50 protein-coding genes (1 of these 50 only partly in view) are annotated in these 55,672 nt (G+C 63.0%); 26 read left to right on the top strand and 24 right to left on the bottom strand.

The window, feature by feature from the left end; translation table 11 throughout:
* On the bottom strand, positions 1-691 hold a 691-nt coding region (locus AWB75_RS36600), incomplete at its 3' end, for a hypothetical protein (protein WP_200822925.1).
* 383 nt (positions 692-1,074) lie between these two features.
* On the opposite strand from AWB75_RS36600, the gene AWB75_RS37610 reads away from it, so the two are divergent.
* Positions 1,075-1,338 carry a hypothetical protein gene (locus AWB75_RS37610; RefSeq protein ID WP_061123028.1) on the top strand — a complete coding sequence of 88 codons (264 nt, stop codon included), beginning with the start codon at positions 1,075-1,077 and terminating at the stop codon, positions 1,336-1,338.
* Between the two features lie 593 nt (positions 1,339-1,931).
* Here AWB75_RS37610 and AWB75_RS05435 read toward each other — a convergent pair.
* Both AWB75_RS05435 and AWB75_RS05430 read right to left on the bottom strand, forming a co-directional pair.
* On the bottom strand, positions 1,932-3,026 hold the full coding sequence (locus tag AWB75_RS05435; protein ID WP_061123069.1) for a glycoside hydrolase family protein: 1,095 nt from the start codon (positions 3,024-3,026) through the stop codon (positions 1,932-1,934).
* Positions 3,027-3,610: 584 nt separating this feature from the next.
* Positions 3,611-4,591 carry a glycosyltransferase family 2 protein gene (locus tag AWB75_RS05430; protein WP_061123027.1) on the bottom strand — a complete coding sequence of 327 codons (981 nt, stop codon included), beginning with the start codon at positions 4,589-4,591 and terminating at the stop codon, positions 3,611-3,613.
* A 439-nt stretch (positions 4,592-5,030) separates the two neighbouring features.
* Between AWB75_RS05430 and AWB75_RS05420 the strand changes: the two genes are divergently transcribed.
* Positions 5,031-5,909, top strand: a complete 879-nt coding sequence (locus AWB75_RS05420) for an efflux RND transporter periplasmic adaptor subunit (protein WP_407642124.1) — start codon at positions 5,031-5,033, stop codon at positions 5,907-5,909.
* Between the two features lie 92 nt (positions 5,910-6,001).
* Here the strand turns inward: AWB75_RS05420 and AWB75_RS05415 are convergent, their stop codons facing one another.
* Genes AWB75_RS05415 through AWB75_RS05400 form a run of 4 tightly spaced genes read right to left on the bottom strand, consistent with a single transcriptional unit; the run spans position 6,002 to position 10,882 of the window.
* Positions 6,002-7,540 carry an efflux transporter outer membrane subunit gene (locus AWB75_RS05415; RefSeq protein WP_061123026.1) on the bottom strand — a complete coding sequence of 513 codons (1,539 nt, stop codon included), beginning with the start codon at positions 7,538-7,540 and terminating at the stop codon, positions 6,002-6,004.
* Positions 7,537-8,613 carry an HlyD family secretion protein gene (locus AWB75_RS05410; protein ID WP_061123025.1) on the bottom strand — a complete coding sequence of 359 codons (1,077 nt, stop codon included), beginning with the start codon at positions 8,611-8,613 and terminating at the stop codon, positions 7,537-7,539. Before AWB75_RS05410 ends, AWB75_RS05415 begins: the two co-directional genes overlap by 4 nt.
* 20 nt (positions 8,614-8,633) lie before the next feature.
* Entirely contained in the window at positions 8,634-10,205 is a 1,572-nt protein-coding gene (locus AWB75_RS05405) for an MFS transporter (RefSeq protein ID WP_061123024.1), read from the bottom strand.
* Positions 10,206-10,207: 2 nt separating this feature from the next.
* Positions 10,208-10,882, bottom strand: a complete 675-nt coding sequence (locus AWB75_RS05400) for an antibiotic biosynthesis monooxygenase family protein (RefSeq protein ID WP_061123023.1) — start codon at positions 10,880-10,882, stop codon at positions 10,208-10,210.
* A 256-nt stretch (positions 10,883-11,138) separates the two neighbouring features.
* On the opposite strand from AWB75_RS05400, the gene AWB75_RS05395 reads away from it, so the two are divergent.
* Positions 11,139-12,104, top strand: a complete 966-nt coding sequence (locus AWB75_RS05395; protein ID WP_061123022.1) for a LysR substrate-binding domain-containing protein — start codon at positions 11,139-11,141, stop codon at positions 12,102-12,104.
* Here AWB75_RS05395 and mug read toward each other — a convergent pair.
* A complete protein-coding gene (mug, locus tag AWB75_RS05390) occupies positions 12,065-12,592 on the bottom strand; it encodes a G/U mismatch-specific DNA glycosylase (RefSeq protein WP_061123021.1) in 528 nt (175 codons plus the stop codon). The two genes, AWB75_RS05395 and mug, sit on opposite strands and share 40 nt — an antisense overlap.
* Positions 12,589-13,632 (bottom strand): GlxA family transcriptional regulator, encoded by a 1,044-nt coding sequence (locus tag AWB75_RS05385; RefSeq protein WP_061123020.1) that lies wholly within the window; start codon positions 13,630-13,632, stop codon positions 12,589-12,591. The genes mug and AWB75_RS05385 overlap by 4 nt, the downstream gene beginning before the upstream one ends.
* A 254-nt stretch (positions 13,633-13,886) precedes the next feature.
* Between AWB75_RS05385 and AWB75_RS05380 the strand changes: the two genes are divergently transcribed.
* Genes AWB75_RS05380 through AWB75_RS05370 form a run of 3 tightly spaced genes read left to right on the top strand, consistent with a single transcriptional unit; the run spans position 13,887 to position 18,832 of the window.
* Positions 13,887-16,727, top strand: coding sequence for a 2-oxoglutarate dehydrogenase E1 component (locus tag AWB75_RS05380; protein WP_200822924.1), 2,841 nt, complete (start codon positions 13,887-13,889; stop codon positions 16,725-16,727).
* A complete protein-coding gene (gene ilvB, locus AWB75_RS05375; protein ID WP_061123019.1) occupies positions 16,724-18,532 on the top strand; it encodes a biosynthetic-type acetolactate synthase large subunit in 1,809 nt (602 codons plus the stop codon). The genes AWB75_RS05380 and ilvB overlap by 4 nt, the downstream gene beginning before the upstream one ends.
* A 3-nt stretch (positions 18,533-18,535) precedes the next feature.
* On the top strand, positions 18,536-18,832 hold the full coding sequence (locus AWB75_RS05370; protein WP_061123018.1) for an ArsR/SmtB family transcription factor: 297 nt from the start codon (positions 18,536-18,538) through the stop codon (positions 18,830-18,832).
* Positions 18,833-18,845: 13 nt separating this feature from the next.
* Here the strand turns inward: AWB75_RS05370 and AWB75_RS05365 are convergent, their stop codons facing one another.
* Entirely contained in the window at positions 18,846-19,871 is a 1,026-nt protein-coding gene (locus tag AWB75_RS05365; protein ID WP_061123017.1) for an SGNH/GDSL hydrolase family protein, read from the bottom strand.
* Between the two features lie 145 nt (positions 19,872-20,016).
* Positions 20,017-21,060, bottom strand: a complete 1,044-nt coding sequence (locus AWB75_RS05360) for a glycosyl hydrolase family 28-related protein (RefSeq protein ID WP_061123016.1) — start codon at positions 21,058-21,060, stop codon at positions 20,017-20,019.
* Between the two features lie 270 nt (positions 21,061-21,330).
* Here AWB75_RS05360 and murJ point away from each other — a divergent pair, with 270 nt between their 5' ends.
* Positions 21,331-22,692 (top strand): murein biosynthesis integral membrane protein MurJ, encoded by a 1,362-nt coding sequence (gene murJ, locus AWB75_RS05355; RefSeq protein ID WP_061123015.1) that lies wholly within the window; start codon positions 21,331-21,333, stop codon positions 22,690-22,692.
* A gap of 79 nt (positions 22,693-22,771) precedes the next feature.
* Here murJ and AWB75_RS05350 read toward each other — a convergent pair whose 3' ends face one another.
* Positions 22,772-25,915: an acetoacetate--CoA ligase gene (locus tag AWB75_RS05350; protein ID WP_061123014.1), complete on the bottom strand. Its 3,144-nt coding sequence runs from the start codon at positions 25,913-25,915 to the stop codon at positions 22,772-22,774.
* 516 nt (positions 25,916-26,431) lie between these two features.
* Here AWB75_RS05350 and AWB75_RS05345 point away from each other — a divergent pair.
* Genes AWB75_RS05345 through AWB75_RS05330 form a run of 4 tightly spaced genes read left to right on the top strand, consistent with a single transcriptional unit; the run spans position 26,432 to position 30,184 of the window.
* On the top strand, positions 26,432-27,418 hold the full coding sequence (locus tag AWB75_RS05345) for a sulfonate ABC transporter substrate-binding protein (RefSeq protein ID WP_061123013.1): 987 nt from the start codon (positions 26,432-26,434) through the stop codon (positions 27,416-27,418).
* A gap of 38 nt (positions 27,419-27,456) precedes the next feature.
* Complete coding sequence (gene ssuD / locus AWB75_RS05340) at positions 27,457-28,605, top strand: FMNH2-dependent alkanesulfonate monooxygenase (RefSeq protein WP_061123012.1); 1,149 nt, start codon at positions 27,457-27,459, stop codon at positions 28,603-28,605.
* Positions 28,602-29,384, top strand: a complete 783-nt coding sequence (gene ssuC / locus AWB75_RS05335) for an aliphatic sulfonate ABC transporter permease SsuC (protein WP_061123011.1) — start codon at positions 28,602-28,604, stop codon at positions 29,382-29,384. Before ssuD ends, ssuC begins: the two co-directional genes overlap by 4 nt.
* Positions 29,381-30,184 (top strand): ATP-binding cassette domain-containing protein, encoded by an 804-nt coding sequence (locus AWB75_RS05330; RefSeq protein WP_200822923.1) that lies wholly within the window; start codon positions 29,381-29,383, stop codon positions 30,182-30,184. Before ssuC ends, AWB75_RS05330 begins: the two co-directional genes overlap by 4 nt.
* Positions 30,185-30,187: 3 nt before the next feature.
* Here the strand turns inward: AWB75_RS05330 and AWB75_RS05325 are convergent, their stop codons facing one another.
* The gene (locus AWB75_RS05325) at positions 30,188-30,661 is read right to left on the bottom strand and encodes an Lrp/AsnC family transcriptional regulator (RefSeq protein ID WP_061123010.1); all 474 of its coding nucleotides are present in this window, start codon (positions 30,659-30,661) and stop codon (positions 30,188-30,190) included.
* Positions 30,662-30,839: 178 nt separating this feature from the next.
* Here AWB75_RS05325 and AWB75_RS05320 point away from each other — a divergent pair, with 178 nt between their 5' ends.
* The 3 genes from AWB75_RS05320 to AWB75_RS05310 all read left to right on the top strand — a co-directional run bounded on the left by AWB75_RS05320 (position 30,840) and on the right by AWB75_RS05310 (position 35,013).
* Complete coding sequence (locus tag AWB75_RS05320; RefSeq protein ID WP_061123009.1) at positions 30,840-32,216, top strand: amino acid permease; 1,377 nt, start codon at positions 30,840-30,842, stop codon at positions 32,214-32,216.
* A 15-nt stretch (positions 32,217-32,231) separates the two neighbouring features.
* Complete coding sequence (locus AWB75_RS05315) at positions 32,232-33,437, top strand: amino acid aminotransferase (protein WP_061123008.1); 1,206 nt, start codon at positions 32,232-32,234, stop codon at positions 33,435-33,437.
* A gap of 67 nt (positions 33,438-33,504) precedes the next feature.
* On the top strand, positions 33,505-35,013 hold the full coding sequence (locus AWB75_RS05310) for a class I adenylate-forming enzyme family protein (RefSeq protein ID WP_087086479.1): 1,509 nt from the start codon (positions 33,505-33,507) through the stop codon (positions 35,011-35,013).
* A gap of 158 nt (positions 35,014-35,171) precedes the next feature.
* Here AWB75_RS05310 and catC read toward each other — a convergent pair whose 3' ends face one another.
* From catC to AWB75_RS05295, 3 genes are all read right to left on the bottom strand, one after another.
* Positions 35,172-35,450, bottom strand: a complete 279-nt coding sequence (gene catC / locus AWB75_RS05305) for a muconolactone Delta-isomerase (RefSeq protein WP_061123006.1) — start codon at positions 35,448-35,450, stop codon at positions 35,172-35,174.
* Between the two features lie 18 nt (positions 35,451-35,468).
* Positions 35,469-36,596: a muconate/chloromuconate family cycloisomerase gene (locus tag AWB75_RS05300; protein WP_061123005.1), complete on the bottom strand. Its 1,128-nt coding sequence runs from the start codon at positions 36,594-36,596 to the stop codon at positions 35,469-35,471.
* A gap of 100 nt (positions 36,597-36,696) precedes the next feature.
* A complete protein-coding gene (locus AWB75_RS05295; RefSeq protein ID WP_061123004.1) occupies positions 36,697-37,647 on the bottom strand; it encodes a LysR family transcriptional regulator in 951 nt (316 codons plus the stop codon).
* A 176-nt stretch (positions 37,648-37,823) separates the two neighbouring features.
* Here AWB75_RS05295 and catA point away from each other — a divergent pair, with 176 nt between their 5' ends.
* The 6 genes from catA to AWB75_RS05265 all read left to right on the top strand — a co-directional run bounded on the left by catA (position 37,824) and on the right by AWB75_RS05265 (position 42,990).
* Positions 37,824-38,759 carry a catechol 1,2-dioxygenase gene (catA, locus tag AWB75_RS05290; RefSeq protein ID WP_061123003.1) on the top strand — a complete coding sequence of 312 codons (936 nt, stop codon included), beginning with the start codon at positions 37,824-37,826 and terminating at the stop codon, positions 38,757-38,759.
* 120 nt (positions 38,760-38,879) lie between these two features.
* Entirely contained in the window at positions 38,880-40,238 is a 1,359-nt protein-coding gene (locus tag AWB75_RS05285; protein WP_061123002.1) for a Rieske 2Fe-2S domain-containing protein, read from the top strand.
* Positions 40,235-40,723 carry a benzoate 1,2-dioxygenase small subunit gene (benB, locus tag AWB75_RS05280; RefSeq protein ID WP_061123001.1) on the top strand — a complete coding sequence of 163 codons (489 nt, stop codon included), beginning with the start codon at positions 40,235-40,237 and terminating at the stop codon, positions 40,721-40,723. The genes AWB75_RS05285 and benB overlap by 4 nt, the downstream gene beginning before the upstream one ends.
* Positions 40,724-40,774: 51 nt before the next feature.
* The gene (benC, locus tag AWB75_RS05275; protein ID WP_061123000.1) at positions 40,775-41,803 is read left to right on the top strand and encodes a benzoate 1,2-dioxygenase electron transfer component BenC; all 1,029 of its coding nucleotides are present in this window, start codon (positions 40,775-40,777) and stop codon (positions 41,801-41,803) included.
* Positions 41,800-42,576, top strand: coding sequence for a benzoate diol dehydrogenase BenD (benD, locus tag AWB75_RS05270; RefSeq protein WP_061122999.1), 777 nt, complete (start codon positions 41,800-41,802; stop codon positions 42,574-42,576). The genes benC and benD overlap by 4 nt, the downstream gene beginning before the upstream one ends.
* Positions 42,577-42,591: 15 nt before the next feature.
* Positions 42,592-42,990 (top strand): RidA family protein, encoded by a 399-nt coding sequence (locus AWB75_RS05265; RefSeq protein ID WP_061122998.1) that lies wholly within the window; start codon positions 42,592-42,594, stop codon positions 42,988-42,990.
* 15 nt (positions 42,991-43,005) lie between these two features.
* Here the strand turns inward: AWB75_RS05265 and AWB75_RS05260 are convergent, their stop codons facing one another.
* The gene (locus AWB75_RS05260) at positions 43,006-44,085 is read right to left on the bottom strand and encodes an enolase C-terminal domain-like protein (protein WP_061122997.1); all 1,080 of its coding nucleotides are present in this window, start codon (positions 44,083-44,085) and stop codon (positions 43,006-43,008) included.
* 295 nt (positions 44,086-44,380) lie between these two features.
* On the opposite strand from AWB75_RS05260, the gene AWB75_RS05255 reads away from it, so the two are divergent.
* Complete coding sequence (locus AWB75_RS05255; RefSeq protein ID WP_061122996.1) at positions 44,381-45,727, top strand: MFS transporter; 1,347 nt, start codon at positions 44,381-44,383, stop codon at positions 45,725-45,727.
* A gap of 12 nt (positions 45,728-45,739) precedes the next feature.
* On the opposite strand, the gene AWB75_RS38375 is transcribed toward AWB75_RS05255, so the two are convergent.
* Positions 45,740-46,120, bottom strand: a complete 381-nt coding sequence (locus tag AWB75_RS38375; protein ID WP_235011984.1) for a hypothetical protein — start codon at positions 46,118-46,120, stop codon at positions 45,740-45,742.
* Between AWB75_RS38375 and AWB75_RS05245 the strand changes: the two genes are divergently transcribed.
* Positions 46,119-46,424, top strand: a complete 306-nt coding sequence (locus tag AWB75_RS05245; protein WP_061122995.1) for a DUF1488 family protein — start codon at positions 46,119-46,121, stop codon at positions 46,422-46,424. The two genes, AWB75_RS38375 and AWB75_RS05245, sit on opposite strands and share 2 nt — an antisense overlap.
* Positions 46,425-46,437: 13 nt before the next feature.
* Here AWB75_RS05245 and AWB75_RS05240 read toward each other — a convergent pair whose 3' ends face one another.
* Positions 46,438-46,695 carry a hypothetical protein gene (locus AWB75_RS05240; RefSeq protein WP_061122994.1) on the bottom strand — a complete coding sequence of 86 codons (258 nt, stop codon included), beginning with the start codon at positions 46,693-46,695 and terminating at the stop codon, positions 46,438-46,440.
* Between the two features lie 362 nt (positions 46,696-47,057).
* A complete protein-coding gene (locus AWB75_RS38370) occupies positions 47,058-47,669 on the bottom strand; it encodes a hypothetical protein (RefSeq protein WP_235011982.1) in 612 nt (203 codons plus the stop codon).
* On the opposite strand from AWB75_RS38370, the gene AWB75_RS05235 reads away from it, so the two are divergent.
* Both AWB75_RS05235 and AWB75_RS05230 read left to right on the top strand, forming a co-directional pair.
* Complete coding sequence (locus AWB75_RS05235) at positions 47,656-49,161, top strand: pyrrolo-quinoline quinone (protein WP_235011979.1); 1,506 nt, start codon at positions 47,656-47,658, stop codon at positions 49,159-49,161. The two genes, AWB75_RS38370 and AWB75_RS05235, sit on opposite strands and share 14 nt — an antisense overlap.
* A gap of 71 nt (positions 49,162-49,232) precedes the next feature.
* Positions 49,233-49,799 carry a DUF1993 domain-containing protein gene (locus tag AWB75_RS05230; RefSeq protein ID WP_061123066.1) on the top strand — a complete coding sequence of 189 codons (567 nt, stop codon included), beginning with the start codon at positions 49,233-49,235 and terminating at the stop codon, positions 49,797-49,799.
* A gap of 12 nt (positions 49,800-49,811) precedes the next feature.
* Here AWB75_RS05230 and AWB75_RS05225 read toward each other — a convergent pair whose 3' ends face one another.
* From AWB75_RS05225 to AWB75_RS05210, 4 genes are all read right to left on the bottom strand, one after another.
* Positions 49,812-51,086: an MFS transporter gene (locus AWB75_RS05225; RefSeq protein WP_235011997.1), complete on the bottom strand. Its 1,275-nt coding sequence runs from the start codon at positions 51,084-51,086 to the stop codon at positions 49,812-49,814.
* Between the two features lie 141 nt (positions 51,087-51,227).
* Positions 51,228-52,160 (bottom strand): BKACE family enzyme, encoded by a 933-nt coding sequence (locus tag AWB75_RS05220; RefSeq protein WP_061122991.1) that lies wholly within the window; start codon positions 52,158-52,160, stop codon positions 51,228-51,230.
* A gap of 14 nt (positions 52,161-52,174) precedes the next feature.
* Positions 52,175-52,966: an SDR family oxidoreductase gene (locus AWB75_RS05215; protein ID WP_061122990.1), complete on the bottom strand. Its 792-nt coding sequence runs from the start codon at positions 52,964-52,966 to the stop codon at positions 52,175-52,177.
* Positions 52,967-53,077: 111 nt separating this feature from the next.
* Positions 53,078-53,797: a GntR family transcriptional regulator gene (locus AWB75_RS05210; protein ID WP_061122989.1), complete on the bottom strand. Its 720-nt coding sequence runs from the start codon at positions 53,795-53,797 to the stop codon at positions 53,078-53,080.
* A gap of 170 nt (positions 53,798-53,967) precedes the next feature.
* Here AWB75_RS05210 and AWB75_RS05205 point away from each other — a divergent pair, with 170 nt between their 5' ends.
* Both AWB75_RS05205 and AWB75_RS05200 read left to right on the top strand, forming a co-directional pair.
* Entirely contained in the window at positions 53,968-54,657 is a 690-nt protein-coding gene (locus AWB75_RS05205) for an ABC transporter ATP-binding protein (protein WP_061123065.1), read from the top strand.
* Positions 54,654-55,672, top strand: partial view of an FtsX-like permease family protein gene (locus tag AWB75_RS05200; protein ID WP_061122988.1) — the 5' end (the start) only. The gene runs 1,519 nt beyond the window's last position; the window shows 1,019 of its 2,538 coding nt (coding positions 1-1,019); it begins with the start codon at positions 54,654-54,656; the stop codon falls past the right edge of the window. Before AWB75_RS05205 ends, AWB75_RS05200 begins: the two co-directional genes overlap by 4 nt.

Genomic DNA, 55,672 nt, shown 5'->3' with positions numbered 1-55,672 from the left:
CCGTGACCGCCGTCACCGTGGCCGCCATCGCCATGACCAACGCCGCCGTGACCGCCGTCACCGTGGCCGCCATCGCCGTGACCGCCATCGCCGTGGCCATGACCACCGTCGCCGTGGCCGCCATCGCCATGACCACCGTCACCGTGGCCGCCGTCGCCGTGAGCGCCGTCGCCATGACCAACGCCGCCGTGACCACCGTCACCGTGACCGCCGTCGCCGTGAGCGCCATCGCCATGACCAACGCCGCCGTGACCACCGTCGCCGTGGCCGCCATCGCCATGACCAACGCCGCCGTGACCACCGTCACCGTGGCCACCATCGCCGTGGCCGCCGTCGCCATGACCACCGTCACCGTGGCCGCCGTCGCCGTGAGCGCCATCGCCATGACCAACGCCGCCGTGACCACCGTCGCCGTGGCCGCCGTCGCCGTGACCGTGACCATCGCCGTGACCGTGGCCATCGCCATCGCCGTGACCGTGACCATCGCCATCGCCGTGACCATCACCATGACCGTGGCCATCACCATCACCATCGCCATGACCGTGTCCGTGGCCATCGCCATGACCGTCACCATCGCCATGTCCGTGTCCGTGATGGCCATGCCCCCCCGTGTCTCCGCCGGAATCTCCTCCACCGGAATCACCACCGCCCGAATCGCCACCGCCCGAATTACCGGGGCCCGAGCTTCCATTCCCGGTTCCGGGCGATCCCGAGCCCGTGCCACCTCCCGTGCTGCCTCCCGTACCGGAGCCAGCCGTGCCGCCTGCCCCCGCCGTTGCGCCTGACCCGGCTCCGACCGAGCCTTGACCGGTGCCCGAGCTACCCGAGCTACCCGAGCTACCCGAGCTACCCGCGTTACCCGCGTTACCCGCGTTACCCGCGTTACCCGCGTTACCCGCGTTACCCGCGTTACCCGCGTTGCCCGCGTTGCCCGCGTTACCCGCGTTGCCCGCGTTGCCCGCGTTGCCCGCGTTACCCGCGTTGCCCGAGCCCCCCGCGTTGCCGCCGCCTGAACGCGACCCCGGCGAACCATCGCCGCGACCGCTCTCGAGCAAGAGAACGATCGACGACTGCGTGTCGACAGTCGGTTCGGTCGATGCCGATGTGCTCGTCGACGAGTCTGTCGCCGCAACCGTCATCACTCCGCTCAGGCTGACAGGCGCACACGCCTCGGAAGTTTGGCTATTGCAGGGAATTGCCGCCGTTTGCGCGGATGCAAAATTGGCGGTAGCCGCGGCGATCACGATCGCGCTGAGCTTGATCACGGTGTTCAACGTCTTTTTCTTAGGATTACTCATGTGTGCCCCTTTTAGTCTTTCGTCGCCACGCGTCATGTGAAGCATCAGACGCAATGTGGGGGCAAGAATGACAGGCTGTACGCCGCGTTCTGTGCGGTACGTAACCCGGCGCTGAGGCGTCGTCATTCAACGACGTGTGAGAACCCGCAGAGAACGTTTGCGGATGATCAGGAGGAGGAAAACGCAATAGCCTGTCGCGGCTTCGTTCGCCGGATCGACGAGCGGGCATGGCGGACGTTGCGACCGCACACGTGAAACGTGGAAGAACCAAAACCCTCGGCAATACCCTCACTATCGAATGTGGTGCGCCTTTGTGCGAGAAGTTTTGAAAGCTTCCTTCGATGGATCGTAGGCTATCTGTATGGTTGAGGGCCCGTCAAGCGCTCTGTGTGGCGCAGACCGCAGATTTCGGCCGGCAGATGTCCGAATCGCAAAGAGAATTAGGAAGCCGAACTGATCTCGTCGATTCGTATGACATGTAATCGCTGTGAACTAGAGCGAAACGCAGAACGCGGCAAACGTTGCGCTTCCTCGACCCGATGAATTCAAAACGGGCCCCAAACGCAACGAGCGACCGCAGTGGGTCGCTCGTGAGATGAGGCAGCTCGGGGCGCTATGCCACCCGTGGCAAAGTTACATAGGATGAGTGGCTACGAAGTTCTTGTACGCCCAGTATGCGTCTTTCGGGGTCTGACCGTCCGATTTCATCAGACCAAATGCGCCTTCGCTGTCGTCATAAAGTTCGAACGCCTGGATCGACTGAATGTTGTACTTCGAGGCCACGCTCTGGAATTGAGCCATCATCCGGTTGCCGGCCATGTACGACGCAATCTGCGAATCGCTGCCGTAGTTCGGACGCACGCCGAATTCGTTGATCCACACGGGCTTGCCGAACGAATGGAGTACGCCGAGCATGTCATAGCAACCCGTGCCGCCGCATGCATGCGTCATGTCGCCCTGATCCGAATACCAGTGCCATGCGGTGATGTCCCAACTGACGGTCGGGTGGCCACGGGTGCCGTCGGGCTGCGAGCCGTCCATGAGCATCTGGAAGAACGAGTAGTGCAGCCACGTGCCGTTCACGATGATCTTGGCCGAGCCGTCCACCGACTTCACGCCTGCAATCAAGCCGCGGATCACGCCGCGCGCGACCACGTAAGGCTGGTTCCTGTAGTGGCTCCAGTTCGTACCGTCGACGTTGCCGGTGAGCGCTTGCGACTCCAGCTCGTTGGCGACTTCGTAATACTTGTACTTGTAGGTGCCCGCGACTTGCTTGCCGAGGTTATAGCCCGCGTTATAGGCGTCCTGCTCGTTGTTGTAGCCGGTGCCCAGCATGATGACGGGGTACACGGTCACGCCGCTCGCCGCCATCGTCTGCGCCATCTTTGCGACGACCTTCGCCGAGGTCAGGCTGTATACGTCGTTACGGTAGATCTTCGCGCCGAGGTCTTGCAACTGCGCGAGCTGCGTCGTGACGGCCGTGGCGTCGTACGCGCCGCCGTTCGTGTTGCGCCCATTCGCGCCATAGAAGATCGACGTGCTGGTCGAAGCCTTGGCAGTCGAGTCCGGCAGGTCGTCAGCGCTCTTGGCGGTCGCGGCCAGATCGCCGTCGCTGCCGCCACCGCACGCGGCGAGCAGCACGCTCGTGAGAACCGCGGTCGCGATCGCGGCGGCCTTGCGTGCCGACAACAGGGTGAAGGGGCGAAGAGAGTTGTGTTTGCGATTCATCATTGCGTTTAGCATTGCTAATATATTGGCGCAATGCTCGTGAATTTCTAGCACGCTGAAGGACCTTCTCGGCGATGCGCGAGCCAACGAAGTAATGTCGGCGTCACGCTGATCCGTGGTGTCTTTGAAATGACGTTACTTAGTCATCCGAACGACATGTGCAACACAAAACCGGCTACGCGACGCCAAAGTCGGCAACCAGAACGGCACGGATTCGCTAATAAGGCCCAGCGCGCGACACGGCAAGCGCTGGATGGCGGAGTCGAGCAAACAACGGTGTTCGCCCGTTTGGTCCTACGAAATGACGAACGAGCTCAGTTCGAAGGCGGAGTCGTCGGAAGAGGGAAACGTTTGCGTTGAGCGGTCAGAAATGCGGATTATTTCGACTTCCTGACACTGCACCGGCAACCGTTGCCGAAAACCAGACAACGGACGCAAGGTTATCGTCTTATGAGATGAATGTAAACGTCTGTGACAGCAAAAAAGACCATGCGGCCAGAATGCCACGGCAAAACTTACTCAATCATCAGTTGTAAGCACGAAGGGTCGAAACGAATAATAGGCGACCGTTTGCAAGGGTACGTTCATCGGCCGAAGCGTCGCACGAAGCAGTAGAACAGCCACGGATGTATTTTGAGCATGGCCATCACGAAAGACAGTTTCGATCGATGATCCGAATACATGCCGAACAGATGAGTGAGACGTAGCCGTTCAGCAACGCTGTCGAGAATGGGTTTGGCCAGACGATACGTCGGCGCCTTGGTCGCAGCCTGAAATGCGATCGTCCGGTAACCGTAGACATATTTCAGTCTGAACAAAAGCTTGCGGTAATTGCGAATCGGCATGGACGCGGTGCTGCGCTCCACGCGATCCATGATGGCAAAAATGTCGACGATCTTCGGATTGAAGCGGGTCGAAATTCCCGATTCGCGATACATGTACGAATACAAGGTATCGGGCATGAGCCGCACGACATTCGATTTACCGAGCGTCTGCACGGACACGCAGATATCTTCGTAGATCAGTCCGGACGGATGCTCGATGGCGAGGAATATGGAACGCCGCACGAGCTTGTTGAAGCAATAAGCCTGCATCGATAAATCGAGAATCTTCTCGACTGCCTCGACGCCGCTCATGATGGCGTCGCCGGCCTCGACGCGATAGTTGATCTTGCCTTCAGGACTGATGTTCTCCGCAGCAAAGATCACGACATCCGCATGATGCGTCTCGGCCTCTTCGATGACCCGGCGCACGAGATCGTGATGCACGTGGTCATCGCTGTCGACGCATAGTACGTAATCGCCACGGGCCGCAAGCGCCGCAATTCTGCGGGTCTCGGCGAGCCCCTTATTTACCGGGTTTTTAATGAACTGCCATCGAATCCTGTTTTGCTCTTCCAGGATACGCAAGGTCATTTCGCCCGATCGGTCAGGACTGCTATCGTCGACGGCAATAATTTCGAAATCGGTGGAGGTTTGTGACAGTAACGAGTCGAGGCATTCTTCGATATACGGCTCAACTTTGTACACAGGAAGGAGAACACTGATCTTTGGTGGTGCGGACATGAATGTTTGCCTTGTAACTGCACGGGAGTGCTTTATTCAGGAAAACGACAGGCGCCCAAGAAGCTTACTTTGGATGCGGCGAGTATGTATCAGGGTTATGCAGCTGCTTCTTTCCCGATATGTTAGCGAACCTGGCCGAAAAAGAACAACCCGCGAAGCTCCGCAGAGATCTCCCGCCCGACCGCGTAGAAAATAGAATCTACGTTCCACCGCCGTTTCGTCAATCTCACGCTGACTCGCGACGGTGAAAAAGTCGCCCAGGAATTGCCGCATATCGTGCCGGTCGTGCTGAACGGCCGTCTGAGGAAGTTCAACAGAAGCGAATTCAAGGAATTCCTCCGGCTGCTGAACAAGTTCCTCGAAGATTGAGTGCGCGGCGCACGACGAGCTCGATTTGTGGGGCAAGAATCGCGAGGCGCTCAGCGCCGCCGTCTCGCAAGTGCACGCGAGCAGGGCCGATGCGGAAGCGGTGCGGCTCGCGCTCGATACCGAAGTCGAACGCAAGACCGCCGAAGCCGATCTCGCATCGAGCCGCGCGACGCTTTCGGCGCTCGATGGCCGCGTTCTCGCCACGCGCTATCAGATCGCGGCACTGCTCGGCAACGGCCCGGATCGCGGCTTGTCGATCGCGGAAACGGGCGCGGTGTCCGGCGAAGACATCGCTCATGCGCGCGATGCCGTGAGCGTCGCGCAGGCCGCGCTCGATGCGGTGCGCCAGCAGTCCGGGGCGAATCATGCGCTGACCGATCGCACGTCGGTCGAACGTCATCCGAACGTGCAGGCGGCAGCGGCGAAAGTGCGCGACGCCTGGCTCGACGATGCGCGCAACACGCTGCCCGCGCCGGTGACGGGCTACGTCGCGCGCCGCTCCGTGCAGGTCGGGCAACGCGTTGCGCCGGGCGCACCGCTGATGGCGATCGTGCCGCTCGACGGCGTCTGGGTCGACGCCAACTTCAAGGAAGTGCAGCTCGCGCACATGCGGATCGGCCAGCCGGTCACGCTCACCGCCGACGCATACGGCGCGAAGGTGAAGTACCACGGCCACGTGCGCATCCGTCTCGACCAGCGCGAACTGGACGCGCATCCGCTGCGCATCGGGCTGTCGATGGACGCGGAGGTCGAAACACGCGACCAGTCGGGCACGCAGCTCGGCGCGGCCCTGGCGTTCTTCGAGCGGTCGCTGACGACGCAGGCTGCGATGCTCGGCCTCAACGACAGCTTCTGGCTTTCCGCGGTGATCTTCATCGCGATCGTGCCGCTCATCTGGCTGACGAAGCCGGGCAAGGGCGCAGGCGCGGGATCGGCGGGCGGCCACTGAACGATGACGCCACATGTGTATTTGTACCCGCGGCGCAAGACTGTTCATCGGACGCGGGTGTGCAAATCTCGAATGAAAGCGCCTACATGCGCTCAACGACTCGCGTGATGTTCTCCGAATGTCGTCTCCCATCCGCCGCCGAGCGACTTGCATAACGTGATGAGATTCTCCGCGGCCGTCGCCTTGCTCTGCTCCAGCCTGCTTTGCGCGTCGAGCAATTGCCTCTGCACGTTGAGCACATCGAGATAGTCGAGCGCGCCGGCTTTATAACGCTGTTGCGCGATGCCGAGCGCACGTTGATTCAGGCTCACCACGTTCGCGAGATTGTCGTGCCGGCGCTGTTCCGCATCGTAGACGAGCAGCGCGTCGTCCACTTCGCGCCATGCTTCGAGCACCGTGCGCTTGTAGACGATGGCCGCTTCCTGCTGCTGCGCCTCGCGCAGTTGCAAGGTGCCCTTGAGCCGCCCGCCTTCGAAGATCGGAAACGTGATCGACGGTCCGATCACGAACTGTCCCGACGCCCATTCGGCGAGACTGGACAGTTGCAGGCTCTGAAGGCCCGCGCTGCCATTGAGTGTGATGCGCGGATAGAAGTCCGCCTTCGCCATGCCGATCGACGCCGTGGCCGCATGCAACTGCGCCTCGGCCTTCTGGATGTCCGGCCTGCGCCGCGCCAGCTCCGACGCGAATCCGATCGGCACCTGATCCGGCAGCTTCGGCACGTCGCGCGCATCGATCAGCATGGGCCGCAGCGCGCCCGGCTGCTCGCCGAGCAATACGCCGATGGCGTTGATGGTCGTATCGCGATGCGATTCGAGCGTCGGAATCAGGCTCTCGATGGTTTCCATTTGCGCCGATGCGTTGGCGACATCGAGATCCGTCGTGACGCCTTCGCGCACGCGGATCTTCGTGAGCCGCACCGCATCGCGGGCGATATCGAGGTTCTGCCTGGCGATATCGAGCAGCGACTGCGTATCGCGCAATTCGATGTAGTCGCGTGCAAGCTCGGCGCGCGCCGAGAGCAGCACCGCATTGCGGTCTTCATACGACGCATCGGTCAGCGCGCTCGCGGCTTCGACGCCGCGCCGCACGCGGCCCCAGATGTCCAGTTCCCACGATGCATCGAAGCCGGCCTGATACAGGTTGTAGGCGGGCGATCCTTTGGAGCCCGGCATCGCCGAGACGCCGAGCGGCGCGTTGCCGGATGCGGACTGCGGCTGACTCTGCGACGGCGTCACGCCGAGCAGCGACAGAATGCCGTTCTCGCTGCCGCGCTCGCGGTTATACGATGCCGCGCCACCGATCGCCGGCAACTCGGCCGCGCCGGCGACGCGCTGTTCCGCGCGACTCTGACGCAGACGGGCCGAAGCCGCCGCCACGTCGAGATTGGCATCGGCGAGGCGCTTCTCCAGCGCGTCGAGCGTGGGGTCGCCGAAGAGCGTCCACCACTCGGGATTGAAGGCCGCTTCGACGGGCTTGCTCGGCGCCTGCGCTGTTTGCGTGCGCTCGAAAACATCGGGCGTGGCGTTCTTCGGAGGTTCGAAGTCCGGGCCGACCGTGCATCCGGCCATCGCGAGACACGCCAGCACGGCAAGCGCGATCGAGCGCAGCGAAGGTTCGTTCGTGTTCATTTCGCGTCGGCTCCCTGAGCAAGCGTTTCGCTGTGCCGGCCGAGCATCACTTCCGCTTCGGCGGACAGCCCCACGCTCAGCGCCGACGCCGCTTCCTGCCCGCGATCTATCGTGATCTTGACCGGCACGCGCTGCACGATCTTCGTGAAGTTGCCGGTCGCATTGTCGGGCGCGATGGGCGCGAAGCTCACGCCGGTGGCGGGGGCGAGACTATCGACGCGGCCTTTGATGACAACGCCCGGCAAGCTGTCGACCTTGATCCGCACGCTTTCGCCGGGCCGCATCTTCGTGATCTGGTTCTCCTGAAAGTTCGCGACGACATACGCGTCCGTCAGCGGCACGATGGCCAGCACCGGCGCGCCGGGCGTCACGAACGCGCCGACGCGGGCCGACCGCCGGCCCACCTTGCCATCGACGGGCGCATGAATCTCCGTGTACGACAGGTTCAGCTTCGCCTGCTCGAGCGCCGCAACGGCGCGCGCCAGCGCGCCTGCCGCTTTGTCGCGCTGGGTGCGCAATACGTCGAGATTCTGCTGCGTCGCGATGAATACGGCGCGGTCATGCGCTTGTTGCGCGAGCTGCTGTTCTAGCGTGCTGGAGGCGCGCTGCTGCTCCTGCGCGGTGCCCGCGCCCGTCTCCGAAAGACTCTGATAGCGCGATGCATTCGCACGCGCGAACCCGATCGCGGCATCGTCGGAGCGCAGCGTGGCGCGGGCCTGGTCGACGAGCGACGGATGCCGCGCGATTTCGGCATCGAAGTTGGCGACGGCCGCGCTCGCGGCGGTCACGTCGGCTTGCGCGCTCATCAAGGCGGCGCGGAAGTCGCGGTCATCGATGCGCGCGAGCAGTTGCCCGGCCTTGACCGGCTGATTGTCGTCGACGAGCACATCGGCAATCTGGCCTGCGATGCGCGGCGCGACGAGCGTGAAATCGGCCTGCACGTAGGCATCGTTGGTGATTTCGCTGGTCGGATCGGAGAGAAGCCGGACGCTCGCCCACGCGGCGACCGCGACCACGGCCACCGGCACCGCGACGCGAATGAGCCTGGAACGGAAACGGATGAGGGATGACATGAGAAGCGTCCTTGATGCGGTTATTTCGAAGAAGGCGGTGTAGCGGTCCACGGCGGATAGATACGCACGGGCAGCACCGGAACGAGAAGCAGAAGCGCGACGGCGACGCACGCCATCACGCGATAGAGGTCCGCGGACATCAGCACCAGCGCCTGTTCGTGAACACGATGCGCGAGCTGCGCGAGTTGCGCCGTATCCATGCCCTGATGCGCAATGAACGTCCGGTTGCCGAGCTGATCCACGAGCACGTTCGAATGAAAGCGTTCGCGATGCGTCCCGATCCCTTCGATGAGCGCGGTCGCCACGGCGGCGCTGAATGTCTTGACCGAGTTGAACATCGCGGAGGCGAACGGGCCTTCGGTCGGCGGCAGGCCGGTCGTGACGCCCATCAGGATCGCGAGAATCAGCATCGGCTGCGCGGCGATCTGCAGGCATTGAAGCAGATAGAAGTCGTCGCGTATCCACTCGGACGTCATGAAGCTGCCCATCGCGCAGGTCGCGATCATGAGGCACAGCCCCGTCGCCATGACCCAGCGGGAATCGACGCGCTTCAGGTTCAGCAGCGCGGCCGTCAACGGAAGCGCGACGAGCAGCGGAAGCGCGACCAGCAGCGAGAGCGGCGCGGCTTGCAGCGGACGGTACGCATGGATTCTCGCGAGATGCTGGCCCGGTATCGCAGCGACGCCGACGAGCAGGATCACGGCGCCCGCGAGCGTGGTCAGTCCATGCGAGAAGTTTCTCCGCGACAAGAGTTGCAGCTTGAAGAAGGGCAGCGGATGAAACCATTCGTTGACGAGGAACACCGCAAGCAGCGCCGTTCCGCCGATCAGCATCACGCAGATGAAGTCCGAGTTCAGCCAGTCGAGCCGGTCGCCTTGCAGAAGGCCGGTCACGAGCATCGCGATGGCGGGGCAGCCGGAGAGAAAGCCCGTCCAGTTGAACGACCGAAAGCGTTCGAGCTTGAGCGGATCATCGGGAAGCCCGCGTTGAATCGCGACGCAACACACGATGCCGAGCGGCACGATCTGCCAGAAGGCCAGTCTCCAGTCGACGTACTCGGTCCATAGCGCGGCGAGCGGCGTGCCGAGCGCGGGGCCGAAGGTCGCGGTCATCGCATAGCCGGCGAGCCCGTAGAGCTTGATCTTGGGCGGAAGATAACGCAACGCCACGATGATGAGCATCGGCGGCAGACAGCCGCCCGCAATGCCCTGCAATACGCGCAACACGTATAGCGTCGAAAGATTCGGCGCCAGTGGGCAAAGAAACCCGAAGAGCATCGTGGCGAGCACGGCGCCTATCGTGAAGCGCTTGAGCGTGAACGTGATGCCGAACCACGGCGCGAAGACCATCGTTGCGACGTTGGCCGCTTCGAACAAGGTGGTGAGCCAGGTTCCGTCGTCATGCCCGATCGAAAGCGCGCCTTGAATGTCGGCCATTGCAAAGGCGGTGACCTGTTCGTTCAATATGGCCAGCAACGATGCGAGCAGCATTCCGGTCAGGCCGATTGCGAGACGAAACCGCAACGCGGGATGGTGGACGCGCGACGCCGATGGCGCCTGCGTGTCGTTGGTCAATGGATCGGCGGTGCTCATCGTCACACCGCGCGCTTCGCTTCTTCGAAGTACTGCGGCGCTTCGCGCCGGTCGAACATGCCGTACTCACGAATCACACGAATGTGGCGCAGGCGCACGTCCTCCGGACGCGCGACGTCATGCTCGAACGCATCGGCTGCGGCCTGATCGCGCCACGTCGCCACGACGATCGCTTCGCCCGGCGCGAGCAGCGCGTCGAAGACATCCCATGCCACGAGGCCGGGCGCTTCAATATCGAGCCCCAGCGAACTCGCGACGCTTTGCGGACCGGCTTGCCTGACCCATTCCGGCGCGCGCTTTGCATCGAGCAGCGTCACGGCCTTGCCTGCGCCCGTTTCGGTGACGTCGAGGCGTTGTTCGGTGAGCGCATGTCCATCGGGCACGCGCGTATCCGCCACGATCTGTCCGATGCGCAGGCGATAGTCGGCGAACACGCGATCGCGCGCCGCTTGCTGTATCTTGTGATGCTTCGTCGCCGTGCGCCATCGAACGAGGGACTTTTCATCGCGCCAGGCGGAGAGCGAGAGCAGCCAGCCGTCGCGCGTGAGGCTTGCATATCGTGTGTTATCCATGAAACCATCGATCTTTTCGAGTTCGGGCCGCAGCATATTCGCCATGCCGAGATAGGCATCGAACTGATCGGCAATCGGGTTGACTTCAAGCATCGCAGAGAACATGACAGGCTCGCTTATAGAGTTGGAGCGCGCGGTGCATGTGATTGCCACGCGTCGCCGTTGATTCATTGTCGGAGACGATATGGCTTTGTTGAAGGCCGGCGGACAGGCGATTCGGGCCAAACAATGCGCTGTATGGGCCAGTGCAGACGTGCCGTTCATCCTTGGCCAATCTGTTTTCGATTCAGGCCATTGCGATTCATGCGCCATCGGACTGCCTACAATCGCCGGGCAAACAGCGTGTGCTTCGGGATTGAGAATGGACAGATTGCGTGAGATGGAAGTCTTCGTGGCCATCGTCGATAGCGGTGGCTTCACCAGCGCGTCGGACAAGCTCGGCTTATCGACGGCTGCGGTGTCGAGGGCGCTCAACTCGCTCGAATCGCGCACCGGCGCACAGCTGCTCGCGCGCACGACGCGTTCGGTGCGTCCCACGGACGCGGGCATCGCCTACCTCGACGCGTGCCGGCAAGTGCTCGATGCCATCGCCGAAGCGGAAGCGAACATCGGCGCATATCACGTCAAACCGGTAGGAACGCTAACGATTTCAGCGCCCGTGCTGTTCGGCCAGCGATTCGTCGCGCCGCTCATCAACGCGTTCGCGCTGCGCTATCCGGACATCAGCATTCAGGCGGTGTATGCCGATCGCACGACGCGATTGCTCGATGAAGGCGTGGATATCGCCATTCGCATCGGTCATCTCGGGGACTCGTCGACATTCGCGGTTCCGCTGGGGCATGTCAGGCGCAGGACCTATGCTTCGCCGGCGTATCTCGAAGCACATGGTGAGCCCGATCATCCGAGAGAGCTGACGCGGCACGACTGCGTGTCCTTCACGGGCGTGTCGAATCCACTGGAATGGGTGTTTGCCGCACAGGGCGTGAGGTTGCCGGTGCGGCTTCAGCCGCGCATGATCGTCGATCTCGCGCCTGCCGCCATCGCGGCGGCTCGCGATGGCGTCGGCATCACACAGTTGCTTTCGTATCAGGCGATTCACGAAGTGCTCGGCCGCAGGCTTCGGCCCATTCTCGCGGCATTCGAGCCCGAGGCGGTGCCGGTGAACTTATTGCATGTGGAACGCCGCGGTGCGAGCGGCAAGATTCGCGCGTTTCTCGAATTCGCGACGGAGACGTTGCGCATGAATAGCCATTTGCGATGCGGCGATGGCCTTCGCGGCCGCAAGCCTCAGGGCGCTTCAACGGGCATCGCGAATGCCGCCGCATGAAGCTCGCGATACGCGGTCACCAGTTCATCGAGGCTGAAGGCGCGGTTCAATCCGCTCGGATTCGGCAATACCCATGCGCGCGCGCCGCCGAAAGTCCCGGCTTGAAGTCCCCATTCGATATCGCGTTTGCCGGTGATGGCGGATAGCGCCATCTTCCCGAGAAACGCGATATATCGCGGCGCAAGGCCCGCGATCTTTGCTTCGAACGCCGATGCCGCCGCGACGATCTCGATGCGCGACAACATCGCCGCACGTGCGGTCGGGCGCGCGACCGCCGTCGTGAGGCCATAGCCGTATCGAAGGAATGCGCGATCGTCTTCGGGAAGAAGTTGCACGGGCGTGAAGCCGGCGAGATGAACGACGCGCCAGAAGCGATTGCCGCGTCCCGCGAAATGATGGCCCGTTGCCGCGGCGAGCATGCCGGGATTGATGCCGCAGAACACGACCGCCAAGCCAGGCGCGACGATATCCGGTAACGCCTCGCTCACGCGGCCTCCGCCAGTTCCTCCTGCATCGCACGCTCGATAACATGCACGCGCGCTTCATGCGGCGCTTCGATTTCCACATTGCCGCGAAACCGCTCGCGATATTGCTTCGGCGTGACGTTGAGCCGCCTCGAAAAGATCATCCGCATATGCGTGGCGCTATGAAAGCCGCATTTGAACGCGACAGTTTTGAGCGGCGCGTCGCTGGTCTCGAGCAGCGTCCTCGCCGTATCGACGCGAACCTGCTCGACGTATGCGGAAGGCGTGACCTTCGCATGCCTCGCGAATAGCCGGGAAAAGGTCCGTCGGCTCACGGAAACAGCATTCGCCAGTTGTTCGATGGAAAGCGCATCGCCGATATGATCGGTCACATACCGATGCACCTTGCCGATGATCGGCGCATCTTCCTTCGTCGCTGCAATGTACGGGCTGTACTGCGATTGCCCGCCTTCGCGCTGAATGTAGACGACGAGGCGTTTCGCGACGCGCACGGCGTGTTCATGTCCGAAGTCCTCGGCGACGAGCGTCAGACACAGATCGATGCCCGCCGATACACCGGCGGAAGTGAAGAGGCGTCCGTCGCGCATGAAGATCTTGTCGGGCTGCACGGAGGCGCGCGGAAACGTCTTCGCGAGACGTCCCGCGTCCGACCAATGCGTCGTGACCTGCTGGCCGTCGAGCAGGCCGGCGTGCCCGAGCACGAACGCGCCATTGCAGACGGAGCCGAAGCGCGCGGCGCCGCGCGCCTGTTTGCGCAGCCACGCGAGAAATTCGGCGGGCGGTTCCCAGTCGGGCAATTGCGGTCCGCCTGCTATCAAGAGCAGGTCGTATTGCGTATCGGTGGCGAGGGCGTCGAGGTAGCCCACCGGCACGATGATCTGCATGCCGTTCGAAGCGGTCACGATGCCGGCCTCGCGCCCGACGAGCGAGACCTCGTATCGCTGGTCCGGCGGAAGATGCGTGTTGGCTTCCGCGAAGACATCGAGTGGGCCTGCCACGTCGAGTGCCTGCACACCGTCGAACAGAACAAGGGCGACTTTCATGCCGTGACCTTCGTGAAGTAAGTGCGTGAATTTCAAGCGATGGCCCAGTCTATCCCAACGTGCGCGCGCGAAAGACGCCCTTGCCGGCAAATGACTTTTACCGCGATGTAATAAGCGCGCGTGCGCGTGCGGCGTGGCCCAAATTCGGCACGGAGTGGCCCGACAACGCGCCAATCGCCTCCTTCGACGCAGTCATGGCTGGCTAGACTTCATCTCATGAAGCGGGCGCACTGCGCTCGCGCTGCACACGAAGGATGATCATCATGTTGATCGAGAAACGTCGAAACTCATTTCTGTCCGGCGCCAACGCGCCGTATGTCGAAGAGCAATACGAGCTTTATCTGAGCGATCCGTCATCGGTTACGGATGAATGGCGCGCATGGTTCGATGCGTTGCGCGAAACGCCCGCCATCGACGGAAGCGATCGCGATGATGAACCGCACGCGCCCGTGGTATCGAACTTCGTCGAGCTTGCGCGACGGCCGCATGACTTTGCGATGGCCTCCGGTGACGGTCTCGCGCTCGCGAGAAAGCAGGTGGCCGTGCAGTCGCTCATGACGGCGTTCCGCACGATCGGCACGCGCAAGGCACATCTCGATCCGTTGCAGTGGGAGCCGCGGCGCACGCTCGCGGAACTCACGCCCGCCTACTATGGCCTGACGTCGGCCGACATGTCGACGCGTTTCAGCACCGCCGACACCTATCTCTTCGATGAAGACGCGACACTGCAAGAGATCGCCGCGGCGCTCGAACAAACCTATACTGGCACGCTGGGCGCGGAATTCATGCATCTCACCGATGCGAACGAGCGGCGCTGGTGGCAGATGCGGCTCGAATCGACGCACGCGAAACCCTCGTTTCCGGTCGCGGACAAGCAGCGCTTTCTCGAACGCCTGACAGCGGCCGAAGGACTCGAAAAGTATCTGCACACGCGCTTCGTCGGGCAAAAGCGCTTCTCGCTCGAAGGCGGCGAATCGCTCATCGTCCTGCTCGACGAACTGGTGCGCTACGGCGCGTCGAAGGACGTGCGCTCGGTCGTGATGGGCATGGCGCATCGCGGACGGCTGAACGTGCTGGTGAACGTCGCCGGCAAGCCGCTGCATGCGCTATTCGATGAGTTCGACGGCAAGGACACCGACGATCTGCCCGAAGGCGATGTCAAGTATCACAAGGGATTCAGCACCGTCACGCAGACCGCCGATGGACCGGTGGAAGTCGTGCTTGCGTTCAATCCGTCGCACCTCGAAGTCGTGAACCCGGTCGTGCAGGGAATGGCGCGCGCAAAGGCGGACGCGCTCTCGTCTGATGGCGCCTCACATGTGCTGCCAGTCGAGATTCACGGCGATGCGGCGATGTCCGGGCAAGGCGTCGTGATGGAAACCTTGAGTCTTTCCTATACACGCGGACATGGCACGGGCGGCACCGTGCATATCGTCGTGAACAATCAGATCGGCTTCACGACCTCCGATCCGCGCGACACGCGCTCGTCGTTCTATGCGACCGATATCGTCAAGCTGATCGAGGCGCCGGTGCTGCACGTCAACGGCGACGACCCCGAAGCGGTCGCGATGGCCGTGCGCCTTGCGCTCGACTATCGCACGGCGTTCGCACGCAGCGTCGTGATCGATCTCGTGTGCTTTCGCAAGCATGGGCATCAGGAACAGGACACGCCCGCCATCACGCAGCCGATGATGTATCGCGCGATCGCGGCGCATCCCGGCGTGCGGACGTTGTACGCGCACAGGTTGATTCGCGAAGGCGTGTTGACGGCGGAGCAAGCCGAATCGCTGGTCGATGCGCGGCGCAAGCTGCTCGACCAGGCGCGCGCCGACGATGCACAGGAGCTTGCGAGCGCATCCGATGCACACGGCGTCACGCATTACGAAGCCCCGTCGCGCGAGCATCTCGGCGTGCTGGCGCGGCGCATATCGAGCGTGCCCGAAGGTCATGAGCTTCATCCCCTCGTCAACAAGCTGATGGCCTCGCGCCGTGATATGTCCACAGGTGCGAAACCGGTCGACTGGGGCATGGCGGAGCATCTTGCATTTGCGTCGCTGCTGGGCGAAGGCGTCGATGTGCGGCTGAGCGGGCAGGACAGCGCGCGAGGCACGTTCAATCATCGGCATGCGATGCTGCATAACCAGAAGCGCACGGCGCGTTCGGATGGCGTCTTCATTCCGCTCGAACATGTCGGAGAAGCGCAGGGCCGCTTCACAGTGACGAATTCGATTCTCTCGGAGACCGCGGTGCTCGCCTTCGAATACGGCTATTCGACGGTCAATCGCGATGCCCTCGTCGTGTGGGAAGCGCAATTCGGCGATTTCGCGAACGGCGCGCAGGTCGTCATCGATCAGTTCATCGCCGCGGGCGCAGCGAAGTGGGGGCAACGCAGTGCATTGACCCTGTTCCTGCCTCACGGTCAGGAAGGCGCGGGCCCCGAGCATGCGTCGGCACGGCTTGAGCGATATCTGCAACTGAGCGCGCAGGACAACATGCGCGTGGTTCAGCCAACAACGCCCGCGCAACTGTTTCATCTCTTGCGCATGCAGGTGCTTTCTTTCGATGCCCGGCCGCTCATCGTGATGACGCCCAAGTCGCTGCTGAGACACGCGGAAGCCGTCAACTCGCTCGACGATCTTGCTCACGGCGCATTCCGTGAAGTTCTTCCGGACGAGCACATCGATGCGTCGCGTCGCGCGGATGTCGAGCGTGTCATCGTCACTTCGGGGAAGGTGTATTACGAGCTGCTCGACTATCGCCGCAAGCATGGCATCGACGATACGCCGGTCATTCGCATCGAACAGTTGTATCCGTTTCCGTCGCGGCAACTGGCCGATGAACTCGCGCGCTATCCGAATCTGAAGACGGTGATCTGGTGTCAGGAAGAGGCGCGCAATCAGGGCGCGTGGAGTTTCGTCGAGCCGCAACTGCGTGAGATGCTGCCTGCGCGCGTGAGCCTGTCTTATGCGGGACGTGCCGCTTCGGCATCGACTGCGCCGGGCTATCACGCGGTGCATGTGGCGAGACAGGCGGAAGTGGTCGCGCGTGCGTTCGCGATCGAAGAAAGCAACGCGACGATGGAGAGCCTGACATGACACATACGGATGAATCGCTCTCGGGCGCCGACATCATCTTGCGCGTGCTGGCGGAACAGGGCGTGGATACGCTCTTCGGCTACAGCGGCGGCGCGATTTTGCCGACCTATGACGCGGTGTTCCGCTTCAACGAAATGCACGCGGATCGACCGGAGCGGCAGATCCGGTTCGTGGTGCCGTCGAACGAACAATCCGCGGGTTTCATGGCCGCGGGTTATGCGCGGGCGAGCGGGAAAGTCGGCGTGTTCATGGTGACGTCGGGTCCGGGCGCGACGAACGCCGTGACGCCGATCGCCGATTGCAATGGCGATTCCGTGCCTGTCGTGCTCATCTGCGGACAGGTGCCGCGTGCCGCCATCGGCACCGACGCGTTTCAGGAAGCGCCGGTGTTCAACATCATGTCGGCGTGCGCGAAGCAGGTCTTTCTCGTGACCGATCCGGACAAGCTCGAACAGACGCTGCGCACCGCATTCGATATCGCGCGCACGGGGCGGCCGGGACCGGTCGTGGTCGATGTGCCGAAAGACATTCAGAACTGGAGGGGACCGTATCGCGGGCATGGCACGTTGCAGTTTCGCGGCTATTCCGATCGCCTTCGTCTGGTGGCGATGGGCGCTCGGCTCGAAGAAACGCGCAGCGCCGAATTCTTCGATCTTCTCGCGCACAGCAAACGGCCGCTTCTGTATGCGGGCGGCGGTGTGGTCGCGTCGGGTGCGGCGGCCGAATTGCGCCAGTTCGCCGAGCGTTATCGCATTCCTGTAGTGACGACTTTGATGGGGCTCGGCGCAATGCCCGCAAAGCACGAACTCGCGCTCGGCATGCTCGGAATGCACGGGACCGCATGCGCGAACTATGCCGTGGAAGACTGCGACTTTCTGATTGCCGTGGGCGCGCGTTTCGATGATCGCGTCGCGGGCGGCCGTCCGGAAACGTTTGCACCGAACGCGTGTCATGTCGCGCATATTGATATCGACGAAGCGGAGATCAACAAGGTCAAGCGTGCGTCGTGGACTCATATAGGCGATGCAAAGGACACGCTGCGCGCGCTGATGGCGCATGGACCGGTTACGCGGGCATCGTCACGCTGGACCGCGGACGCGATGGAGCTCAAGCGCAGGCACGGCATGAATTACGACCGAAAGAGCGCGCTCATTCAGCCGCAATGGGTGATCGAAAAGTTGAGCGAAATCACCGGCGGCAAAGCGATCATCAGCACGGGCGTGGGTCAGCATCAGATGTGGGCCGCGCAGTTTTTCGATTTTGTCGAGCCGCGCAGCTTCCTCACCTCGGGCAGCATGGGAACGATGGGTTTCGGCTTGCCCGCCGCGATCGGCGCGCAGTTCGCGCGCCCGGACGCGCTCGTGATCGATATCGACGGCGACGGCAGCATCCGCATGAACATGGGAGAGCTGGAAACGGCGAGCACGTACGGCGTTCCGGTCAAGGTGCTGCTGCTCAACAATTGCGGCGACGGCATGATCCGTCAGTGGCAGCGTCTTTTCTACGATGGACGCATGTTCGTGAGCGACAAGGCGCTGCATCGCAAGGATTTCGTTCAGGCCGCTCTAGCCGATGGATTCGCGTTCGCCCGCCGTGTCCGGGACATGGGCGATCTCGACGAGCACCTCAAGGCGTTCGTCGCGTTCGACGGTCCCGCGTTCCTCGAAGTGATGATCGACCAGGACGCCGATGTGTTCCCGATGGTCGGCCCCGGTCAAAGTTATTCGAGCATGATCACGGGTCCGTTCATACCTTCCCGATCGAAGCGGGATGCGTCCTTCTCCACCGGCACGGACATGTTTTGATTCATGAACGCCGACCTGATTCACAAGGCGCTCGCCAATCCTCTGCGGCGCGACATCCTCGCATGGCTCAAGACGCCCGACACCGCGTTCGCGCAGGAACGCGTCGCATTCGGGCACGGCGTGTCGCTGAATACGATCCACGCGCGCAGCGGTCTTGCGCAATCGACGGTATCGGCGCATGTCTCATCGCTCGTCGAGGCGGGACTGCTGGTTTCGAGGCGCGTCGGTCAGTTCGTGTTTCTGTCGAGAAACGAGGACGTCATCGAATCGTTCGTCAGGCATGTGAGCCGCGGGCTATGAGTGTCGCGCGCAATCAGTGACCGAGTCCGCTTGCAGCGATCTGCTGCTCCACGTACTGCGCGAAAAGCGCGTGCATCCGCGTGGTCGGATGCAGGTCGTCGGCAAACATGTAGGTCTGGTCCGCGTTCGAAGCGACGTAGGTAGCCGGCGAGCAGAGGAGCGACGTATCGTGCGGCGTCTTCGACGGGTCGCAGGCCTGAGCGGTATTGGACACGGTGAAACCGTTGGCCTGATAGTTGGTGATGGTCTGAGTGGTCCACGTGTAAGCATCGATCACGATGACCTTGCCTTGCAGCCCGTTCGCCTGTAACGCGGCGTTCAGCGTCGCGTTGAAGCGCTGCGAAAGTTGCGTGAAGTTCGCACCGCCATCGGACGATTTGACGCCATCGGGCGAGAGTCCGATGTTCGGCACGTTGATCACGACCACATGCGTGGCACCGCTCTGCACGATCTGCCCGACGAGTTGCGCGAGCGTCGTGGCAGCGTTCTGCACGGTCGTGTCGGCGGTGGGCGGGCTGCCTGCGCGCAGCACGTCGTTCGCGCCGCCCCAGACGAGCACGAGCTGGCCCGAATTGAAGCTGCCGTGCGCCGACAGATAGCTCGAAATCTGCTGATTCACCGGCATTTCGATGTCGCCGATCACGTCGGTGAGGAATCGATTCTGATTCGCCGGCGTCGCGACGGTGGAGCCGCCCTGCGCATAGCCCATTCCGCCTTGCGCCTTCAACTCGTGCGCGAGATTGATCGTGAACGCGGCAGTGAGCGTGTCGCCGTAGTATTGCGCGACGTCCTGCGTCCATACCTGACCGGGATTCGTGGTGAAGCGCCCGCCGCCGAGCACGCCCGCGATCGGCGCGTAAGTGCCGACATCCGACAAACTGTCGCCGAACGATACGACTTGCAATTTGACGCCGCCCGCCGGCCCGGACGCGCTGCTTGCGCCGCCCGAGTCGCCGCCGCCGCCGCATGCGGTAAGCCATGCAATCAGCAAGGCAGAAACTGCCTTGCGCAAGCCGGGTGTAATTCCGATATGAGGCATCGCGGGTCCGTCCCATCGTTCGTCCGGGCGGCTTCCGGCCCGACGATGGTTCGTCGGGCGAGCATGAAGTCGCGCACGCTGCCAGTAGCGGCAAGCAAGAAAGATGCGCTCCACGGTGCACTGCGCGAACAATTGGAACAAGCCGCTATTCAGTCGCGCAGTCGTTGCAGGTGTTGTCGATATACCGGGCCGCTTTGCCGCGCTCGGGCGGGCTGATCTGCATATAGCCGCCGTCGAGCACGTTATGACGCACGACATTGCCGCTATAGTCGACGCCGCCCGAGCCGTTGGCCCCGCCGGTGATGTTGCCGCCGTTGATCATGCGGTTGCATTCGAGGACGTTGCCGCCGCTGTCCTGCGTGGCGTCGTTGTTCTCGGGGCCCATGCGGCAGTTGTCGGCCAGGTTATAGGCGATATGCCCGTTGACCGATCCCACCAGCGCGATGCCGTAGAGCGGACAGTTCGCGAACGAGTTGAACATCAGCACCGCGCCGGTGCCGCCGCCTTGCCCTTCGGTCTGAAACATCGACTGGCCGAAGAAATCGCGGAAGCTGTTGCCCGCGAGAACGAAGTTATCGACCGCGCCGTTGGTCTGAACCGGAATATCGTATTCACCGACCGTGTCCCACTCGCGGATGCGCGTCGGATTGGCGCCCACGAAGTTGCAGCCGACGAGACTGTTCCCCGTCGACGGGCCTTCGTAGTTGAACATGTTGCTGTTCTCGCGGACCGTCTTCTTGAGTGTGACGCCGGGCTCGCACTGGATATGCCGGTTGCTGGCAGTGACGACGACCGTGCCATTGAGCAGATACGTGCCCGCGGGCACGAGCACGTCGCCGGCGTCCACGGCCGCCTGGAACGACTTGGTGTCGTCGGTGGTGCCATTGCCCGCCGCGCCGAAATCCTTCGGGCTGCGGGGATCGACCAGCCTGGGCGGCGTGAAGGAAGTCTGCGGGCAACTGGCGGTGGGCGGCACCGGCGAATTATCGAGGCCTGCGCGCAGATGGCCGCCCCAGCCCGTCGTGCGATACCACCAGCGCCTGAAGCCGCTCCACGAGAAGTGCTCCTGGAGACGGCCTTCGTCCCATGCGGCGTAGGCCGTCTGAAACTGCGTCTTCACGCCCGGAACGCCGATCGCAAGCACGGCAACGCCTACGAGCAGGGCGCCAATCACGATGGGTCGTCTCATCGGATTTCACCCATCCTGTATTCGAATTTCAATTCCAATTCCAACCATCCATGATAGTGACCTTGGCTTACGCCTTTGATGCGTGCGTCAATCCGGAAGGTTCACCCGGCGCGGCGACTCCTTCGGTGCGATAAGTCACGTCCCGCGCGAAAAACCTCTGCGGATTGGCCATCCGCGACGACGGGTGGCGTGCCGAACAGTCGACGCCGCGCCTTTGCTCCACGCTGCCTCTTCGATTCATATAACAAAAGAAGCCATGCTGGAGGAAAGGTGCTGACCGCAACGGTGCAATCGGTAAGAAGACGTCTGAGTGGCGTTCATCGGGACCACAAGCGCATCGCGAGAAGCGCGCTCGTCCTGCTCGTGTTCGTGCTCGCCGGAAAGGTGATCGGCGCATCGAAGGAAATGGCGATCGCGTACCGCTATGGCATCAGCGGCACCGTCGACGCCTATCAGCTCGCGCTCACGCTCGTCACCTGGTTGCCGTCGACGATCACCAACGAGCTGAGTGTCCTCCTGGTCACCGCGCTCGTCGCGCTCAGAAAGGACAAGGCGCAGCAGGACCGGTTTCTCGGCGAACTGGAAGGCGCGGGGCTCGCCATCGGCATCGTGTTCTCGTTGCTGCTCTATTTTTTCTGGCCGCACATGGTGGGCTTTTTCGCAGGCAGCCTCTCCGGTTCGACCCGCGAAATGTGCCGGCAGATGGTCATTGGAATGACGCCGGCGGGCGTGCTCGCCTTCACGATCTGCATCTCGTCGGCGCGGCTCCAGGCGTCGGAAAAGCACATCAACACGCTGCTCGAATGCGTGCCGGCCATCGCGTTGCTGGCGTTCGTGCTGAGCGCGCAAAACCATGCGTCGATCATGCCGCTCGTGCTCGGCACGACGATCGGCATCGCGATACAGGCCGCGTGGCTGCGGATACTCGCGCGCAGAGCCGATGCCGTGCCCGCGCGTCCGCGCCTGTCGTTCGAGGCGGAGCAGTGGCCGCGCACGATGCGCTCGCTCGCCATGCTCCTGATCGGATCGGTCGTGGCGAACCTGTGGCTTCCCGTCGACCAGTATTTCATGGCGCAACTGGGCGACGGCGCCATCGCGACGCTCGGTTACGCCAACCGCCTGCTGTCGCTGCTCGTGAGCATGGGCGCGATCGCCATCAGCCGGGCGACGCTGCCGATTCTCTCGGAGATTCTTCATCGCGGCGATCATGCGCGGGCGCGCAGCACGGCGCTGAAATGGTCGTTCGTAATGCTGGCGGTGGGGACCATCGGCTCGGGCCTCGCCTATGTGCTGGCGCCGTACGCGATCGCGCTGCTGTTCCAGAAGGGCGCTTTCACCAGCGAGGACACGATCGCGGTCACGAGCCTGTTCCGCTTCGGGCTTTCGCAGATTCCGTTTTCCTTCGGAATGTGCGTGCTCATTCAGTTGTTCGCGGGCGAGGCGCGCTACAAGGCGATCACCGTGATTTCCGTGATCGGCTTTGCGACCAAGCTCGCCGCCAATGCGGTTCTCGTCCGATTCCTCGGTCCGCTGGGCGTGCCGCTCGGCACGGGCGTGGGCGCGGCGAGCGTGATGGCGTGCTATCTCTTCTGGGCGCGGTTTGCGCCGCCTTACGCCGGCACTGACCGGTGACGACGTAGCTTTTCCCGGCGTCCAAAACACATCAGCCGCTCCGAAACTCGCGAGCGGCTGATGTCATTTGCCGGACCCTCTACGCGCTGCGAATCATGCTGCCGTGCCCAAGGCCCTGCACTTCGACGCCGTCCTCGACGCCGTAATCCCCGTCGAGCGCGGCGGCCGCTGCGTACACGCCCGGTTCCTCGATGACGCCCCCGTGATTGCCCGGCACTTCCGCGACCGTCAGCCCGCGGCGCGCGATCTTGCGCCACAGCGGCAGCGGATCGCCCCGGTCCTCTTCGCGCCCGGCCGCGCGCACATAGACGATCCGCCCGCCCTCGAACGGCCTCGGCCGATAGTTGTTCATCGCGGTACGGAACGTGTTGCGCAAGTGGCGCAGGACCGGCGGCATCGGGTCGGCGGCCGTATCGGAACCTGGCGCAGCCTGCACCTGCGGCACGCGGCCCAGGCGCATCGCCAGCTTGTTTCGGGCAGCGGCGTACTTCGTCGCCGCGAAACCGGCGCGCTCACGCGGCGACATCTCCGAGACCGTCTTCCACAGCCGTTTCACATAGTCGCGCCGGAAGCCGATCATCGCGAACCACGGCAGCCAGCGTTCCTGCACGTAGGTGTCGAGCAGGCAGACGAATTCCGTCTGCTCGCCCTCGGCGAACAGCTGCTGGGCGACTTCGAGCGCGATCAGGCCGCCGAACGAGAAACCGGCAAGCGCATACGGACCCTTCGGCTGGACCTTGCGAATCTGCTCGACATACGTCTTCGCCATCTCCTCGACGCGGCGCTGCGGCGGCGTTTCGCCATCGAGCCCGAGCGCTTGCAGGCCGTACACCGGACGCGGCTTGCGCATCGTGCCGATGAGCCGGGTGCATTCGAGCACCGATCCCGTCACGCTGTGCATGAGGAAGATGGGCGTGCCTTCGCCCTCGCGCATCGGCACGAGCACTTCCGATGATTCCGGCAGCGCGCCCTTTTCGATGACATCCGCGAGCTTCGCGATGGTCGGCGCGCGCAGCATCGTCGAAAGCGGAATCGGGCGGCCGGCGACCGGCTGTAATTCGGCGAGCAGGCGCGCCGCGAGCAGCGAATGTCCGCCGAGCTCGAAGAAATTGTCGTCGCGGCCGATCGGGGCGAATGCGAAAAGCTGCTCCCATCGCATTTGCAGCAGCCGTTCCAGTTCCGCACGCGTGGCGTAGGTCTGCGGTATCTCGCCGGACGGCGGCTGCAGGGCCGGGTGATTGCGGATCGAATCGAGCGAGGCCGGGTTGCGCAGCGCGGACGTATTGGTGACGTCGAGCCCGTTCACCGCGTTGCGCACCGCGGTCTCGGTGAGCTTGCCGCTATGCGTGACCGGTAGATCGTCGACGGCCGCGATCACGTCCGGAACGTGCGCGGCGGACGCGCGGCGCACGATATCGCGGCGAATCCGCGCGATCAGCGCGCCGCCGAACTGCGCGCCCGGCCGCAGCGTGACGAGCAGCACGAGCCGCTCGCCGATGGTCTGACCCGGCCCGTCGGCGGTCGCGGCTTCGCGGATGCGCTGCTGCACGACAATGCCGTCGCGGATCTCGGGAATATCGTTCAGCACGCGATAAATCTCGTCCGGCCCGACATTGATGCCGCGCACGACGAGCACGCCGTCGCTGCGCCCATGCAGGCGCGCCGTGCCTTCCGGCGGAAACTCGATCTGGTCGCCGTGCGTCCAGACGCCGGGATTGGCGCTGAAATAGGCTTTGTGAAAGCGCTCGCCTTCGGGATCGTTCAGAAACCCGAGCGGGCGCGACGGGAACGGATTCACGCACACCAGTTCGCCAATGCCCTCCGCGCGCGCGCCGTCGCGCCACGCCTGCACGTCGAGCGCGAGGCTCTTGCACTGCGCCTCGCCCGCGTAGACGGGCAGGTTCGGATTGCCGAGAACGAAACAGCCGAGGATGTCGGTGCCGCCGGAAATCGACTGCATGCGCAGCGGCTTCACGTTATCGCGGACCCATTCGAACTGCGCGTCGAAGAGAATTGCGCCGGTGGACATCATCGAGCGAAGGGCGCTCAGGTCGAACTCGCGCGAGGGCACGAGACCCGCGTCCTCGCACATCTTCAGGTAGGCCGGGCTCGTGCCGAAGGCGTTGACGCGCTCGTCGGCGACGAGGCGCCACAGCGTATCGACGGATGCGATCGGTCCGTCGTAAGTCACGATCTCCACGCCCGACGCAAGCGCCGACAACTGCCAGTTCCACATCATCCAGGCGCAGCTCGTGTGGAAATACATGCGGTCGCCCGGACGCAGGTCGCAGTGCAGCCGATGCTCCTTCAAATGTTCGAGCAGGCTGCCGCCCGCGCCGTGCACGATGCACTTCGGCTTGCCGGTCGTGCCCGACGAGAACATCACGAACAGCGGATGATTGAAGTTGAAGCGCTTCCATTCCACGCGGCTCGCGTCGCCGGACGCGATGAGCGCATCGAGCGCATTGACGGGCGGCGCGGCGCGCAAGGCGGAAGGATCGCCGTCGATCGCCACGATGCCTTCGAGCGAAGGCAGCGCCTGCGCGAGCGCGGCCATCTTGTCGACAAGCGGCGTGCCCGTATCGAACGCCTTCGCTTCGGTATGCGCGAACAGAAAGCGCGGCGCGAGCTGCGTGAAGCGGTCGAGCAGCGTTTCGATGCCCATCTCGGGCGCGGCGGTGGACAGCGTCGCGCCGATCGCGGTCACGGCGAGCGCCGTGACGATCGCGCTGGCGTCGTTGCGCATCACGCCCGCGACGCGGTCGCCTTCGCGCACGCCCAGTTGCGTGAGCCCATCGGCGAGGCGCGCCACGCGCTCGCGCAGCTCGCCGCGCGTGAGGCGCACGCGGCGGCCATCGGCGTGACAGGCGGTGAGCGCGGGGGCATCGGCGTTCGCAATCGAGAGGCCGAGCAGATTGTCCGCATAGTTCAGCGACACGCGCGGAAAGAAACTCGCGGTCTCGCAGACATCGCCGACGCAGACCGGCTCGGTTTCGCCGGACCATTCCAGTCCGTGCGACCATTCCATGAAGCACTTCCAGAAATCCCGATATTGGCTGACCGAAAAGTCGTGCAGTGCGCCGTAGTGTTCGAACGGCTGTCCCGTTCGCGCCTGCAGCGCCGCGGTGAACGCGGTCATCTGCGAATGTGCGGCGCGCACGGGTTCCTGGTCGAAAATCGGCAAGCGCGAACTCGCCTCGTTTGGCGACTCCGAACGATTCATAAATGGACTCCCTCAGTGGTTGCGGCAATACCGTTTCCCGCCGGTTTGCCTTTTTATTTTCGAAACTTTGATTCTTGTCTGGCGCTTCAGGGCTCTGGGTGTGTCGGGTCCGATTCCGGGCGGCCCCTTCCTCATCGACGAAAGCGTATCCAGCCAGTTCGTCGGACAATGTGCGGTGCTAAACAAAACTGGCCGGCCGGGTGCGGCGAATCGGTCAGAAGGTTATGCCGGCGTCCGGCGTTCAATCAAAAGTGATGGAAACACCGGATTGAAGTCTCTACCGTTTCGATAACGGGAATATTCCCTCGAATTTCTCCTCTGACATTTAGCTTCGAGACAGCATGGCGATCGCGCGTCGCAACATGACACTGTCCTCAGCACCTCTCATGCTTATCACCTTTCCAACAACCCGAACCACGCAAACCCCGCTATCGATAGCACGATTCCTCGTTTAGTCCGCGACACATGCGTTGCTAACATCGACAACGATGTCTCAGCTCAACCGAGGAACCACGCATGTCCGACCGCAACAACGCGCGCTTCATCCCCGCGCGACGCCGCACGCTTCTCACGCTCGCCGCACTCGGCGCGGGGCTGTCGGGGGGCGTCGCATCCGGCATCGCGCGCGCCGCCGATGCACCGAAAACGCTGCGCATCGGCTATCAGAAATACGGCAACTTCGTGGTGCTCAAGGCGCGCGGCACGCTCGACAAGCGCCTCGCCGCGCAGGGCGTCACCGTGCAATGGCTCGAGTTTCCCGCCGGGCCGCAACTGCTCGAAGGACTCAATGCGGGCGCGGTCGATATCGGCACGGTCGGCGAGACGCCGCCGATCTTCGCGCAGGCCGCGGGCGTCGATTTCGTCTATATCGGCGCCGAGCCGCCCGCGCCGCACGCGGAGGCGATCGTCGTGCCGAAGGACTCGGGCATTCGGTCGGTCGCGGAGTTGCGCGGCAAGAAAGTCGCGCTGAACAAGGGCTCGAACGTGCACTACCTGCTCGTCGAGGCGCTGAAGAAATCGAAGCTCGGCTGGTCCGACATTCAGCCGGTCTATCTCGCTCCCGCCGATGCGCGCGCCGCCTTCGTGCAAGGCAGCGTCGATGCCTGGGTCATCTGGGACCCGTATCTCGCCGCCGTCGAGAAGCAGACCGGCGCGCGTCAGCTCACGGATGCGAGCGGCATCGTGCGCAACGTGCAGTACTACCTCGCGACGCGCAAGACCGCGACCGCGCAGCCGCAGCTCGTGCATGCGGTCCTCGACGAGCTCGATCAGGTCGACCGCTGGGCGCGCGACAACGTGCCCGCCGTGGCCGCGCAACTGTCGCCGCTGGTCGGGCTCGACGCGGGCATCCTCGAAACCGCGCTCAGGCGCACGTCATATGGCGTGAAGCCGATCGATCCCGCCACGCTCGCGTATCAGCAGCAGATCGCCGATACCTTCACCGAGCTCAAGCTCATTCCGAAGAAGCTCGATGTGACCGAGGCGCGCTGGAACGTCGCCTGAGCATCGACCATCACGAACGAAAAAAGGCAGATTCAGCGATGAATGTTTTCTGGTTCATTCCCACGCACGGCGACAGCCGCTATCTCGGCACCTCGCAAGGCGCGCGGGCTGCGAATTACGACTATTTCCGCCAGATCGCCGTGGCCGCCGATACGCTCGGCTACGAAGGCGTGCTCCTGCCCACCGGCCGTTCCTGCGAGGACGCTTGGGTCGTTGCATCGAGCCTGATTCCCGCGACGAAGCGCCTCAAGTTTCTCGTCGCGATCCGGCCGGGCCTGAGCTCGCCGGGACTGTCGGCGCGCATGGCGTCGACGTTCGACCGCCTATCGAACGGGCGTCTGCTCATCAACGTCGTCACAGGCGGCGATCCGAACGAGCTCGCGGGCGACGGCGTGTTCCACGATCACGACACGCGCTACGAAATCACCGACGAATTCCTCACCATCTGGCGCGGCCTGCTCGAACAGTCGCACGAGAACGGCGCCTTCGAATTCGACGGCAAGCATTTGCAATCGCAGGGCGGCAAGGTGTTGTATCCGCCGGTGCAGAAGGCGCATCCGCCGCTGTGGTTCGGCGGCTCGTCGCCGGCGGCGCACGAGATCGCGGCGAAGCATATCGACACGTATCTCACGTGGGGCGAGCCGCCCGAAGCCGTCGAAAAGAAACTGGCCGATATCCGCCGCCGCGCCGCCGACGAAGGCCGCACGATCAAGTTCGGCATCCGGCTGCATGTGATCGTGCGCGAAACGGAGAAGGAAGCGTGGGCGGACGCCGACAAGCTCATCAGCAAGCTCGACGATGAAACCATCCGACGCGCGCAGGCCTCGTTCGCGAAGATGGATTCGGAAGGCCAGCGCCGAATGGCCGCGCTGCACGGCGGCGATCGCAACAAGCTGGAGGTGTATCCGCATCTGTGGGCGGGCGTCGGGCTCGTGCGCGGCGGCGCGGGCACCGCGCTCGTCGGCAATCCGGAGCAGGTCGCCGGGCTGATGAAACAGTATGCGGAACTCGGCGTCGAGACCTTCATTCTGTCGGGCTATCCGCATCTGGAAGAGTCGTACCGCTTCGCCGAGCTGGTGTTTCCGCTGCTGCCGCGCCCGCAGCGCGAGCAGGCGAGCGGGCCGCTGTCGGGGCCGTTCGGCGAAGTCATCGGCACGTCGGAGTTGCCGAAGGTATCGGCATCATGAAGCTGCATGCCATCGCTCGCCGCGCGCTGCCCTGGCTCGTGCCGGTGCTGATCCTGATCGCGTGGGAAAGCGCCGCGCGCACGGGCGGACTCTCGTCGCGCGTGCTACCCGAACCGCTCGCGGTCGTGAAGGCGGCGTGGGCGCTGATCGAATCCGGCGATCTGTGGGCAAACGTGAGAGTCAGCGCGGGCCGCGCGCTCGCGGGCTTCGCGATGGGCGGCGGCATCGGCTTCGTGCTCGGTCTCGCGACCGGTCTCTTCAGGCCCGCCGAAGTCGCGCTCGATTCGACCGTGCAGATGATCCGCAACATTCCCGCGCTCGCGATGATCCCGCTGCTCATCCTGTGGTTCGGCATCGGCGAGGAAGCGAAGCTCGTGCTCGTGGCGCTGGGCGTGTTCTTTCCGGTCTACGTCAACACGTATCACGGCATCCGCTCGGTCGATCGCGATCTGATCGAGATGGCGAAAAGCTACGGCTTGTCCGGCTTCGCACTGTATCGCCATGTCATTCTGCCGGGCGCGTTGCCGTCGATTCTCGTCGGCGTGCGCTTCGCGTTCGGCTTGACGTGGGTGATGCTGATCGTCGCCGAAACGATCTCCGCGCAATCGGGCATCGGCTATATGACGATGAACGCGCGCGAGTTCCTGCAAACCGATGTCGTCGTGGTCGGCATCCTGCTCTACGCGCTGCTCGGCAAGCTCGCGGATTCCCTCGCGCGCGCGATCGAACGCGCGACCTTGCGTTGGCATCCGTCCTATCAAACGAAGGCGCACTCATGAACCTGATGGATATGGATATCGACACGCTGGCGCCCGCGTTCACGCGCGAGCAAACGCATGCGCGCGCGCCGTTCGTGGGCCGCGATCTTGCCGTGTCGCTGCGCGGCGTCGAGAAGCGCTTCGGCGAGCGCACGGTGCTCGATAAGTTCGATTTTTCGATCGAGCGCGGCAGCTTCGTGTCGATCGTCGGACGCAGCGGCTGCGGCAAGTCGACCTTGCTGCGGCTCATCGCCGGGCTCGATCAGCCGACGGGCGGCGTCGTGCAGCGCAACGCGGCGTCGACATCGGCGGGCAAGGACTTGCAGATGCGCATCATGTTTCAGGACGCGCGCCTGCTGCCGTGGAAGAGCGTGCTCGACAACGTGATGATCGGCCTGCCGCGCGACAAACGCGACGAAGCCCGCGCGACGCTCGCCGAAGTGGGCCTGGCCGAGCGCGAGAAGGAATGGCCCTCTCGCCTGTCGGGCGGGCAGCGTCAGCGCGTGGCGCTGGCGCGCGCGCTCGTGCATCGGCCGGATCTGCTGCTGCTCGACGAACCGCTCGGCGCGCTCGATGCGTTGACGCGCATCGAAATGCAAAGCCTGATCGAGCGCTTGTGGCGCGAGCACAAGCTGACCGCGCTGCTCGTCACGCACGACGTGCAGGAAGCGGTGTCCCTCGGGAATCGCATCGTGCTGATCGAAGCGGGGCGCATCACGCTCGATACCGCGGTGCCGTTGCAAAGGCCGCGCACGCGCACGGCCCCGGGTTTCGCGGAACTCGAAGAGCGTGTGCTTGCACGCGTGTTGCAGCGGACGTAAGCGTTACGTGTCCAGAGGCACCGCGCTCACGCATTTCAGTTCATCGAGGCACACACTCGATTTCACGCCGCTCACGCCGGGAATGCGCATCAGCGTATCGAGCAGGAATTCCGACAGGCCTTTGAGATCCCGCGCGATCACCTTCAGCATGTAATCGATATCGCCCGTGACGGCGAAGCACTCCTGTATCTCCGCGAGCCTGCCGACCACGCCCTTGAACTTCTGAAGGTCGCGCACGTGGCCGCGTTCCATCGTCACCTGAATGAAGGCGACGACGCCGAAGCCGAGCACCTGCGCGTCGAGCCGCGTCTCGTAGCCCTTGATCACGCCGAGTTCCTCCAGCCGCCGATGACGCCGCAGCGTCTGCGCGGGCGACAAATTGATCGCCTCCGCGAGTTCGAGATTGGAGATGCGTCCGCGGGACTGCAGCATCCCGAGCAAACGCAGGTCGATACGATCGATCTCGATAGTCTGCAATTTTATTTCTCCGATGACCCCGATCAGGAAATCCGGACCCGCAAACTAGGGTTTGTCTGCGCGCTTTAGGAAATCATATTGTGCGGTAACAAATTTACACTGATTCCCCTAAATCGAGCGGGGACGCCCGAGGTTCGAAGCGTCCGGATTCCACCGCAGTACATCAGGAGAGAGACACGTGGCACATGAGGGACACGGCACGCTAAAACGCGGCCTGAAGAACCGTCACATTCAGCTGATCGCGCTCGGCGGCGCGATCGGAACCGGGCTGTTTCTCGGCATCGCGCAGACGATCAAATCGGCGGGACCGTCGGTGTTGCTCGGCTATGCGATCGCGGGCATCGTCGCATTTTTCATCATGCGGCAACTGGGCGAGATGGTCGTCGACGAGCCTGTCGCGGGTTCGTTCAGCCACTTCGCCGACAAGTACTGCGGCCAATACGCGGGCTTTCTGTCGGGCTGGAATTACTGGGTGCTCTACATTCTCGTGTCGATGGCCGAGCTTTCCGCCGTCGGCATCTACGTGCAGTACTGGTATCCGGGCATCCCGACATGGGTCTCCGCGCTCGTCTGCTTCTGCCTCATCAACGCGATCAATCTGACGAGCGTGAAGTCGTATGGCGAGCTGGAGTTCTGGTTCGCGATCGTCAAGGTCGTGGCGATCGTGGGCATGATCGGCTTCGGCGGCTATCTGCTGTTCTCGGGCGCGGCGGGGCCGGAAGCGAGCGTGAGCAATCTCTGGCGTCATGGCGGCTTCTTTCCGAACGGCGTCTCGGGTCTCGTGATGGCGATGGCCGTCATCATGTTCTCGTTCGGCGGGCTGGAACTCGTGGGCATCACGGCCGCCGAAGCGGACGACCCTTCGCGCACGATTCCGCGCGCCACGAATCAGGTGATCTATCGCATTCTGATTTTCTACGTGGGCGCGCTCGGCGTGCTGCTTTCGCTCTATCCGTGGACGAAGGTCGTGACCGGCGGCAGCCCGTTCGTGCTGATCTTTCACGCAATGAACAGCAACATCGTCGCTCACATTTTGAATGCCGTGGTGCTGACGGCGGCGCTCTCGGTCTATAACAGCGGCGTGTACTGCAACAGCCGCATGCTGTACGGTCTCGCGCAACAAGGCAATGCGCCGCGCGCGCTCCTGAAGGTGAACAAGCGCGGCATTCCGCTCCTCGCGCTCGGCGTCTCCGCGCTCGCGACCGCCGCGTGCGTGCTCATCAACTATCTGATGCCGGGCAAAGCGTTCGAACTGCTGATGGGGCTCGTCGTGTCGGCGCTCATCATCAACTGGGCGATGATCAGTCTCATCCATCTGCAATTCCGCCGCGCGAAAGCACGCGCCGGTGAAACGACCGTGTTCAAGAGCCTGGGCTATCCGCTGACTAACTATCTGTGTCTCGTGTTCCTCGGCGGCATTCTGGTCATCATGTGCCTGATTCCCGATCTGCGCATTTCGGTCTATCTGATTCCGGTGTGGCTCGTCGTGCTGGGCGTGGGCTATGCCATTCGCAATCGTCGTCGCGCGAGTGCGGCGCTGCCGTCGCGCGTCTGAAGGAGACTGTCATTCATGTTCGAACACATCGATGCCTATCCAGGCGATCCGATTCTCACGCTGAACGAAAACTTCGCGAAAGATCCGCGCGATGACAAGGTCAATCTGAGCGTCGGCATTTACTACGACGACGAAGGCCGTCTGCCAGTGATGCGCGCCGTGCGCGAAGCGGAAGCGCAATTGCTCGCGGAACCCGCCGCGAAACCGTATCTGCCGATGGCGGGCCTCGCCGCCTATCGCGACGCGGTGCAATCGCTCGTATTCGGCGACGCATCGACCGCGCGCGCCGAAGGCCGCATTGCGACCGTGCAGACGCTCGGCGGCTCGGGCGCGCTGAAGGTCGGCGCGGACTTCATCAAGCGCTATTTCCCCGATGCAAAAGTGTGGGTCAGCGATCCGACGTGGGACAACCATCGCTTCATTTTCGAGCGCGCGGGATTCGTCGTCGGCACGTATCCGTACTATGACGAAGCAACCGGCGGCCTGAAGTTCGACGCGATGCTTTCCGCGATCCGCGATCTGCCCGCGAAGAGCGTCGTGCTGCTGCACGCGTGCTGTCACAACCCGACGGGCGTCGATCTGAACGATGCGCAATGGGTCGAGCTCATCGGTGTGATGAAGGCGCGCGGGCTGTTGCCGTTCATCGACATGGCGTATCAGGGCTTCGGCGCGGGACTCGATGCCGATGCCTTCGCGATTCGCGAGCTGGTGCGTCAGAACGTGCCGGCGTTCGTCGCCAATTCGTTCTCGAAGAACTTCTCGCTGTACGGCGAGCGCTGCGGCGCGCTCTCGGTGATCTGCGCATCGGCGGAAACGGCTGGGCGCGTGCTCGGCCAGTTGACGAGCGCCGTGCGCGCGAACTACAGCAATCCGCCGACGCACGGCGCGAATATCGTCGCGCGCGTGCTCACGACGCCGACGCTGCGGCAATCGTGGCAGGACGAGCTCGCGTCGATGTGCGGGCGCATCGAACGCATGCGCGTCGCGATTCACGCGCGTTTGCGCGGCAACGTGCCCGATGCGATGCTCGCGCGTTATCTCGATCAGCGCGGCATGTTCACCTACACGGGGCTTTCGGCCGAACAGGTCGATGTGCTGCGCGAGCATCACGGTGTCTATCTGATCCGCTCGGGCCGCATGTGCGTCGCGGCGCTGAACGACCGCAACCTCGAAGCGGCTGCGAACGCCATCGGCGAAGTGCTTTCGAAAGAGATCGCATAGCCGCTCATTTTCGGCTCATTCTGCGCGGGCAGACTGCATCCATTGCTCACGAAGGAGGGATGCGGTCATGAAAACCTATGTCGATGTCCTGCTGGAAAGACTGGACCGGCACGCCAGTCGCACGGCGCTGCGCTATCTCAACGAAGACGTGACGGCCGGCGCGTTTCGCGCGTCGGTCTATCGCTATGCGCGTGCATTGCAATCGCTCGGCATCGGGCGCGGCGATTTCGTCGCGATGTTCGCGCCGAACTGCCCCGATGCGCTCGCCATTCGCTACGCGACGAACCTGCTCGGCGCAGCGACGATGTTCCTGCCCGCGATTGCATCGGCGGCGCATCGCGAGGCGTTCCTGAATCGCATGCGGCCGACGCTGCTCGTCGATTTTCCTCAAACCGTGTACCTCGTTCCCGCGCGCTGCGCGTCGCGCGTCGTCCATGTCGGCATTGGCGCGGCGCGTCTGCGTCTGGACATTCGCGCGCGCGTGCAGAGCGATGCGCCGATGGAAAGCCGCGCCCTTCCTGACGATCTCGCCGTGGTCGTCTCGTCGGGCGGTTCGACCGGCGTGCCGAAAGCGAGCCGCCGCAGTTTCGCGGCGTACTCGGCGATGGTCAGCGCGCCGAGCCCGGCGGATCGCCGTCAGCTCGTCAATGGCGCGCTGGCTTATCTGTCGCAAGTGCTCGTCGACAACACGCTGATGGGCGGCGGCACGGTCGTGCTCAAGCCTCGCTACGACGCCGCCGAAACGCTCTCGACCATCGAAGCCGAACGCATCACCGACGTGTTGCTGGTCGAGCCGCAACTCTTCGAGACGATGGATCACGCGGACGTGCAGCATCGCGATCTGTCGTCGCTGCGCTCGATCGCGCATATCGGCGGATCGGCGCCCGCGATTCTGCGGCGGCGCGCGATCGCGCGGCTCGGCCCGGTGCTCACGCACATGTACGGCGCGAGCGAAGCGGGGCTCGTGAGCGTGCTGACGTCATCGGACTATGGTCTGGATGCGAGCCTGCTGGATAGCGCGGGGCGCATCCGGCCCGGCGTCGACGTGCGCTTTCGCCGCGCCGACGGCACGTTTGCGCGCACGGGGCAGCACGGCGCGATCGAAGTGCGGTCGGCGGCGGTGGCGCAGGGCTATTACCGCCAGCCGATCGAATCGGCGCAGAAGTTTCGCGATGGCTGGTGCATGACGGGCGATGTCGGGTTCATCGACGAGAAGCTCAATCTGCATGTGCTCGGACGCGCGGCCGATGTCGCGGAGTTCGATGGTCATGCCATCGGCCCTGCGCAGATCGAAGCGCCGCTATGCGCGTTGCCCGACGTTCGATATGCGCGCGCCGTTTCTTCCGGCGATGCCGCGTGCGGATACCGTTGGAACGTGGTGATCGTGCCGTGGGCGAACAGGCGTGTCGATATCGCCGTGTGCATGCGCGCGCTCGAAGATGCGTGCGGCGTGAAGGTGGCGCGCGCCGTGCGGATGGTCGCGGCGCAGCGTGTGCCGCTCACGGAGCAGGGCAAGGTGGACCGCTCGAAAATCGCGCAGATGTTCCTGAGCGAAGCGAGCCGGCGCGCGGCGTAGCTCAGCCCCTATGCCTGGCGCGCCCGAGAATCAGATGCGCGAGCGTGCCCAGTCTGAAAGAAGATTGCGAGCGGTCCGGCATACGAGATGATGACGGCGAGCAAACCCGCGCTCACTGCGGAGACAGACCAGTCTCCTTTGCTCGCAACCGATGACATTCAGTGAATCGACGACGGATGATGCGCGAGCGCCGTCACCTTCATCGTCATGTACGGAAAGAGCGGCAGACCGGAAAGGAGGGTGTGCAGTTCGTCGTGCGACTCGACATCGAATACGCTGTAGTTCGCATATTCCCCGGCGACGCGATGCAGTTGCTGCCATTTGCCTTGCCGTTGCAGCTCTTGCGAGTATTCCTTTTCGCGCGCCTTGATTGCGTCGGCCTTTTCGGCGGGCATGTCATGCGGCAGATGGACGTCCATTCTCACGAGATAAAGCATGTCTGTCTTCTCCTGTGTTTAGCTATTCTTGTCGCGACGATAAAACTTGAGCTTGTCTTCATCAATCTGAAGACCGAGGCCCGGTCCGGCCGGCAGATGAAGATCGAAATCCCGATACTGCGGCCGCGCCGTGACGATATCGTCCTTCAGCAGCAGCGGTCCGAACAGTTCGGTGCCCCATGCGAGCTGCGGCAGCGCGCTGAAGCCATGCGCCGACGCGATCGATCCGATGCTGCCTTCGAGCATCGTGCCGCCGTACAGCGAGACGCCGGCCGCATCGGCGATAGCGGCGGTGCGCATCATGCCGTAGATGCCGCCGGACTTTGCGATCTTCAGCGCGAATACATCGGCGCATGCGTGACGTACGAGTTCGAGCGCGTCTTCCGGTCCCGTCACGGCTTCGTCGGCCATGATCGGCACGATGAAGCGCGCGGCCAGTCGCGCGAGCGCACTGCGCTGCTCGCGCGGCGTCGGCTGCTCGATCAGGTCGATGCCCGCGGCTTGCAAGGCTTCGATGCCGAGCGCGGCATCGGCTTCGTTCCAGGCCTGGTTCACGTCGACGGTGACTTTCGCGCGATCGCCGAGCGCAGCCTTGATCTTCGATACATGTGCGACGTCATCGCGCACGCTGCGGCGGCCGATCTTCAGCTTGAACGTGTTGTGGCGGCGTTCGGCGAGCAGCATTTCTGCTTCGTCGATATCGCGCTGCGTGTCGCCGCTCGCGAGCGTCCACAGCACCGGAAGCGTCTTGCGCACCGCGCCGCCGAGCAATTCCGCAACGGGAATGCCGAGACGCTTGCCTTGCGCATCGAGCAGCGCCGTTTCGATCGCGCACTTCGCGAAGCGGTTGCCGCGCGCGATCTTGTTGAGCCTCAGCATCGCGGCGTTGATATTGGTCGAGTCCTGTCCGGCGAGCGCGGGCGCGAGATACGTATCGATGGTCAGCTTGATGCCTTCGGGACTTTCATCGCCGTAAGACAGGCCGCCGATGGTCGTGGCCTCGCCAATGCCCTCGATGCCGTCGCTCGTGCGCAGGCGGACAATGACGAGAGTTTGCTGCTGCATCGTCGCCATGGCGAGTTGATGCGCACGGATGGTCGGAAGATCAACCAGAATCGCTTCGACGGAGGTGATTTGGGCGTTCATACCTGAGATGTCGGAATGGGTGGGTTGCTGAAGTATTGCGCGCCCGTTTGCCGCCTGTCCAACACCGTTGACGTCTAGTGCCATACCCCGGAGGTATGGCTCACGCTTTATCTCTTTCACCCGCGTCGTCACGTGCCCGATCCGTGCGGACTGTATAGTCGATCTGTTCCTCTTCGTACAACCGGTAGATGAGTTCGAGCATCTCCTTGATGTCGCGCGATTCGTCGAGCGCGCGCATGCTCATGATGACGGGGGAGACGAGTGTCGGATCGTCCAGTTCCTTGTAACTGACGTCGTCGCGCTTCAGGCCATAAACGCTGCTCGGCACGACGGAAATGCCTTCGCCCGCCGCGACGAGACCGAGCGCGATCTGCAATTCGCGCACTTCATAGAGTTTGCGCGGCGCGAGACCACGGTCCTGAAATGCCGCGAGCACCTGATCGGCATAGCTCGGGCGCGGTGCCTTCGGAAAGATGATGAGCGTCTCGTTGCCGAGATCGCGAAGCGAAAGCACGGGCTTCGCGAGCGAAAGCGGATGGCCGACCGGAAGCGCGACGATCAACTGTTCTTCGCGAAGCACCACGCGGCGGATATTCGCATCCTCATGACGAATGCGCCCGAAGCCGACATCGATACGGCCATCCTTGAGCGCGCGAATCTGGTCCATCGTCGACATTTCGTGGAGACTCAGTTCGACGGTGGCGTTCTCGTCGCGAAAACGCCGGATGATCTTCGGCAGCATGCCGTATAAGGTCGAGCCGACGAATCCGACCGAAAGACTACGCTCGATATTGCCGACGCGCCGCGTCATCGATTCGAGCTCGGCGGTCTGCGCGAGCAATTGCACGGCATGGGAATAAAAGAACTTGCCGGTCTCCGTCAGCTTCAACGGACGTGAGTTGCGCTCGAACAGTTGCACGCCGAGCGTTTCTTCGAGCTGCTGTATCTGACGGCTCAAGGGCGGCTGCGCGATATGCAGCCGCTCCGCGGCGCGTGTGAAGTTACGTTCTTCCGCCACCGCTACGAAATAGCGGAGATGTCGCAGCTCCATTCAATACCTCCTGGATATAGCCCAATACTAAATCAGTGTTGGACTGGCCTTCTTTACGTCCATTATCCTGCCTTCACGCTTTGTTTCAACACCCGACTATACCTTCCGAGCATATCTACGCCGGTGCTGAAGCAAGGGTTAACCCCACGAGAAAATTGCGAGATTCAGGAGCAGACATGAGCATCAATGTGTTCGATACGAAGGAAGTGCAGGACCTGTTGAAGGCCGCTACCAACATCGGAAGCCAGGACGGCAATGCTCGCGCCAAAGAGATTACCAGTCGCCTGTTGAGCGATCTGTTCAAAGCTATCGACGATCTCGACATGACGCCCGATGAAATCTGGGCCGGCGTCCATTACTTCAACAAGCTGGGCAAGGATGGCGAAGCCGCTTTGCTCGCCGCCGGCCTCGGACTGGAAAAGTATCTCGACATCCGCATGGATGCCGCCGATCGCGAAGCCGATATCCACGGCGGCACGCCGCGCACGATCGAAGGCCCGCTGTATGTCGCCGGTGCGCCGATTCGCGATGGCGTCTCGAAGATCGACATCAATCCCGATGAAGACGCCGGTCCGCTGATCATCCGCGGCACGGTCACGGGTTCCGATGGAAAGCCGGTTGCGAATGCGGTCGTCGAATGCTGGCACGCGAATTCGAAGGGCTTCTATTCGCACTTCGACCCGACCGGCGCGCAAACCGATTTCAATCTGCGCGGTGCAGTTAAAACCGGTGCCGACGGCAAGTACGAATTCCGCACGCTCATGCCGGTGGGTTATGGCTGCCCGCCGCAGGGCGCCACGCAGCAATTGCTGGATGCCCTCGCGCGTCACGGCAATCGTCCGGCCCACGTGCATTTCTTCGCGAACAGCGAAAAGCATCGCAAGCTGACGACGCAGATCAATATCGAAGGCGATCCGCTGATCTGGGATGACTTCGCTTATGCAACGCGTGAAGAGCTGGTGCCGCATGTCATCGAAAAGACCGGTGGCGATGCGCTCGGACTGAAAGCCGATGCTTATAAGGAAATCGAGTTCAACATTCAGTTGACGCCGCTGGTTCAGGGCAAGGACAACCAGATCGTCCAGCGCCCGCGCGTTTCCGCGACGGCGTAAATCACGACGCGCAAGCGCCCAAAGCGGCGACAGGTCTGTCGCCGCCCGAATCTCCGCATGAATCATTCGACACCGATGCAAGCGCTTCTGTCACCGAAGCACGCATAGGGGAGAGCACACATGTCCGCTATTACCGACAAAGCCAGTCAGCTCGACGAACTGCTGCAGAACGCCGTTCAGGACGACAAGGAAAGCGGTGTATTCCGCTGCCGCCGCGATATCTTCACCAATGCCGATTTGTATGAACTCGAGATGAAGCATATCTTCGAGAGCAATTGGGTTTATCTCGCGCATGAAAGTCAGATTCCCAATAACAACGATTACTACACGACATGGATCGGCCGCCAGCCGGTGGTCGTCACGCGTGACAAGACCGGCGCGCTGAATGCGGTCATCAATGCATGTGCCCATAAAGGCGCGATGCTGTGCCGCCGCAAACATGGCAATAAAGGCAGCTTCACCTGTCCGTTTCACGGCTGGACTTTCTCCAACACCGGAAAGCTCTTGAAGGTTAAGGACGAGAAGACCACCGAATATCCGATTCAATTCAACTCGCACGGCTCGCACGATTTGCGCAAGGTGCCGCGTTTCGAAAGTTATCGCGGCTTTCTGTTCGGCAGTCTCAATGCGGATTCGATGCCGCTCGAAGACTATCTCGGCGAGACGAAGATCATCATCGACCAGATCGTCGATCAGGCGCCGGACGGACTCGAAGTATTGCGCGGCAATTCCTCGTATATCTACGAGGGCAACTGGAAGATGCAGATGGAAAACGGCTGCGACGGCTATCACGTCAGCACCGTGCACTGGAACTACGCCGCGACGATGGGCCGCCGCAAGGTCGAAGGCACCAAGGCCGTCGATGCGAATAGCTGGAGCAAGTCGGTCGCGGGCGTGTATGGCTTCGAACATGGCCACATCCTCTTGTGGACGAAGACGATGAACCCGGAAGTGCGGCCGGTCTATCAACATCGCGAAGAGATCAAGGCGCGCGTCGGTGAAGTGCAGGCGGATTACATCGTCAATCAGACGCGCAATCTGTGCCTCTACCCGAACGTGTTCCTGATGGATCAGTTCAGCACGCAGATTCGCGTGGTGAGACCGCTCGGCGTCGATAAAACCGAAGTCAGCATCTTCTGCTTCGCGCCGAAGGGCGAGAGCGCGGAGGACCGCGCGACGCGCATCCGTCAATACGAAGATTTCTTCAACGTGACGGGCATGGGCACGAGCGACGACCTCGAAGAGTTCCGCGCGTGCCAGCAAGGTTATGCCGGCATCACGGCGATGTGGAACGATCTCTCGCGCGGCGCGCCGCTGTGGGTCCACGGTCCCGATGACAACGCGAGGAACATGGGCATCAAGCCGCTCATCTCGGGCGAGCGCAGCGAAGACGAAGGCCTCTTCGTCGTTCAGCACGAATACTGGGTGGACGTGATGCGCGACGCGCTCAGGAAGGAACAAGGGGAGGTGGCGGCATGAGCTTCGAATACCACAAGATCTGCGCGACGCTGTATCGCGAAGCGCGCCTGCTCGATGACCGTCAATGGGACGAGTGGCTCGGCTGCTACGCCGAAGACGTCACTTACTGGATGCCCGCCTGGGACGACGACGATCAGATCACCGAAGATCACGAAAGCCAGATTTCGTTGATGTATTACCCGGATCGTGGCGGTCTCGAAGATCGCGTGTTCCGCATCAAGACCGAGCGCAGCGGCGCGTCGATGCCCGAGCCGCGCACGAGCCACAACGTCACCAACGTGGAAGTGCTGGCCGAGCGCGAGAACGAAGTCGACGTGCGCTACAACTTCAACACGCTCAATCATCGCTACAAGACGAACGATCATTTCTTCGGCACGATCTTCGTCACGCTGCGAAAGGTCGACGACATTCTGGTGATCGCGCGCAAGAAGATTGTGCTGAAGAACGACTACATCCGTCAGGTGCTCGACGTCTATCACGTCTGAAGCCCGTCTGAAGCCCCCGTGTCGGGAAGAGATTGGAAGGAAGGAGGCAACATGTCCAGCTACAACATTGCACTGAATTTCGAAGACGGCGTGACGCGCTTTGTCGAATGCAAGGCGGGTGAGAAGGTGCTCGATGCCGCCTTTCGCGCCAAGATCAACCTGCCGATGGATTGCTCAGACGGCGTGTGCGGCACCTGCAAATGCCGCGCCGAAAGCGGCGCCTACGATCTCGGCGACGACTACATCGAAGACGCGTTGAGCGACGATGAAAAGGAAAGCGGTCTCGTGCTGACGTGCCAGATGGTGCCGTCGAGCGATTGCGTGATCGCGGTCCCGGCATCGTCCACCGCATGCAAGACCGCGCAAAGCAAGTTCGCCGCGACGGTCACGAAGATCGAGCCGCATAACGATGCCGCCGTCGTGCTCGAACTGAACGTCGATGTGGCTACGACCGCGCCCGTGTTTCTGCCGGGCCAGTACGTGAACATCGATGTACCGGGCAGCGGGCAGCATCGTTCGTATTCGTTCTCGTCGGCGCCGGGCGAAACGAAGATCAGCTTTCTCATCAAGAAGATTCCCGGCGGCGTGATGAGCACGTGGCTCGAATCCGCGCAGGCCGGCGGCACGGTCGAACTGACCGGACCGCTCGGCAGCTTCTATCTGCGCGCGGTGGAGCGGCCGCTGTTGTTCCTCGCGGGCGGCACGGGTCTCGCGCCGTTCCTGTCGATGCTCGAAGTGCTCGCGCGTGCGAACTCGCAACAACAGATTCACCTGATCTATGGCGTGACGCGCGATCTCGATCTCGTGCAGGTCGAAGCTATCGAGGCTTACGTCGCGAAGTTGCCGAACTTCACTTACAGCACCGTCGTCGCCGATGCGGAATCGAATCATCCGCGCAAGGGCTGGGTGACGCAGCATATGCCGGCTGAATCGCTGAACGACGGCGACGTCGACGTGTATCTGTGCGGTCCGCCTCCGATGGTCGATGCAGTGCGCAAACACTTCGACGACAACGGCGTGAAGCCGAATAGCTTCCACTATGAGAAGTTCACGCCCAACGCAGCGCCGGTGACCGCATGAGCACGCAACGATTTGCCGGCAAGGTGATGGTCGTGACCGGCGCGGCGCAGGGCATCGGACGCGGCGTGGCGTTGCGCGCGGCGGCCGAGGGCGCGAAGGTGCTGCTGGTCGATCGCGCGGACTTCGTCGCCGAAGTCGCGGCCGAAGCGCAAGGCGCGCAGACGGCAGGCTTCGTCGCCGATCTCGAAACCTATGAAGGCGCGGCAGCAGCGATGGCGTTTGCGGTGCGCACGTTCGGCGGCATCGACATTCTCGTCAACGGCGTCGGCGGCGCGATTCGCATGCGGCCGTTCGCGGAGTTCGAGCCCGCGCAGATCGACGCGGAGATTCGCCGTTCGCTGATGCCGACGCTGTACGCCTGTCACGCGGTGTTGCCGCACTTGATGGAGCGTGGCGGCGGGACGATCGTCAACGTATCGTCGAACGCGACGCGCGGCATCCGGCGCGTGCCGTATTCGGCGGCGAAGGGCGGCGTGAACGCGATGACGCAATCTTTGGCGATGGAGTACGCGCAGCACAACATCCGCGTGGTCGCAGCAGCGCCAGGCGGTACCGAAGCGCCTCCGCGACGCGTGCCGCGCAATGCAGCAGGCGACAGCGAGCAGGAACGAATCTGGATGAGCGAAGCGGTGACGCAGGTCAGGGAATCGACCTTCTTCAAGCGCTACGGCAGTATCGACGAGCAGGTCGCGCCGATTCTGTTCCTCGCTTCGGACGAGGCGAGCTATATCACCGGCGCGGTATTGCCGGTCGCCGGCGGCGACAACGGCTGACAGGAGACACATGACATGAGTGAACGTAACGCAGTCGTTCCCGCGGGCATGGAAGCGGTGTACGAGAAGATTCGCTACGCGCCCGCCGTGAAGGTGGGCCGCACGATCTATGTGTCCGGTCAGATCGGTCGCGATGCCTCGATGCAACTGGTCGAAGGCCGCGAAGCGCAGATCGTGCAGGCATTCGATAACCTCAAGGTCGTGCTGGAGGCGGCGGGCGCATCGTTGAGCGATGTTGTCGATGTCACCACGTTCCATACCGACATGCGCGATCTGCCGTTGTTCATGCAGGTGCGCGAGCGATATCTCAACACGGAGCCGCTGCCGGCCTGGACTGCGATCGGCGCGCATATGCTTGGCGGCGCGGCGGGCTATATCGTCGAAATCAAGGCCGTAGCGGTATTGCCGGGGTGAGGGAAGCGGCTGTGTCTAGACAAGAAAGCGGCTGACTTCTTCTTCGCGCCAGCGAATGCCGGCGCCCGGTTCATCGCCGACGAGTGCGTTGCCATCCTTGAACCGCAGCACCGGATCGAGAATCGGGCCGGCGAGATCCATGCGTTCGAGATAATGCGCAGTCGGAGTCACCGCGAGCAGATGCGCGCTGAACTCCTGAAAGATATGGCTGGACATGGGCATGCCATGTTGCTCGGCAAGCGCACTCGCTTTGAGCCAGCCCGTCACGCCGCCGATCTTCATGACATCGGGCATGCAGAGATCGCAAGCCTGAGCGTCGATAGCTTTCTGCATGTCTTCGGGGCCGAACCAGTTCTCGCCGATCTGCACGGGAATGCGCAATGCCTCGCGTATCGATGCGTGGCCTGCATAGTCGTGTTGCAGCGTAGGCTCTTCGATCCACGCGATGCCTTCCGCTTCCAGTGCGCGGCCGCGCCGCCTGGCTTCCGGAACGGACAAGCCCTGGTTGTAATCGATCATCAGCTCGACAGAATCGCCGGTCACTTGTTTGATTGCGCGAATGACTTCGAGATCGCGTTCGAGCGTCGCATAGCCCGCTTTGGTCTTGATAGCCTTGAAGCCGGCTTCGAGGGCGTCGCGTGCCCGCTTCGTGCCGAGTTCCACATCGTCCATGCCGTGGCTGTCATAGGCGGGAATGGGGCGCGCTTTTCCACCCAGCAATTCGACCAGTGGCAACCGATGCGCCTTGGCCTTCGCGTCCCACGCGGCCATATCGATACCCGCAGTCGCGATGCGAACGAGGCCCGTATGCCCAAGGAGCCGGAATCGCGCATTCAAGACACGGTCGATCTCGAAAGGCGCGAGCGGCAATCCATTCACGACGGCCCCGAGTTCATCGATCAGGCTTTGAATCGGCTTCAATGCAAGCGGCGTGTACGTGAAGACGTACGCATGGCCCGTTACATTCGCGTCGGTCAGCAAGTCGATGAGCACGAGCGGTACGGTGGCAATCGTGCCGCCCGCAGTCTTGAGCGTGTATTGCAAAGGCACGTTGACCGCGCGCGTGCGCAGTCCGGTGATTTTGAGGTCGTCCATGTCTTGCACCTTTGTTATAGGGATTCGGGATTGGCGTTCTTTTCGAGCCTGCTCGCCTTTCATTCCTGCAGGGTATAGCCAGCCACCCAATCGGTATTGGACGCTGCATGACCGGCTCGCCTATTCTGAGCCGACTGCCCGATAAGCACGTCAACGCAGTCCGTCAACCATAAAGACATCAGCGAAAGCACGCCCTTGCCGCATTTCAAATACGGCAAGCGAAAGCGCGCGCCGTCGAATCAATAAAAAACAGAATCGCGGAATTCAATGTAGTACCTAAAGTAAAGGAGACAACATGCGTCAAATCGACGTTCAAAAGCTATGCGACGATGCCAGATTCAGGAAATACCATGTGCTGCTTCTTTTCTGGTGCGCGCTCATCATCATTTTCGATGGTTATGATCTCGCGGTCGTGGGCATCGCGCTGCCATCGATCATGAAGGACATGAGCGTCCAGGCGACCAGCGCCGGATTCATGGTGAGCTCCGCTTTGCTCGGCATGATGATAGGCGCGGTTTTCCTTGGAACGATCGCCGACAGAATCGGCCGTGTGCCCGCGATCGTGATCTGCCTTCTGCTCTTCAGTGTATTCACTGCCGCAGCGGGTTTTACGAAGGATCCGCTGACGTTCGGCATCGCGCGCTTTCTCGCGGGACTCGGAATCGGCGGCGTCATGCCGAACGTGGTCGCGCAGATGACCGAGTATTCGCCGCGCAAGATTCGCAGCACGATGGTCACGGTGATGTTCAGCGGCTACTCCGTCGGCGGCATGCTCGCGGCGCTCGTCGGCAAAGCGATGATCGAGCGTTACGGCTGGCAATCCGTATTCTTTGCAGCGGGATTGCCCGCGCTTCTCGCGCCGGTGATTCTCAGGTACATGCCCGAGTCGCTTGGGTTTCTCGTCAGCAAGGGCCGTGTGGAGACGTTGAAAAAGATTCTTCCGCGCATCGAACCCGGATACGTGCCGCAGCAAGCCGATAGCTTTTCGCTTTCCGAGCGCGAGGCCGTGTCCGGCTCGACGATCAGCCGCCTTTTCGCGGACGGCCGCGGCGTAAGCACCGTCATGCTGTGGATCGCGTTCTTCATGTGCCTCTTCATGGTCTACGCGTTGAGTTCGTGGTTGACGAAACTCATGGCGGGCGCCGGATACAGCCTCGGCTCGGCACTCACGTTCGTTCTCGTGCTGAACTTCGGCGCGATGATCGGCGCTATCGGCGGTGGATGGCTCGCCGACCGATTCAATATCAAATACGTGCTGATCGCGATGTATGCGCTCGCCGCCGTCTCGATCAGCATGTTGGGCGTGAAGGTTCCGGTCGGCGTGCTGTTCCTCCTCGTCGGGCTGGCTGGCGCTTCGACCATCGGCACTCAGATCGTCACGTATGCCTTCGCGGGACAGTTCTATCCGACGGCCATACGCTCGACGGGCATCGGCTGGGCATCGGGCGTCGGTCGCAGCGGTGCGATTCTCGCGCCCATTGTGATCGGCTTTCTCGTGAGCAAGGCGTTGCCGCTTCAGCAGAACTTCGTCGCTATCGCCATTCCGGGTGTTATCGCGATGCTGGCGGTTTGCCTGATCAATGCGCGCCGGCCTCGGCGGGACCGCATGGCGGTGACCGCCGCGCAAGCCGATCCGGCTTGATGCGCTGCGCGTTCATTCCTTGGCAGTCCTGGATCGCCGGGGTTGTTGCGGCTCGGCTGGAGCGCCGCGTTGAGTCGGCGCTCTCGTGCATGCATCCGGCGGGGTGACATACGGCACGTCGTCGCAGCAGCACGCATAGACCGGAAAGCCGTATGCGTTCGTGCGAATGATGGTGGTCGGCCCGTGCAGCGGGCACACCGCTTTCATGGCGGCTCCTGAAGTGCGTTGATCAACGGTTTCCATCCTACACGCGTTGCGCGCGGCGGCGGCGGCAGGCGTCTCGGCCGGGCCGTATTGATCTGGATCAATACGGGCTGATGAACCATCGCGGAGACTGAAGGGATATTCTTTCCCGTCGAAACTCCGCGCAACATCGCTCACGAGGTCCGGCATGAACATCAAGTTTCTGAGTCAGGCGCCCGTCTATCAGGGCGATGCCCCTTCGCTCACGTTCGCGGCCGTCGCCGATGGCGAGCAAGTCCAATGCACTATTTCCGCGGAGGCGCTCGAAGATCACTTCGGCGCCGCGTCATGGCGAGAGGAAGATTTGCAACTGGCCTTCGAGTGCCACCGATCGTCGATCGAAGGCGCCGCGGAACACTTGCTGAACCGCATCGGAGGAACATCGGTGGTGCTGCGCAGCGGATTCTTCCGCTTCCGTGAGGCGCGCGGTCGTAACCCTTCTAGCGCGGCCTGAGCGCGATTCCGCGTTAAGCAACGCCCGATGCGTTGCAGCTCTTTTGCAGCGTCAACTGGAAAGGCGGCAAGGGCAATTCGTCGCCGTCGAGAAATGCGGTGGCGCATCGGACCGCGAAGCCGAGCGCGCCGTCCTTGCTGGCGAACGCACCGAGATTGCCGAGCGAGGTTGCATGGCCGTCCTCTTCAAGAATCGAAGCGGTCGCGACGAAAGCATTGCCCACACGGTTGGCAGAGGGCTGAAAAGCCGCTCCCCGGTGATAAATAATCATAGATTCGTCTCGTCGGAAATGGGAGAAGGCGCGCGAGGGGCTCGCCTGCGGTGATGTGTGCTAGCGAATGCGTAGCGCACGGCGCCGATCGCACTTGCAAACTCGCGGAGCGTGCCGCTTGCGCGGCGCGTGCCGCCCGGTTCCCGAACGACGAGCATCGCCGCGTATGTGTCCTGCTCCAATAGGGCGGTCGCGCTCAGTCGTGTCCTTTATAGACGACGTCATCGGGTTGGGGCATCAATCTCTCAGGTTCTATGTTTTTTGAAGAGGCCACGACGCCGGTAGAGTGTGCCGATTGCGCGCCGTTGCCTACATTCCGTAAGTAGAAGCGTATACGTTCATATTTTGTCTTCTTACCCGTTTTAAGTTTTATTACGTTTCTTAGGTAGTCGCTTAAGTCTGACAGTTTTTTTAATCAGACGGTATTTAGTTCGCAGCGCATTGACGATGCGAGATAACGACTTCGTCACGAGTACGAAAAGCGTGCCTGAAAGACCGAAATCGGATCTGCCTTGAATGTACTGACCGATCGTCCTGTTTTTCCCTGCGATGCCGAAACATCCAATCTTCGTACGCATACACAGCCTGACCTGACGATTCCGACAATCACTAGCTCTCCCCGACGATTTGATTCCGGAGTTAAGCCGCCGCAGCCGATAATCGCAAAGCACCGGGCTCGGCCCCCTCCAGAACGGAGATCCGAAGATGAAAGGGCACTTAACGGTCGGCGTGTTCGCAGGCGCTATTGCAGCAATCATCGGTGGATGCAGCGGGGGCAGTTCCAGCTCCGACACGACCTCGCAGACCGGCGCCGCGCCCACTTCGGGCGCGTCGGGTGCTTCGTCGGCGTCGAGCCCTGCGGCAGCGTCCAGTCCGTCGTCGGCATCATCGGGAATCCCGGCGAGCGCGCCATCCGGCTCGAGCGCCCCCCCGGCGAGCACGCCGTCTCCATCGACTCCGATGGACGTCGCCACATATCACAACGACATCCTGCGCACCGCGCAGCAGCTCGCCGAGACCCGGCTCACACCCGCGAACGTCACCCCGGCGAAGTTCGGCAAGCTCGGTTTCTATCCGGTCGACGGCGCCGTCGATGCGCAGCCGCTCTATCTCGCGAACGTGCCGATTTCGGGCGCCACGCATAACGTGCTGTACGTCGTGACCGAGAACGCGAGCGCCTATGCCTTCGACGCCGACACGGGCGCCGTGCTCTGGCGGGTGTCCGCGGCGCTGGCCGGCGAGACACCGAGCGACGACCACGGCTGTAACCAGACCACGCCGACCATCGGCATCACGTCGACGCCCGTCATCGATCGTTCGCGCGGGCCGAATGGCGTGATGTATCTCGTCGCCATGTCGAAGGACGCGGGCGGCGCTTATCATCAGCGCATACACGCGCTCGACATCGCGACGGGCGCCGAGCTCCTCAACGGTCCGACGGAAATCACCGGTTCGTATCCGGGCACCGGATCGGGCAGCGTCAATGGCGTCGTGCCGTTTTCGCCCGGCCAATATATCGAGCGCGCATCGTTGCTGTTGCTGAACGGCGTCGTGTACACGGCATGGAGCTCCCATTGCGACGTGCTGCCATACACCGGCTGGGTGATGGGCTACAGCGCGGACACGCTCAAGCAGACGAGCATTCTCAACGTCGCGCCGAACGGCGAGATGGGCGGCATCTGGATGGGCGGCGCGGGTCTCGCGTCGGATGGCGCGTCGATCTATTTCCTCGACGGCAACGGCACTTTCGATCCGACCACCAACGCGCAGGACATGCCGATCCACGACGACTTCGGCAACGGCTTCCTCAAGGTCACGCCGACGCCGGCGCTGAAGGTGACCGACTACTTCGAGCCGTCCGACACGGTCGTGCAGTCGAGCCAGGATCTCGACCTAGGTTCGGGCGGCGTGCTGGTGTTGCCCGATCTGACCGATATCAACGGCAACGTGCGGCACCTCGCGATAGGCGGCGGCAAGACACGCGCGCTCTATATCGTGGATCGCGACAACATGGGCAAGTTCGATTCGAACGGCGACCACATCTATCAGGAGTTGTTCTCGACGATCACCGGCCCGATGTTCACGGCGCCCGCCTTCTACAACAACACGATCTATGTCGGCCCGGCGGGCGATCATCTGAAGGCGCTGCCGGTCGTCAACGCAGTGGTGGCGACCGCGGCATCGAGCCAGAGCACGAGCCCGCCCAACAACTGGGGCTTTCCGGGCCTCGCGCCGGTCATCTCCGCGAACGGCAACACGAACGGCATCGTCTGGGGCGTGGAAAACGTGACGCCGGCCGTGCTGCATGCCTACGACGCCAGCAATCTCTTCGAGCTCTACAGCAGCAATTCGGCGGGCTCGCGCGATCAGTTCGGACCCGGCAACAAGTTCATCTCGCCGACGATCGCGAACGGCAAAGTATTCGTGGGCACGAAGACGGGCGTCGCGGTGTTTGGCTTGCTCTGACGCCGCGGCGTTCCGCGCGGGAAAGCTCCGTATCGATATAAGATCGCAGATCTCGACCCATGGAGTATTCGATGCAACTGACCCGTCTTCTCGTTCCGACCTTCTTGCAGACGCTGAAAAACCTGTCGGCGTGGCTCGACAAAGCCGCCGCGCACGACAGCTCGCGCAACGCCGATGCGCTCATGACGCTGCGTCTCGCGCCGGACATGTATCCGCTCGCCGCGCAAGTGCGTTTCGTGTGTTTTCAGGCGCAGGAGCCGGTGTATCGGCTGCGCGCAATGGCGCTGCCGCCGGCGTTGCTGAACGTGCGCGGGGAGGGCGCGAAGTCGAACGAGCAGCCGGGCACGTTCGCTGACGCAAAGGCGCGTCTCGCGGAGGCGATCGCGTTGCTGTCCGGTCTGTCGGACGACGCGCTCGACGTGGGCGCCGATCTGCAGATCGCGCTGGATCTGCCGAACGGCATCGTCTTTGACATGACCGGCGAACAATACGCGCGCGACTGGTCGTTGCCGCAGTTCTACTTTCACGCCGTGACCGCCTACGCAATTCTGCGCAATCACGGCGTGCCGCTCGGCAAGCCGGATTACGTGTCGCACATGTTCGCGTATATGCGGCCCGGCACGATGCCGCAGAAGTGAATCGTCCGGCGATCAGGCGTTGGACATGACGCCGCGCTTCGCGTCGGCGCGTTCCTCGTCGCCGTGACGCAGGCGCGCGCTGCACACCGCCGCGATCAGCAGCGCGACGGCGAGACAGAGCAGCCCGTTCATCGCACGGCCAGTCGTCTGCTCGATGATGCCCATCACCGTCGGGCCGACGAAGCCGCCCAGGAGACCGCACGAATTGACGAGCCCGAGGCCGCCCGCGAGCGCGCTGCCGGAGAGCCGCGACGACGGGAACGTGAAGATGATCGATTGCACGACGAAGAACATCGACGCGGAGAGGCAGACGCCCAGCAGCCCGATCACGGGTGTCGCCCATGCGGCGATCAGCATGCCCGACGCCATGATGACGAGTCCGCCGATCAGCATGCGCCGGCTCTTCGACGAATCGGTCGCGAGGCGCGGCAGCGTGGCGGCGCCGATGGCGGCGGCGATCCACGGCGTCGCGGTGAGCAGTCCAATCGTCAGCGGCGAAAAGTGTCCCGATGCCCCGATGATGCCCGGCAGGAAGAAAATCACCGTGTAGATCGTCAACTGATGGCAGAAGTACACGAGGATCGCAAGCCACACCTGACGATCGCCGAGGACGCTGCGAAATGCACCGGCGCCGTGGCCGCCGCCCTGTGTGTCATGCTCGGCGGCGAGGCGGCGCTCCAGCGCGACGGCTTCATCGCGCGACAGCCACTTCGCGCTCGTCGGACGGTCGGGCAGCAGTTTCCAGACGACGAACGCCAGCAGGATCGCGGGCACACCTTCGATCACGAAGAGCCATTGCCAGCCGTGAAAGCCGAGCGCGCCGTCGAGTTCGAGCAGCGCGCCGCCGAGCGGACCGCCGACGATATTCGCCACGCACACGCCGAGCAGGAAATAACCCGTCGCGCGGGCGCGTTCTTCACGCCCGAACCAGTACGTCAGATACAGCATCACGCCGGGAAAGAGGCCCGCTTCGGCGGCGCCGAGCAGAAGGCGCATCACGTAGAACGAGGTTTCGCCGGTGACGAAGGCCATCGCGACGGACAGCGCGCCCCACGTCACCATGATGCGCGTGATCCAGAAGCGCGCGCCGACCTTGTGCATGATCAGGTTGCTCGGAATCTCGAAGGCCGCGTAGGTCAGGAAGAACAGACCCGCGCCGAGTCCGTACGCGGCGGCGGAGATGCCGAGATCGATGCTCATCGAATGCTTCGCGAGCGCGATGTTCGTGCGATCGAGAAAGCTGATCACATAGACGATCACCAGCAAGGGCATCAGCTTGCGCAGCATCAGGCTGCTGAGCGACGTGTGCTGCGCGGCGCTCGTCGTGTTGGGCTTGGACAAGGTACGTCTCCGTAGGCGTTGTATTTCTAATGGCGTGATAGCGTGATGGCATGCGCGCGCCGCCTGCACGGCGCGCGCATTCGACGATCAGAAGTTCACGTTGTCGCCGCCTTTCAGCGACAACATCTGGCGTGCTTCGGCGGGCGTCGCGACTTCGAGCGACAGGCCTTCGATCACTTGCCGGATCTTGCGCACCTGCGCGGCGCTGGATTCGGCGAGCTCGCCCGGCCCGATCCACAGCGAATCTTCGAGACCTACGCGCACGTTCGAACCTTGCGCGACGCCGATCGAGCCGAGCGGAATCTGATTGCGGCCGGCGCCGAGAATCGACCAGACATAGTCGTTGCCGAAGAGACGATCCGCGGTGCGCTTCATGTGCGCGAGATCTTCCGGATGCGCGCCGATGCCGCCCAGCAGGCCGAACACGCTCTGCACGAAGAACGGCCCCTTGACGAGCCCGCGATCGACGAAATGCGCGAGGTTATACAGATGCGAGATGTCGTAGCACTCGAACTCGAAGCGCGTGCCGTTGGCCGAGCACGATGTCAGGATGTATTCGATATCCGCGAACGTGTTCTTGAAGACGAGATCGCGGCTCTTTTCCAGATGCTGGCGTTCCCAGTCGTGCTTCAGATCCTTGAAGCGGTCGAGCATCGGATAGAGACCGAAGTTCATCGAGCCCATGTTCAGCGACGCCACTTCCGGCTGAAAGTGATGCGCGGGTTTGAGTCGCTCCGCGACCGTCATGTGCGGGCTGCCGCCGGTCGTCAGATTGATGACCGCATCCGTTTGCGACTTCAGACGCGGCAGAAAGCGCTCGAACACGGCGGGGTCCTGCGTCGGACGTCCGTCTTCGGGATCTCGCGCATGCAGATGCAGGATGGCGGCGCCTTCTTTCGCCGCCGCGAGCGCGGCCCCGGCGATCTGATCGGGCGTGACCGGCAGATACGGCGACATCGACGGCGTATGGATCGCGCCCGTCGGAGCGCACGTAATGATGACCTTGCGTTTCGTTGCCATGTGTTCCTCTTTCCTCAAAGCGTTTCGACGTTGCCGCAGACGGAGAGCGCTTGCCCTGAAACCGCGCTGCCGGCGGGCGAGCTGAGATAGAGAACGCTCGCGGCGACTTCTTCCTGCGTGACCATGCGGCGCAGCGAAATCTTCGCGAGATACTGCTTCTCCATCTCTTCGTAACCGAGGCCGAGCTGCTTCGCGCGCGCGGCGATCACGCCTTCCATGCGCGGACCTTTGACGATGCCCGGCTGCACCGCATTCACGCGGATGTTGTCGGGACCGAGCTCGATCGCGAGACTCTTCGCGAGCCCGACCACGGCCCACTTGGTCGCGGAATAGGGCGTGCGGAAACCGTAGCCGAGACGTCCCGCCACCGACGACATGAACACGATCACGCCGCCATCGGCCGCGTCGCGCAGCATCGGCACGGCCTCGCGCGAGAAGTAGTACTGGCTGTTCAGATTCACGTCGATGGTCTTTTCCCAATCGTCGGAATCGATCGCGTCGATGCCGCCCGTCGGTCCCGCGATGCCCGCGTTGTTGATCAGCACATCGAGGCCGCCGAGTTCGCGTCGCACGTCTTCGAACACGCGCTTCACGTCGTCCTTGTTCGCGACGTCGGCGCGCGTGCCGGAGATCGCAGGCGAAGCGCTCGATGCCGCGTCGATGGCTTTCGCATCGACATCGCAGACATGCACGCGTGCGCCCGTCGACACGAACGCCTTCGCGATGACGAGGCCGATGCCCGACGCGCCGCCCGTGATCAGCACGCGCAAACCGGGGCGGGGCGTGAGAAGTTTCATGAAGTCCATCGTCTAATTCCTTTCTGGTTATGTTTGCGAAGGACGTGCGCTGTCCTCGCTCAAGCGATTAGTCATGCTGATGATTCGTGACGGAGGCGCGGCACGCACGCCTTGCCGTGTTCAGCTTTGCGCGTGACGCCGCGGCTGTTCCTGCTGCGAGCGCAGACGCGATTCGAGATCGCGGGCAGCGTCGCGGATGTCCTTCGCGATCCCTTCGCGCGCCGCCGCGCCGTCGCGCTTCCACAGCGCATCGATAATCTGCCGGTGCGCGTGCATCGACACGCGCATGTGCGCGACATCGGGCGCGACCATGTTCAGGAATGGGCCGATGCGCATCCACATGTTCTGGATGGTCGCGAGCGTCATCTCGCTCGCGCCATGGCGGTAGATGCTCGTGTGGAACGCGAAGTTGCAGCGCAAATAGTCGCGTGCATCGTCGGCTTCGACGTGGGCGTTCATTTCATCGAAGATGCGCTGCACGGCCGCGACGTCGCCGTTGGTCATGCGCGCAGCCGCGCGTTCCGCGACGCAGCCTTCCAGCGCGATACGCACGTCGCGCAGCTCTTCGAGCAGCTCGGGCGTCATCGGCGGGACCATGAGGCCGCGCGACGGGCCGTCGACCAGGGCGCCTTCCGCGCGCAGACGCGTGAGGGCGGCGCGCACCGGCATCGTCGAGAGGCCGACCGCTTCGGCCACGCCGCGCAGACTCAGCGGCTGGCCCGCGGCGAAACTGCCGCTCATGATCGCTTCGCGCAGTTGCTGATAGACCTTCGTCGCCATCGTTTCCGTGGCGATGATTTCGAGTTGCGGCATGGGTTGCGATGCGGATCGAGGTGCCAAGACTGCGTTCCCGTATGTGCTGTTTGATCTGTGATCACAGTTTGATTTCTCAAATGGCTTAAGTCAATCCGGTACGCCTAAGGGATAACCCTCGCGACGAACGCTCGAAGCGCTGCGGGCTTTTCATGGGCACAATGCTTGCGAACCGATCAGCCTGCCCGCCGATGAACATGCGACCTGCCGACCCCGACGTCTCTCCCGCCCTCGAATGCCGCCGCCTCTCGAAGACCTACAGCGGCGGGCGCATCGTGCTCGATGCGCTCGATTTCGCGCTCGGCGCGGGCGAGTTCGTCGCGATCATGGGCGATTCGGGCGTCGGCAAATCGACGCTGCTCAATCTGATCGCGGGCCTCGATACCGCCGACAGCGGCGACGTGCTGATCGACGGCGCGTCCATCTCGACGCTCTCCGACGACGCCGCCACGCGCCTTCGTCGCCAAAAGCTCGGCTTCGTGTTCCAGGCGTTTCACGTCTTGCCGCATCTGACGCTCTTCCAGAATGTCGCCGTGCCGCTTTTGCTGAACGGCATGCCGGCCGCGCCCGCGCGCGCGATGCTCGCGGCGGTCGGCCTCGACGGACGGGGCGACGACATGCCGCGCCAGCTCTCGGGCGGCGAACTGCAGCGGGTGGCGATCGCGCGGGCGCTGGTGCATCGTCCGCGCCTGCTGCTCGCCGATGAACCCACCGGCAATCTCGATCCGCAGACCGCGCATGAAGTGCTCGACCTGCTGCGCGCCGAAACCAAGGCGACGCGCGCCGCGACCGTGATGGTCACGCATTCCGAAGCGGCCGCCGCTTTCGCCGACCGCGTGCTGATCCTCGCCGATGGCGCGCTGCATGCCGGTGCGCTCACTCGATGAGCACAGTCGCGTCCCGTCCATTCGATACGTTGACGCGCTGGCTGCTCGGCGCGCAATGGCGCAGCCACCGGGGTCGCGCGCTCGTCGCGATGCTGACGATCGCGCTCGGCGTCGGCCTGGGTTATGCGGTGCAGCTCATCAACGGAGCGGCCTTCAACGAGTTCTCGGCCGCCGCGCGCAGCCTTTCGGGACAGGCGGACTTGCAGGTGCGCGGCGCTCAAGCCTTCATTGATGAGAACGTCTATCCGCAACTCGCGGCGCACGCGGGCGTTGCGATCGCGAGTCCGGTGCTCGAGGTCGATGCCGCCGTGCCCGGCAAGACCGCGCCGCTCAAGGTGCTCGGCATCGACGTGTTCCGCGCGAAACGCATCGCGCCGGATCTGACCGGCGTGCCGTCGCCCAATGCGCCGCTCGATGTGCTCGATGACGGCGCCATCTTTCTTTCGCCCGCCGCGCTTGCGTGGCTCGGCGCGCGCGATGGTGCGGCGGTCGAGCTGCAAAGCGGCACGTCGAAGGTGAAGCTGCGCGTCGCGGGCGGCATCGCGCGCACGCGCCCCGGGCAGCGCATCGCGGTGATGGACATCGCCGCCGTGCAGACGCATTTCTCGATGACGGGCAAGCTGTCGCGCGTCGATCTGCAACTCGCGCGCGGCGTCGATCGCGATGCGTTTCGTCGAACGCTGCAACGCGAACTCGGCGCCCGGCTCGTCGTGACGGAGACGAGCGACGTCGAAAGCCGCACGGATCGTCTCTCGCGCGCCTATCGCATCAACATGAACGTGCTCGCGCTCGTCGCGCTTTTCACCGGCGCGTTTCTCGTCTTTTCGACGCAGGCGGCGGGTGTCGTGCGCCGGCGCGCGCAATTCGCGATGCTGCGCGTGCTCGGCATGACGCGCGCGGCGCTCGTGCGGCAGATCATGCTCGAAGGCGCGCTGCTCGGCGTGGCGGGCGGCGTGCTCGGCATCGCGCTCGGCTTCGCCGTCGCGGCCTTCGCGCTGCGCTTTTTCGGCAGCGA

This window comes from Caballeronia catudaia, from assembly GCF_001544755.2.
GTDB lineage: Bacteria > Pseudomonadota > Gammaproteobacteria > Burkholderiales > Burkholderiaceae > Caballeronia > Caballeronia catudaia.
This window is presented reverse-complemented; position numbering and strand designations above follow the sequence as displayed.

What these genes read in the sequence shown, in the direction of transcription:
- AWB75_RS05435 (WP_061123069.1), bottom strand. Translation starts at nt 3,026, where the DNA reads ATGAATCGCAAACACAACTCTCTTCGCCCCTTCACCCTGTTGTCGGCA.
- AWB75_RS05430 (WP_061123027.1), bottom strand. Translation starts at nt 4,591, where the DNA reads ATGTCCGCACCACCAAAGATCAGTGTTCTCCTTCCTGTGTACAAAGTT.
- AWB75_RS05415 (WP_061123026.1), bottom strand. Translation starts at nt 7,540, where the DNA reads ATGAACACGAACGAACCTTCGCTGCGCTCGATCGCGCTTGCCGTGCTG.
- AWB75_RS05410 (WP_061123025.1), bottom strand. Translation starts at nt 8,613, where the DNA reads ATGTCATCCCTCATCCGTTTCCGTTCCAGGCTCATTCGCGTCGCGGTG.
- AWB75_RS05405 (WP_061123024.1), bottom strand. Translation starts at nt 10,205, where the DNA reads ATGAGCACCGCCGATCCATTGACCAACGACACGCAGGCGCCATCGGCG.
- AWB75_RS05400 (WP_061123023.1), bottom strand. Translation starts at nt 10,882, where the DNA reads ATGTTCTCTGCGATGCTTGAAGTCAACCCGATTGCCGATCAGTTCGAT.
- AWB75_RS05395 (WP_061123022.1), top strand. Translation starts at nt 11,139, where the DNA reads ATGGACAGATTGCGTGAGATGGAAGTCTTCGTGGCCATCGTCGATAGC.
- AWB75_RS05385 (WP_061123020.1), bottom strand. Translation starts at nt 13,632, where the DNA reads ATGAAAGTCGCCCTTGTTCTGTTCGACGGTGTGCAGGCACTCGACGTG.
- AWB75_RS05380 (WP_200822924.1), top strand. Translation starts at nt 13,887, where the DNA reads ATGATCATCATGTTGATCGAGAAACGTCGAAACTCATTTCTGTCCGGC.
- ilvB (WP_061123019.1), top strand. Translation starts at nt 16,724, where the DNA reads ATGACACATACGGATGAATCGCTCTCGGGCGCCGACATCATCTTGCGC.
- AWB75_RS05370 (WP_061123018.1), top strand. Translation starts at nt 18,536, where the DNA reads ATGAACGCCGACCTGATTCACAAGGCGCTCGCCAATCCTCTGCGGCGC.
- AWB75_RS05365 (WP_061123017.1), bottom strand. Translation starts at nt 19,871, where the DNA reads ATGCCTCATATCGGAATTACACCCGGCTTGCGCAAGGCAGTTTCTGCC.
- AWB75_RS05360 (WP_061123016.1), bottom strand. Translation starts at nt 21,060, where the DNA reads ATGAGACGACCCATCGTGATTGGCGCCCTGCTCGTAGGCGTTGCCGTG.
- AWB75_RS05350 (WP_061123014.1), bottom strand. Translation starts at nt 25,915, where the DNA reads ATGAATCGTTCGGAGTCGCCAAACGAGGCGAGTTCGCGCTTGCCGATT.
- AWB75_RS05345 (WP_061123013.1), top strand. Translation starts at nt 26,432, where the DNA reads ATGTCCGACCGCAACAACGCGCGCTTCATCCCCGCGCGACGCCGCACG.
- ssuD (WP_061123012.1), top strand. Translation starts at nt 27,457, where the DNA reads ATGAATGTTTTCTGGTTCATTCCCACGCACGGCGACAGCCGCTATCTC.
- ssuC (WP_061123011.1), top strand. Translation starts at nt 28,602, where the DNA reads ATGAAGCTGCATGCCATCGCTCGCCGCGCGCTGCCCTGGCTCGTGCCG.
- AWB75_RS05330 (WP_200822923.1), top strand. Translation starts at nt 29,381, where the DNA reads ATGAACCTGATGGATATGGATATCGACACGCTGGCGCCCGCGTTCACG.
- AWB75_RS05315 (WP_061123008.1), top strand. Translation starts at nt 32,232, where the DNA reads ATGTTCGAACACATCGATGCCTATCCAGGCGATCCGATTCTCACGCTG.
- AWB75_RS05310 (WP_087086479.1), top strand. Translation starts at nt 33,505, where the DNA reads ATGAAAACCTATGTCGATGTCCTGCTGGAAAGACTGGACCGGCACGCC.
- catC (WP_061123006.1), bottom strand. Translation starts at nt 35,450, where the DNA reads ATGCTTTATCTCGTGAGAATGGACGTCCATCTGCCGCATGACATGCCC.
- AWB75_RS05300 (WP_061123005.1), bottom strand. Translation starts at nt 36,596, where the DNA reads ATGAACGCCCAAATCACCTCCGTCGAAGCGATTCTGGTTGATCTTCCG.
- AWB75_RS05295 (WP_061123004.1), bottom strand. Translation starts at nt 37,647, where the DNA reads ATGGAGCTGCGACATCTCCGCTATTTCGTAGCGGTGGCGGAAGAACGT.
- catA (WP_061123003.1), top strand. Translation starts at nt 37,824, where the DNA reads ATGAGCATCAATGTGTTCGATACGAAGGAAGTGCAGGACCTGTTGAAG.
- AWB75_RS05285 (WP_061123002.1), top strand. Translation starts at nt 38,880, where the DNA reads ATGTCCGCTATTACCGACAAAGCCAGTCAGCTCGACGAACTGCTGCAG.
- benB (WP_061123001.1), top strand. Translation starts at nt 40,235, where the DNA reads ATGAGCTTCGAATACCACAAGATCTGCGCGACGCTGTATCGCGAAGCG.
- benC (WP_061123000.1), top strand. Translation starts at nt 40,775, where the DNA reads ATGTCCAGCTACAACATTGCACTGAATTTCGAAGACGGCGTGACGCGC.
- benD (WP_061122999.1), top strand. Translation starts at nt 41,800, where the DNA reads ATGAGCACGCAACGATTTGCCGGCAAGGTGATGGTCGTGACCGGCGCG.
- AWB75_RS05265 (WP_061122998.1), top strand. Translation starts at nt 42,592, where the DNA reads ATGAGTGAACGTAACGCAGTCGTTCCCGCGGGCATGGAAGCGGTGTAC.
- AWB75_RS05260 (WP_061122997.1), bottom strand. Translation starts at nt 44,085, where the DNA reads ATGGACGACCTCAAAATCACCGGACTGCGCACGCGCGCGGTCAACGTG.
- AWB75_RS05255 (WP_061122996.1), top strand. Translation starts at nt 44,381, where the DNA reads ATGCGTCAAATCGACGTTCAAAAGCTATGCGACGATGCCAGATTCAGG.
- AWB75_RS05245 (WP_061122995.1), top strand. Translation starts at nt 46,119, where the DNA reads ATGAACATCAAGTTTCTGAGTCAGGCGCCCGTCTATCAGGGCGATGCC.
- AWB75_RS38375 (WP_235011984.1), bottom strand. Translation starts at nt 46,120, where the DNA reads ATGCCGGACCTCGTGAGCGATGTTGCGCGGAGTTTCGACGGGAAAGAA.
- AWB75_RS05240 (WP_061122994.1), bottom strand. Translation starts at nt 46,695, where the DNA reads ATGATTATTTATCACCGGGGAGCGGCTTTTCAGCCCTCTGCCAACCGT.
- AWB75_RS05235 (WP_235011979.1), top strand. Translation starts at nt 47,656, where the DNA reads ATGGACGTCGCCACATATCACAACGACATCCTGCGCACCGCGCAGCAG.
- AWB75_RS05230 (WP_061123066.1), top strand. Translation starts at nt 49,233, where the DNA reads ATGCAACTGACCCGTCTTCTCGTTCCGACCTTCTTGCAGACGCTGAAA.
- AWB75_RS05225 (WP_235011997.1), bottom strand. Translation starts at nt 51,086, where the DNA reads ATGCTGCGCAAGCTGATGCCCTTGCTGGTGATCGTCTATGTGATCAGC.
- AWB75_RS05220 (WP_061122991.1), bottom strand. Translation starts at nt 52,160, where the DNA reads ATGGCAACGAAACGCAAGGTCATCATTACGTGCGCTCCGACGGGCGCG.
- AWB75_RS05215 (WP_061122990.1), bottom strand. Translation starts at nt 52,966, where the DNA reads ATGGACTTCATGAAACTTCTCACGCCCCGCCCCGGTTTGCGCGTGCTG.
- AWB75_RS05205 (WP_061123065.1), top strand. Translation starts at nt 53,968, where the DNA reads ATGCGACCTGCCGACCCCGACGTCTCTCCCGCCCTCGAATGCCGCCGC.